This window comes from Terrabacter sp. P2_E3 (assembly GCF_056403915.1).
This window is the reverse complement of the sequence record NZ_JBFUEN010000008.1, coordinates 167,650-224,242: the sequence shown is the minus strand read 5'-3', so window position 1 is coordinate 224,242 and position 56,593 is coordinate 167,650. Positions and strand designations below refer to the sequence as shown.

Here is a 56,593-nt window from a genome sequence, read left to right as displayed (position 1 = left end):
CGCCGGTGCCGATGGCGCCGCCGTCTGCCAAGGACTCAAACAGCGCTGCCCGACCCCGCACGAGCTGCTGCTTGACAGCCGACACGCTCAGCCCGGTCTCCTGCGCCACCTGCGCCACGGGCAGGTCCGCGAGATGGTGCAGCACGATCGCCACGCGCTGCGCCTCGGGCAGCCTTGCCAGCGCCGCGATCAGCACGACATGGTCGGCGTCCAGCTCAGGCAGCTCCGTTGGAGGACCGTGCCGCCGCCATGCCACCGTGGAGTTGCGGATCCGCCGCCAGCGACTCACCGCAAGCCGCCGTGAAACCGTCCGCACCCACGCCTCGGGGGAAGCCGCGCCACGCACGAGCGACCACCGTGTCCAGGCTCGCTCGAAGGCTTCCTGGGCCAGGTCCCTCGCCTCGGCGGGGTCGCTGGTGAGCATGGCAAGTTCACGCGTGACGCGGGAGGCATTGGCGGTGTAGAACGCGTCGAATTCCGCCGCAGGGCCCACCCCACCTTCAGGACGCTCCACAGCGCCCCCCTTCCTCACCTTTGCACGGATCGGCGATCCGTGAGCGGCGGGGGCGGTGGTGAGCGTGGCAGCCACGCGCAAGCCCGCGGCGGTCAGGCGAGCAATCATGAAGGTTCTCCTTGATCTGGTGCGGCGGCCCCGGTGCCACCACCACCAGAGTTCGCCCGCTCCCCCCTTCCTCGCATCGGGAGAACTCCCACACCTCGCACCTGTCGCTTCCAACGACCGAAGCGATCGGTACGCCTCCTGAGAGCGCGCAGAGCCGCGGTATGGAGCGCGAGTTTCGATCCGGCAAGCACCCAGGCAGCTTCAAGAATCCGTGTCAGTCGCTTAGGCGCTGTCGGGGTCGCGGCTGGAGCGGGCGAGGGCGGCTGCCTGTCCTCGGTTGGGGACGCCCAGCTTGGTGAGTACGCGTCCGACGTGGGCGCTGGCGGTCTTTTCGGTGATGAAGAGGGCGGAGGCGATGGCGCGGTCGGTCGCCCCGGTAGCGACGAGGTCGAGGACCTCACGCTCTCGGGGCGTGAGCCGGTTCAGCGGGCCTGGGCCGCCACCGTCGAGAGGGAGGGTGACTCGGAATCGTCGGGCGGCCTGGGCGGCTTGTTGCTCGATCCACCCGGCGCTGATCCCGCGGGCCTCGTGCCAGATGGTGACGAGCAGTTCTTTGCCCTCTTCGCGTGCGCCGTGTTCGAGCAGGGCTCGGGCCAGCTCGAGTCGCGGACGAAGCGCCGTGTATCTGCCGTGGCTGGCGGCCAGTTCGCTCGCGCTGCGCCATTCCTCGACCCCATGTCCTCCTTCGAGCTGAGCCTTGTAGGCCACGGCGCTGCACAGCTGCATCCCGTACCAGCTCCTTGCCCATTGCGTGGACAGGCGGCTCTGGGCGAAGTCGAGCGCGGCACTGGCCGTCCGCGTGAGGGCGTCCGAGGGCTCGGCGCCGGTCCTCGCGGCAAGGACTTGGGCGCGGAAACCGTAGGCGGCGAGCCCGGCCTGCAGGAGGGGGGAGTCGGTGGCGGCGAGCTCGAGGACCAGCCGCTCCGTGGTCCAGAGCACGCCGTCGACGTCGTCCACCTGCTCGTAGGCCTCGATGAGCCGCGGCGTGTGGTCGAGCGTCAGCCGGTGGTCGGGGTGCACGGCGGCTGCCGCTTGTTCGACTTTGAGTGCAGCGGCGCCCTCACCGCGCGCGAGCATCAGCCAGACGCGGAGCCAGTCCTGGCGAAACGCAGACCCTCCGGGCAGACAAGCCTCGCGGAAGAGTTGCTCGGCCGCAGCCAGCTGGCCGTCCCGGACCAGCCACTCCACCTCCTGCTCGGCGGCGAACGCCACGTACCGGGGCAGGCCGGCCTGCTCGGCGGCGGACCTGGTCCGTCGCGCCAGCGTCAGCCCTTCGTCGATCCGCCCGAGGAGCAGGAGGTAGAAGGCGAGCTCGCTCGCGAGATCCAGTGCAGCCCCGGTCTGGTCGGCCTGCTCGGCATCGCGCACCGCCGTCCTGAACACCGCGAGGCTCTCGTCGCACCGGCCGAGCTGCCACAGCGCGTTGAACACGCCCCACCGGGCCTCGGGGACGACGTCCGCTGCTCCTGTCGACAGCGCAACCTCGAGTGCCCGCTCGGCGAAGTCGAGCTGTGGGCCGACCGCGTTCATGTGGTGCTGGTGAAAGGCGCCTGCCACCAGAGCCTCCGCGAGCTCCCGGCTGGGGGTGGTCCCCGCGAGTGCGAGGGCCTTGTCCAGCGCCTCTGCCTGAGGTAGGACCCCGGAGATCTGGCTGTACTCGCTGACGATCGCGGTGTACACGCGACAGGCTGCAAGCGGGTCACCGCCGGCAGGGAGCAGCTCGACGGCCTGGCGCAGCAGGGCGTGCACGCGTTCCGGGTCGTCGCTGTAGAGCACTCTGGCGGCCAGTACCGGCAGGTCGGTGCGGGCCAAGCCGGAGCGACCGCCGGCGTCGGGGACCTGGTCCCACAGCTCCAAGGCTCGTTCGAAGTGGTCAGCCGCGGCCCCGGCGCCGAACTGCTTGCCCGCCAGACCGGCCCACACCGAGGCGTCGAAAGCCAAGGGCAGGTCATGTGCGGCGTAGGCGTGCAGCGCCAGCGCCGCGCCGTACTGCCAGCGTTGCGCGGCAGCGCCGGCCTCGACCCTGGCGGTCAGCGCTCGGGCGTAGGCCGCGTGCAGCTGCGCGCGTTGCGAGGGGAGCAGATCAGCGGAGACTGCCTCGCGCAGCAGGGCATGACGGAATGAGAAGACATCGCCCCGTCGTACGAGAACGTTCGCGTCCAGCAGAGCCTGCAGCGCCGCCGCGTACTCGTCGGGACTCAGCTCGCTCGCGTCCTGCAGCAGGTCGAGGTCGACGATGGTGCCACCGGCCGACGCAAGCTGGGCCAGGCGTCTCGGCACGGCCGGGAGTCGGTCGACGTGCCGCAGCAAGAGGTCGTGCAAGAGCACGGGGATGCCGTCCTCCTCGTCGAGCAGCTCTTCCACGAAGAGCGGGTTGCCGCCGCTGCGCGTGAGCAGCGACGGGATGGATCTCCGCGTCAGGTTCTGGCCGGTGCGTCGACGAACGAGCTCTGCGATTGGGCCGGCGCTCAGTCCGTGCAGTTCCAGGCGCAACGTGCCCGGCGTCCGAGCTAGTTCCACGAGGACCGGCCGGAGCGGGTGCTCGCGACCTAGCTCTTCGGTGCGGAAGGTCAGTCCCAGGATCAGCGGCGCGCGGCAGGTCCGGACGAGAGCGATCGCCCAGCTGCGCACCGACTTGTCGGCCCAGTGCACGTCCTCGAGGACGAGCACGAACGGAGCGGCTTCGGCGAGAGCCTCGGCGGCCGCCAGCAGCTCTTCCAGTGAGCGCGCGGTTCCCGGGTTGGCGTCCGCGAGCCAGGCCACCGACGCCGGTACGTCGCGGTGTGGGCCGCCGGAGCGCACCAGCGTCCGAAGCGCTTCCACCACGGGCCCGAACGGCGGCCCGGTAGCAAGGTCCAGGCAGTGACCCACGCCGAAGCCGAGCCCCAGAGCCGATGCACGAGAGCCCACCGCGTGCACGAAGGTGGTCTTGCCCATGCCGGCGTCACCGCCGAGCAGCAAAGCACTGGCGTGCCCATCGGGAGTGGCGTTGCCCATCACGGAGCGGAGCAGCCCGTCGGCCTCGGCAAGCTCCTCGTCCCTGCCGATGGGCTCCTGGAGGTCGAACGCTCGCGCCACTGGTCACTCTCCGACGGTCCTGACGGCTTGACCCCTTCCGTCAAGGGTAGGCGGAAGGGGTCAATGCATTCAGAGGAACGCGCCAGCGGGGTCGTTGAGCACGAGCACGAGCTCGTTGTGGACTCCACTCCGATGGGTGGCGGCGTAGTCGAGGCGTAGCTCTTGCAGGAGCGACGCGACCCTGGTGTCCCTGGCGGTGCCGGCCCTCGGGTCCTCATGGATCGGCGATCCGTGAGCGGCCGGGGCGACGGTGAGCGTGGCGGCCACGAGCAGGCCCGCAGCGGTCAGGCGAGCAGTCATGAAAGTTCTCCTTGATCTGGTGCGGCGGCCTCAGTGCCACCACCACCAGAGTTCGCCCCCGCTCCCCTCCCTCGCATCGGGAGAAGTCCCACATCTCACGCCTTTCGCTACCCATGACCTAAGCGATGATCAGGACGCTCGAGCGCGAACAAAGCCGTGCGATCAAGATGTAAGCCCAGCACGTGGAAAGAGGGACACATACCGCGATCAGGTGAGTGACGGCGCGTTCCGGGTGCATCCGGACTCCGGTGTCTCCCGCCGATCGTGCTCGAACTCGTAGGCGCACTCGCTATACATGCCGTCACTGTCGTTCCCATAGCCGACGTGCTCAGACCAGGGATGACGGCAGGGGGGCAGTCGCCGAGAGCTCGTTTCTGTCGAGACAATTCTCGACGCTGCCGCAGGCGATCGATCGGGCTTCTCAAAGCACGAGCATGCCCGACGCTAGGTCCGGCCCGGATCTGCTGCTGATGCCCAGGTCCAGCAGTTGGTGCGCAACGCGGGAGGGCTGTTCCGACGGTTCCCTTAGATCTCTTAGCCGACATGTGTCGCGAGCATCACGGGCGCTGAGGCGTCCAAGCCTGCGTTCGTACATCTAACTGGCCATCCATCACGGAGCATCCGACCGGCGGTCTGTGGACGCCTGTGGACTCCGATTCCGGCGGGCACGAGAGTCGCACGGCTGGCTCACAGCGCTCGTAATGAATAGGTCATCGGTTCGATTCCGATAAGCGGCTCGGCTCGAGGCCCCGTCACCTGCGTTCGTCGCAGGAGGCGGGGCCTTCTCCGTGCCCCGACACGCGACGGCGCCGAGCCCCATGGCCCGCGGGACGGCATACTCCCGGGAATGACGAAGGAGCCCACCTGCGCGCGCAGGACGGGCTCCTTCGAGGCTGGTGCGGATGGGGGGGTGCGTGCCAGCCGTGGGGGTGTTACAGGTGTGACAGTAATGAACCTGTAGCCACGTGTACGGACTTTCGACGAATTTGTGCCGAGAAGTTTTGGAATGGTGGGTCGTGGGGCTTTTGTCGAAAATCCCCGGCAGAGCCCTGGCCGTCGTCGATCTGGCACAGTGACCCGGTGAGCGCGACCCCGGCAGACGTGGACCAGGACGTCCTGGCCGAGACGCTGGCCGTCGCGGGCCGCCTCGTCGGGGGCCCGCTGCGAGCGGTGGGTCAGCCCTTCCCCGGCAGTCGTCGCACGCTCGTCGTGCGAACCGTCGACCCGTCGGGCCGCTCGTTCGTGGTCAAGCGCTACCTCAGCGAGGAGGGGTGGGAGGCGTATGCCCGCGAGGCGTCCGCGCTCGAGGCGCTGACCGGGGTCGCTCAGACGCCGACGCTCGTGGCCGAGTCCAGCGACCCGCGCCTCGTCGTCATGGGCGACCTCGGGGACGGCACGCACCTGGCCGACGCGCTCCTCGGTGACGACGCCGACCGGGCCGCGGCCAAGCTGTCCGGGTGGGCCACAGCGGTGGCCGGTCTGCACCGGGCCGGGCACCAGGTGCGCGACACCTTCGAGGCCGGTGTGCTGGCCCGCTCGTCGGAGCCGGTCGACGTCGACTACCTGCCGGCACATCTCGCCGAGGCCGTCTCGGTGTGGAACCGCCTCGCCGCTGCCCTCGACGTCGCTGTGCCTGACGGGACGTTCGACGTGCTCGCGAGCGTGCCGGAACGTTTCCGGGTCGACGCCTGCAGTCTGTCCGCAGCCGACATGTGCCCCGACAACAACCTCGTCCGCGACACCCGCCTCGTCCTGCTCGACTTCGAGTTCGCCTTGTGGCGACCGATCGTCTGGGACGCGGCCTACCTCAGGGTGCCGTGGCCGACGTGCTGGTGCGCCTGGTCGCTCGAGACGTCTGCCGCGGAGGTGGCACTGGGGCGATGGCGGGACGCCGTGGCGGTGGAGTGGCCCGAGGTGCTGGGTTCCGACTTCGACCACGACCTCGACCTCGCGACGGAGGCCTGGGCCTGGCTCGCCGGCAGCTGGTGCCTGGCCGGACTCGTCGACGGGGAGCCGCAGCGGGTCAACCCGGTCAAGCCGATGCCGCGCATGCCCGACCGCGTGCTCCGCTTCCTGCGCACCGCCGCGGCCGGTCGGGCGCTGCCCGAGCTCGCCGAGGTCGCGCTGCGCCTGGCGCGTGCCGTCGAGACGACGTATGCCGCCACCGACGTGCCGCTCGCCCCCGCGTTCACCGGTGGTGCGTTCCGGTGACCGCCTGGACGACCCGGCGGGCGACCGCCGCCGATGCTTCGGTCGTGGTCGGGCTGCGGGCGCTGATGTTCTCGGCGATGGGCGTGCCGGGCGTCGACGACCCGGCCTGGCGGGAGGCGGCCACCGCGTGGTTCGAGCGGGAGCTCGACGGCGGACGTGCCTGCGTCGTCGTGGCCGAGGACGCCGACGGTGAGGTCGTGGCCGGGGCGATGGCGGGGCTCCGCTTCGAGACCCCCTCGCCGGTCAACCCGAACGGTGTCTGGGGTCTCGTCAACAACGTCGCGACCCACCCTCGGGCGCGCCGGCAGGGGCTGGCCCGGGCGTGCGTCGTGGGCGTCCTCGACTGGTTGCGCGACGAGACGGAGGCGACGGTCGTCGAGCTCTTCGCGACGGGGGAGGGGGCAGGGCTCTACGAGGAGCTCGGCTTCACCCCGACGGCCTGGCCCGCGATGCGCCTCCGCCTCGACCGCTGAAGAACCGCCGGTTCGGGGCCGCGGCGCCGGGGTGGCCGGGGGTGCTGGCTGGCGCCAGGTGTGTGCCCTCGCCCCAGAGGTGCGCGGTGCACCGCGCACCCGCACGTCGAGGGCGCACTCGTGGTGCGACCGCGCACCGGTCTGTTCCCGGCTCAGGGGACGGGCGCTGGCGCGGCCTCGTGGGGCTGGGCGCGCTCGAGGACCCGCCGGAATCCCCACGACACGAGGACGGCTGCGGCGCCGGCACCGACCGTGACGGCATACGCCGGCGTGTGCCCGCCCCAGTCGGCGAGGCGCCCGGCCAGCGCGGCTCCGAGCGCGTAGCCGAGCCCGGTGGCCGCGGCGAGGGCCGTCATCGCGGCGCCGGTGCGTGACGGCGGAGTGACGCGCTCGCCCAGGGTGAACGTCGTGATCATGTAGGGCGCGACCGTGAGGCCGAGCACGAGCAGGACGGGGACGAGAGCGGGCAGCGACCCGACGAGCAGGAGCGGCGCCGAGAGGGCGAGCAGGCCGACGGCGAACCACCGCAGCCGTGCCGACAGCGCGAACCGCGCGGGCAGTCCTGCGACGGCGAGACCGGCGATGACGCTGCCGACGCCGAGCAGGGCGTGGAAGTAGCCCGTGAGGCCGGGGGAGCCCGCAGCGGTGGCGAGGACGGACGTGCCGGTCTGGACCGACCCGAAGACGGTGCCGACGAGCAGCTGGGCGGCGCACAGGACGACGACGGCGGGTGTCATCAGTCGGCCGACGGCGCCGGTCGTCCGCGACGTCGCGGCGTGCGTGACCGCTGCGGTCTCGTGCAGGGCGAACCACGTGCCGAAGACGGCGAGGCCCGCGGCCGCCAGCGCCAAGGCCGCCGTGGGGCTGGCGACGGAGACGCCGAGCCCCACGAGCGCCGGGCCGAGCACGAAGGAGGCCTCGTCGGCCGCGCCCTCGTAGGAGAAGGCGGCGTCGACGAGCCGGTGCTGGCGGGCGCCGGTCTCGGCGGTGATGGGGCGCCAGCGCACGCGGGCCAGCGGACCGATCTGCGGCAGAAGGAGACCCGCGACCGCGCTGGCGACCGCGGCCACGCCCCAAGGGAGTCCGGCGTTGACCACGAGGAGGATGCCGACGAGGCCGGCCGCCCCGGCGAGCGACTGGAAGGCGACGACCCGGCGCTGGCCGAGCCGGTCGGCCCGGGCACCCCAGAAGGGTGCCCCGACGGCGTTGGCCACGGCGAGGGCGCCAGCGCAGAAGCCGCCCGCGCCATAGCTGCCGGTGGCGGACGACACGAGCAGGAGGGTGCCCAGCTGGCTCATCGCGAGCGGCATACGAGCCAGGAAGGCGACGACGATGTAGGTGCGCCCGGTGAGGCCGAAGAGGTGGCGGTAGGAGTCGATGGGTGACACGTGAGCAGCTCCGGATCTGGTCGCGGGGTACGCGACAACGGGTGCGTGCCTACCCGCCCAACAGGTCACGCCAGATCCCTGTGCACCTCCCAGTGTAGGGCGTCGCGGACCGGTGCCCGGTCGCTGCTCACCGGCCGGTGCGGGCGGAGGGCAGCGGGCGGAGGGCGGCGACGATCCGCCCAGGTGCGTCAGTCGCGCATGTGGTGGGCCTGGCGCACCGACGGCGAGAGCCGGTAGATCACCTCGACCAGCCCCGCGCCGACGGCACCGACCGCGAGCGACTGCCAGACGAGCGGCAGGGGCGCGTCGAGGTTGAAGAAGGTGGCGGCGAACGGCCAGACGAACGCCGTGACGGCGAGCCCGACCATCGCGGCGACGAGGACGGCCTTCCACAGCCGGAAGGGCCGGGCGAGCACGACGAGGATCCAGAAGAAGACGGTGAGGAGCGTGATCGTCGCTCCGCTGCCCGGCTGCCAGCACGCGACGTCGGCGACGGTCTTCGCGCCGGTCTCGACGGCACACCGGGTCGAGAACTCGTCCGGCGGCACGCCGTAGCCGCTGCCCGCGAGCAGGTAGGACGTGATGACGGCGACGCCCGCGACGGCGCCGGACGGCACGGCGAAACGCAGGATGCGTCCGAGGAAGCCGGAGAGGTAGCGGCGCTTGTTGGGTCCGAGGGCGAGGAAGAACGCCGGGATGCCGATGGTCACGGCCGACACGAGCGTCAGGTGGCGCGGCAGGAACGGGAAGGGAACGGCGATGAGCGCTGCAGCGAGGATGGCGACGAGGCTCATCGCGTTCTTGGCGAGGAAGAGGTTGGCGACGCGCTCGACGTTGCCGATGACGCGGCGTCCCTCGGCGAGCACGTCGGGCAGGTGCGAGAACCGCCCGTCGAGCAGGACGAGCTCGGCCACCGCCTTGGTGGCCTGGGCGCCGTTGCCCATGGCCACGCCGATGTCGGCGTCCTTGAGGGCGAGCGCGTCGTTGACGCCGTCTCCGGTCATCGCCACGACGTGACCGTCGGCCTGGAGCGCGTGCACGAAGGCGCGCTTCTGCTCGGGGGTGACCCGGCCGAAGACCGTGTGCGTCGCGAGGACCTCCCTCAGGGCGTCCTCGTCGTCGGGCAGGGTGCGCGCGTCGACGGGCTCACCGACGTCGAGCCCCACGGTCCGGGCCACGGCGGCGACGGTGACGGGGTTGTCGCCCGAGATGACCTTGATGGCGACCCCCTGCTCGGCGAAGTAGTCGAGCGTCGCCTTGGCGTCCGGGCGCACCTGCTCGGTGAGGGTCACGAGGGCGGCCGGGGTGATGTCGGCCGGCAGCGTCGCCTCGGTGAGGTGCGCGTCGCTCCGGGCGAGCAGGACGACGCGTCGCCCGGAGTCCGCGAGCGCGGCGACCCGTGCCCGGATCGTCTCGAGCACCTCAGGCGGCGACGGCTGCGGGTCCGCGGCGAGCAGCACCTCCGGCGCGCCGAGCACCCACGTCGAGCGCTCGGCGAAGCACGCCGCGCTCCACTTGCGGGAGGAGTTGAACGGGATCGTCTGCGTGCGCTCCCAGCCGGGCGCCTCGATGACCGCGGCCACGGCGGTCAGGGTGCCGTTGGCGTTCGGGTCGTCGGCGAGCGCCCCCAGCGCGCAACGGATCTCGTCGGCGTCCTGCCCGTCGAGGGTGTGCGCGTCCTCGAAGGCGATCTCGCCCGCGGTCAACGTCCCCGTCTTGTCGAGGCAGACGACGTCGACCCGGGCGAGGCCCTCGACGGCCGGGAGCTGCTGGACGAGGACGTTGCGGCGCGTCAGCTGCACCGCCGACAGCAGGAACGCGACCGAGGTGAGGAGCACGAGACCCTCGGGCACGAGGCCGACGACGCCCGCCGCCGAGCGGAGGACGACCTCGCGCCAGCCCTGGTCGCCGACGGTGCGCCACTGCGACCAGATGGCGATGGGCAGGGCGCCGACGATGACCCAGGTGATGTAGGTCAGCAGGGTGTTGATCGAGTCCTGGATCTCCGAGCGCGTGCGCGTGAACTTCCTTGCGTCAGCGGCGATCCGGTTGACGTAGGCGTCGGCACCGACCTGGCTCGCGTGATAGCGGCCCGACCCCGCGACGACGCTCGTGCCCGACATGATGTCGTCGCCCTCGCCGTGCGGCACCGGATCGGACTCGCCGGTGAGGTTCGCCTCGTTGAGCTCGAGCCCGGCGCTCGCCAGGAGGGTGCCGTCGGCGGGCACCTCGTCGCCCGTGCGCAGCTCGATGAGGTCGTCCTGCACCACCTCGGTCGTCGGCACGACCCGCACCTCGCCGTCGCGCACGACCCGCGTCGTCGGGGCGTTGAGCAGCGCGAGCCGGTCGAGCTTCCGCTTGGCGAGGTACTCCTGGACGATGCCGATGGCGGAGTTGACGACGAGGACGATCCCGAAGAGCCCGTCGGCGAACGACCCCGTCACCATGACGAGGACGAAGAGGGCGCCGAGGATCGCGTTGAAGCGGGTCAGCACGTTGGCCCGGACGATCTCGCCGATCGAGCGCGACGTCCGCTCGGTCAGCGCGTTGACGGCGCCACGCGAGACGCGCTCGGCCACCTCGGCACCCGTCAGTCCCTCGGGCCGGGTCAGGGTCGCCCCGCCAGGGGTCCTGCCGTCCGTCGTCCCGTGTGTCGGGCCGTGTGTCGCCCCGTCTGTCGTCACCGGCCCATTGTCGTATGCCGGGTGCTCGCCTCCGCGGTGGAACGCGCGCGAGCGCTGCGGAGGCGTCTCGGGAAGGCGGCGCGACGGCATACGACCGTCGTCGCGCGGCGGTGGACAAAGGTTACTGATCGGTCTTCGGACGAGGTCCGGGGCGCTTCTCGGGTCGTGGGACGATGGGGCGCGTGACTGAGTCGATCCAACGTGCCCGCGCCACCACTGCCTCCTACTCGATCACGATGCGGATCCACGCCGGCACCGACCCGGCGGTCATCGGGGCCCTCGCGGTCAAGGTCGCCGAGAGCGGCGGCATCACCACGGCGCTCGACATCGTCGACTCGCACCCCGACCGGCTCGTCATCGACCTCACCTGCTCCGCCAGCAACGCCGAGCACTCGACCGAGGTCGTCGACGCCGTGGAGACGCTCGAGGGCGTCCGCGTCCACAAGGTCTCCGACCGCGTCTTCCTGCTGCACCTCGGCGGCAAGATCTCCGTCGAGTCCAAGGTCAACCTGCGCAACCGCCAGGACCTCGCGATGGCCTACACGCCCGGCGTCGGCCGCGTGAGCCAGGCCCTCTTCGAGCACCCCGAGGACGTGCCGCGCCTGACCATCAAGGGCAACTCGGTCGCCGTCGTCACGGACGGCTCGGCCGTGCTCGGGCTCGGCAACATCGGCCCGATGGCGGCGCTTCCGGTCATGGAGGGCAAGGCGGCGCTCTTCAAGCGCTTCGCCGACATCGACGCGTGGCCGATCTGCATCGACACGACCGACGTCGACGAGATCGTGCGCACCGTCGAGCTCATCGCACCCGGCTTCGGCGGCATCAACCTCGAGGACATCGCCGCCCCGCGCTGCTTCGAGATCGAGGCCAAGCTGCGTGAGCGCCTGTCGATCCCCGTCTTCCACGACGACCAGCACGGCACGGCCATCGTCGTGCTCGCCGCGCTGAAGAACGCGCTGCGCTGCATCGACAAGCAGCTGCCCGACGCGCGCATCGTCGTCTCCGGTGGCGGCGCGGCCGGTTCGGCGATCGTCCAGCTGCTGCTCGCCGCGGGTGCGGTCGACGTCACCGTCTCCGACCGTCCGGGCCTGCTCAACCGGGACGACGAGTCCCTGACGCCGGCGTGGCGCGACCTCGCCGAGAAGACCAACCCGCGCGGCCTCACCGGCACGCTGCGCGACGGCCTCCAGGGCGCCGACGTCTTCATCGGCGTGAGCGCACCCCACATCCTCGCGCCCGAGTGGATCGACGAGATGGCCGAGAAGCGCATCGTCTTCGCGCTCGCCAACCCCGACCCCGAGGTCGACATCTACGAGGCGACGCAGCGCGCCACCGTCGTGGCCTCGGGCCGCAGCGACTACCCGAACCAGATCAACAACGTGCTGGCCTTCCCCGGCGTCTTCCGCGGTCTGCTCGACGCCCGGGCGACCGACGTCACGACCGAGATGCTCATCAAGGCCGCCGACGCCATCGCCTCGGTCGTCACCGACGAGCAGCTCAACCCGAACTACATCATCCCGAGCGTCTTCCAGCCCGACATGAGCAAGACCGTCGCCAAGGCGATCGTCGACTGCGTGCCCAAGGCCCCGGCGAAGAACATCCCGATGACCGGCGCCAACTGAGGAGCACGACCCACCGGATGACGAGCACGACCCATCCCGGACAGCGTTACCCGCTCGACGGCCGCCGCGCCTGGGCGGTGTGGGCGGCCGCCATCTCGGTCTACGTCCTCGCCGTCTTCCACCGCACCTCGCTCGGTGTCGCCGGTCTCGAGGCCGCCGACCGCTTCGGCATCAGCAGCTCGCAGCTGTCGACCTTCACGATCGTCCAGGTCTTCGTCTACGCGGCGATGCAGCTGCCGGTCGGGGCGCTGCTCGACCGCTACGGCAGCAAGCGGATGCTCGGGGTCGGGCTCACCCTGCTGACGGTGGCCCAGTTCGGCTTCGCGTTCGTCCACGCCTTCCCCGCCGCCCTGCTCTGCCGGGTGCTGCTCGGCATGGGCGACGCCATGGTGTTCATCTCGGTGCTGCGCCTCGTCGCGCTGTGGTTCTCACCGCGCCGCACGCCGATGGTGACGCAGCTGACCGGCGTCCTCGGGCAGCTCGGGGCGTTCGCCGCCGCCGGGCCGCTCGCGGCCGCGCTCGACCACTTCGGCTGGACCCCGTCGTATGCCGTCGCGGCGTCGGTCGGCGTGCTCACGGGGGTCGCGCTCGTCGTCGTCGTCAAGGACAGCCCCTACGTCGACCACCACCGCGACGAGCTGCGGCTGCGGGCCATCGCGCGCACCCTGCGGGCGGCGTGGCTCGTGCCGGGGACCCGGCTCGGGCTGTGGTCGCACTTCACGTCGCAGTTCGCCGCCAACATGTTCACGATGTTGTGGGGCTTCCCGTTCCTCGTTGCAGGACAAGGAGTCTCGGCGTCGACGGCGAGTGTGCTGCTCATGCTCATGGTCGTGACGACGGTCGTTTCGAGCCCTGTCATCGGCACGCTGACGATGCGCTACCCGTTCTCGCGCAGCACCCTCGTGCTGTGGATCGTGGCCGCCGCGATCGCCGCCTGGACAGTCGTGCTGCTCTGGCCCGGACGCGCGCCGCTGTGGATGCTCGTCGTCCTCGTCGTGCTCATCGCCATCGGCGGTCCGGGCTCGATGATCGGCTTCGACCTCGCGCGCACGTTCAACCCGCCGACCCGCATCGGCAGTGCCTCGGGCATCGTCAACACCGGCGGCTTCATCGCGACGTTGACGGCGGTGGCCCTCGTCGGCGTCGTCCTCGACCGGGTCGCACCCGGGGGGCCGCCGACGTGGGACGTCGACGCGTTCCGGGTCGCGATGACGGTGCAGTACCCCGTGTGGGCGCTCGGGATCGTGCAGATCCTGCGCTACCGGCACAGGGCGCGGCGCGCGGCCCTCGAGGCCGACCCTGACGCGTACGCCGCCATGCAGGCCGGCCGCTCCGTCACCTTCCACTGACGGCCCCCCTCTCAACCGTCGAGAGGCCACGTTCTGCGGGTCCGCACCCGTCGAAAGGCCACGTTTCGTGGGTGCCGACCCGTCGAAAGGCCACGTTCTGCGGTCTAGCCTGCTCGGGAGGAGGAGCGATGGCGACGTGGGCGGACGTGGACGAGCTGGCCGGGCGCCTGCCCGGCGCGGTGCTCGGGGTCGCCCACGAGGGCTCTCCCGCCTGGCACGCCGGACGGCATACGTTCGCTCGTCTGCGCTGGGACGACGACGGGCGCGAGCTCGTCCAGGTGTGGACCGGCGAGATGGACACCGAGCAGGCGCTCGCGGACCGGCGCGACACATTCGTGCGGATCGACACGTTCCGCTACCGCGTCACGGTGTGGGCGCGCCTCGACCGCCTCGACCGGGCTGAGCTCGCGGAGCTGCTCGTCGACTCCTATGACATCCGCGGCGGGCGCCGCCGGCGGGGTGACACCGACCTGGCCGACCTCCTGGGCTGAACCGTCCAAAGGCCACGAACCGGGTTCTCGCCCTGCGGGGGCGGCCCGGTTCGTGGCCTTTCGACGGTTGGAGAGGGTGGGGCCTCAGGCGTCGCCGACGGTGAGGGCCTCGGCCTCGGTGCGGGACGTGACCTCCTCGGCGCCGTGTCCGGGCGCCTCGTCGAGCGCGCTGATGATCCGGCGAGCGGTGAGGAGCACGAGGACGGCCAGCACGACCGCGGCCGAGCCCACCCAGAAGGGCAGGTGGATCGACTTCTCGCCGAGGTTGCCGGCGAGCCACGGAGCGACGGCGCCGCCGCTGAAGCGGACGAAGGAGTAGGCCGCCGACGCGACCCCGCGCTCGACGGGGGAGACCTTCATGACCGTCTCGGTGATGAGTGTGTTGTTCACGCCGAGGAAGGCGCCGGCGAGGATGACGCCGACGACCAGCACGGTCTTGTTCTCGGTCCACATCGCCATGGCGGCGAGGATGACCGCGAAGCCGAGCAGCGCGCCGACGATGCCGGCCAGCGTGCCGAAGCGGCGCTGGATCATCGGGGCGACGAAGACCGACGTGATGGCGAGCAGCACGCCCCAGCCGAAGAAGATGAACCCGATCTCGTGCGCCCCCATCGCAAGCGGGAAGGGCGTGAAGGCGAGCAGGGTGAAGAAGCCGAAGTTGTAGAGCAGCGCCGTGATGCCGACCGTGAGCAGGCCACGGTGGCCGAGGGCACGCAGGGGCGCCGTGATCGAGGTCGGGTTCTCGGCCGGCGGGGTCTTCGGCAGCGTGGTCAGCGTCGCGATGAACGCGACGGCCATGAGAACGGCGACGCCGTAGAACGGCCAGCGCCAGGAGATGCCGCCGAGCCAGCCGCCGAGCAGCGGGCCGGTCGCGATGCCGACACCGAGAGCGGCCTCGTAGAGGATGATCGCCTGCTTGACCGAGCCGGACGCCGCGTTGACGATCGTCGCCAGGGCGGTCGCGATGAAGAGCGCGTTGCCGAGGCCCCAGAGGGCGCGGAAGGCGACGATGCCGCCGACGGTGTCCTGGCTGCCGGCGAAGGCGGCGCCGACGATGATGAGGGCGAGGCCGAGCAGCAAGGTGCGCTTGGCACCGACGCGGCTGCTGACCCAGCCGGTGCCGAGCATCGCGATGCCCATGACGGCGAGGTAGCTGGTGAAGAGGAGCGAGACCTGCGACGGGCCTGCGCCGAGCTCGTCGGCGATCGGCTTGAGGATGGGGTCGACGAGGCCGATGCCCATGAAGGAGATCACGCAGGCGAAGGCGATCGACCAGACGGTCTTGGGTTGGCGCCACATGGTGGTGGTCATCCGTCCTTTCGGGTGGGGTGCGGGACAGGGGCGTCCGCCGCGGCGGCCAGCAGCTCGTCCATGACGTCGATGGCGACGCGGACGCGGTCGAGGGCCGGTCCGTCGAGCTGGTCGAGGGCGGGGGACAGGACGGCCAGTCGGGCCCGACGCACGGTCTCGAGCGCGGCGTGGCCCTCGTCGCTGAGGGAGATCACCGTGGCGCGCGCGTCGTCGGGGTCGGACGCGCGGTGCACCCAGCCCGACGCCTCGAGGCGCTGGAGCTGGGTGGTGATCGTCGGCTGGCTGCTGTGATCGGCGGCCGCGAGGGCGCTGACGCGGGAGGGTCCGAGCTCGTCGAGCAGGGCGAGGAGGCGGGCCTGCGCGAAGGGCACGTCGAACGACGCGTGGCGGCTGGCCCAGCGCGAGAGTCGCGCGGCCGAGCGCAGCAGGTCGTTGCCCAGGGTGGTCGATTCGGTCACTCACTCCAATTTACATAGACAACCTATGCATATCAAGTCGAGCTCACGGGACTGGGGCGGAGCGCTCACTGGAGTGGGACGGGGCGCTCACTCGACTGGGGACTCAGCTGGGCTGGCGGAGCACGCCGTCGGCGGCGCGTTGAACTCGGCGGCATACCTCACGGCGAGTGCCGGGGTGCGCCTCTTTGCCGCCACCACCGATGATGATCGGCACGCCACCAGCCTGCACCGGCGTCGCGAGAGCGGGGGAGTCGATGACGGGGTAGTGGGTTCCGTTGTGGCTGAAGGTCTTCCCGGGCTCGGCAGTCCAGGGTCCGGTGATCACCGCGACCTGCCGGGCAGGCGGAAGGTGGCGGACGTGACGAACGTGCCGAGCCGGATCGTCGACGTCTCACGAGCCTGGTCGACGGTCCTGCCCCTGCAACGACGCGTCAGCCGCGGACGATCCCGTCGACGACGACCTCGAGCATGGGCCTGACGTCGAGGTCGGCGTGGCTCGTGTCGGCGACGCTCGCGACGCCGCTGACGAGGCGCATGACGTTGGCGGCGTCGACGCCCGGGCGCAGCTGGCCCCCGGCGTCGAGGTGGTCGATGACGCGGCGGTTGGCCTCGCCCATGACGCGGCACTTGCGGTACATCGGGGACGCGGGGTCGTCCATGGCGGCGCAGATCTTGCTGGCCGCGCCCCGGTGCAGCGTGATGTGGTCGATGAAGTGCTCGAACCAGCCGAGCAGCATCTCCCGGGCGGGCTGCCCCGTGGCGATGGCGGCGTCGGCGTCGGCGGACACGCGGTCGGTCCAGTCCTGCATGAGGGCGTCGACGAGGGCCTCGCGGGTGGGGAAGTGGCGGTAGAGCGTGCCGGGGCCCACCCCGGCCCGCTTCGCGATCTCGTCGAGCGAGGAGTCAGTGCCGCGCTCGGTGAAGACGATGCGGGCGGTCGCGAGGATCTTGTCGTAGTTGCGCCTGGCGTCGGCGCGCATCGGGCGAGGCATTTTCTCGGGGCTCTCCTGAGCCGGTCCGTCAGCCGAATCCCCTTGGGTGGCAACAGATCCCGGCGACGACTCGAGCGTCGCACTGCCAGCTTCGGCAGGCCTCACGAGAAATCTCCCTTGCTAAAACGGAGACAGTCTCCGTATTGTGGGTCAGGCAGAACCGGAGTGGTTCTCCGCTAATCGTAGCGCCGATCGTCGTCACAGAGGAGTCCGGCACCCATGACCACCACGATCCAGCCCACCCGACAGGCCCGACGCGTCCACCTGTCGCACCTCGCCACGACCCACCGTGCCCCGCTCGTGCCCCGCGGCACCCACGGAGCCGAGGGCACGCACGGCACGCAGGGTGCCAGCGACGGCGAGCGCCGACGCCGCACCCGCGCCACCTCCTTCACACCCATGGCCCGCGACCTCACCGACGAGAGCTCGCACCGCCCGTTCACGCACCACGAATCCTGAGGTCAGAGATGTCGACCAGCACCACCGCATCACCCGTCACCCGACAACCCGAGCGCTCCACGAGGGAGCGGGGCGCCCGACGCGGCGCCATCGGCCTCGGCGTCGTCCTCGTCGCCCAGCTCATGCTCGTGCTCGACGCGACCGTCGTGAACGTCGCGCTCCCGCACATCCAGACCGACCTCGGGTTCACGCCCGCGGGCCTCTCCTGGGTGCTCAACGCCTACACCCTCGCCTTCGGCGGGCTGCTGCTCCTGGGCGGGCGCCTCGGCGACGTCTTCGGGCGACTGCGCATCTTCGAGATCGGCCTGGCGATCTTCACCGTCGCGAGCCTGCTCGGTGGCCTCGCCACGTCCCCCGCCTGGCTCATCGCCGCGCGCACCCTCCAGGGCGTCGGTGCCGCGTTCGCCGCGCCGAGCGTCCTCGCCCTCGTCACGACGAGTGCCCCGAATGAGGCCGCGCGCAACCGCGGGCTGGCGCTCTTCACGGCCGTCTCGTCCGCGGGCGCGTCCATCGGCCTGCTCCTCGGTGGGATCCTCACCGACTACGTGAGCTGGCACTGGACGCTCTTCGTCAACGTCCCGATCGGGGCCGTCGTGCTCGTCCTCGCGCGCCGCTACGTGACCGAGACGCCGAGGATCCGAGGCCGCTTCGACGTGGTCGGCGCGATCACCGCCACCCTCGGCTCCGTCTCCGTCGTGCACGGCTTCATCAGTGCGGCCGACCGCGGCTGGGCGTCGCCCGTGACGATCGGCTCGTTCGTCCTCGGCGTGCTCCTCATCGCGCTCTTCGTGCGCACCGAGGGTCGGGTCAGCTCCCCGCTGCTGCCGCTCGCGCTCGTCCGCAACCGCACCCGCGGGGGAGCCCTCGTGCTCATGGCGCTCGTCGTCGGCGCGCAGTTCTCGACGTTCTTCCTCGTGACGCAGTACCTCCAGCTCGTCCTCGGCTTCAGCCCGGTCGCGACCGGCGCCGCGTTCCTCCCGCTCAGCCTCGCGATCTTCGCGACGTCGCGGGTCAGCGCCCGCCTCGTCGCCAAGGTCGGCCCTCGGCCGATGCTCCTCGTGGGCACGCTGGGCCTCACCGCCAGCTTCGTGTGGCTGAGCACCATGTCGACGACGAGCACGTATGCCGCCCACCTCCTGGGTGCGCTGGTGCTCAACGGCGTGTCGGCCGCGCTCGTCTTCATGCCGGTCACGGTCGTCGTCCTCGGCGGCGTCGACCGCGCCCAGGCCGGCACGGTCTCCGGGCTGCTCCAGACCGCGCAGCAGCTCGGTGGCGCCGTGGGGCTCGCCGCGATCGTCAGCGTCTATGCGTCGCAGGCCGTCCCGGGCCAGTTCGTACCGGGCGTCGAGCCGGCGTTCCTCACGTCGGCGACGTTCACCCTCGTGGCGCTGCTCGTCGCGGCGTTCGTGCTCCGGCCGCGCCCGGCCCAGGCGGTGACCGCATCGTCCGAGCCGACCCGTGAGCCGACTCGAGAGACGGTGGCCGTCGCCGCAGCAGACGCCGGTGGGGTGATCACCCCACCGGACGCCGGTCCATCGCGCATTTCACGTGCAGGCCCACCCTGGTGCCGCACCCGCCGCCGGAGACGGCTGACCCCCGCGACCGGGACAGGCGGCGGGGGTCAGGCACACGGCATACGAACGTCTGTGGGCAGGTGTTGCGGGAGGCTCAGTGCCCCTGCGGCATCGCCCAGCGGGCGGTCGAGGTGCCCTGCTCCTTGGCGCGGTCGAAGGCCTCGCCGATGATCTTCTCGGCGGCCTCGCGGTTGCCCCAGTCCGAGCCCTCGACGTGCTTGCCGGGCTCGAGGTCCTTGTAGCGCTCGAAGAAGTGCTGGATCTCGTCGAGGGTGAACGTGCTGACGTCAGAGATGTCCTGGACGTCGGCGGTGCGCGGGTCGACGGGCACGCAGAGCACCTTGTCGTCACCGCCGGCCTCGTCGGTCATGTGGAAGACACCGATCGGGCGCGCCTCGACGACGACGCCGGGGAAGACCGGCTCGGGCAGCAGCACGAGCGCGTCCAGGGGGTCGCCGTCCTCACCGAGCGAGTCCTCGATGTAGCCGTAGTCGGCGGGGTAGGCCATCGGCGTGAAGAGGTAGCGGTCGAGGCGGATCCGACCGGTCTCGTGGTCGACCTCGTACTTGTTGCGCTGTCCGCGCGGGATCTCGATGGTGACGTCGAACTCCACGTCTTCCCCTTCTTCACGGTCTTCGGGTGCTGTCTCGGGTGCGGCTCGGGTGCCGGAGCACCCGTCGGCGGCTGACAGAATCGTCCGCGACAGTGTGTCAGCAAGGGCGGTCCTTGCGCGAAACAGCGACGGACGACGGACAGGGGGTGACGCGACGTGGCGCACGAGACGCAGCCGGGGCGGCGCGGTCCCCGCCTGACCTACGGCATGGCCGCGGTGTGGTCGGTCGTCGCGATCCTGCTGGGGTATGCCGTCCTCGACGTCGCCGACGCCGCGCCCGGTGCGCTGACGGTGCGGCCGCTGCCGCCGCCCGCGCCCACCGAGACGGTCGCGACGCGGACGCTGCCCTCGGTCCCGCAGCCGACGCTGTCGACCTCGGTCGCGCCGCCGCTGCCCTCACTCGCCGGCGACACCGCCGCGCCGTCCGCCGCCGGCATCGAGCAGGCGCTCGCGTCGGTGCGTGCGCTCCCGGCGCTGCGCGACTCAGCCCTCGTCGTCCGTGACGGGCAGACCGGCGACGTGCTCCTCGACCAGGGCGGCGATGAGCTGCGCATCCCGGCCTCGACGACCAAGCTGCTCTCCGCCGCGGCCATCGGCCAGACCTTCGCACCCGACGAGACGCTGCGCACCGTCGTGCGCGAGGGGGACACGCCCGACGAGATCGTCCTCGTGGCGGGCGGCGACTCCCTGCTCAACCCCGGCACGGGCGACCCCGACGCGGTCGCCGGCCGAGCCGGACTGCGCGACCTGGCCGGGCAGGTGGCCACGGCCCTCAAGGGCAGCGGCACCACCAGCGTCACCCTCTACGTCGACGAGACGTATGCCGCCGGGCCGACGACGGCGCCGACGTGGGCGTCGACCTTCCGCAGCTCGGGCATCACCGGCGCGGTCGCGATGCTCGGGCTGTCGAGCCAGCGCGCCCATGGTGGGGCGCCCGGCCCGGCCGACCCCGTCGCCTCGGTCCGGTCGGCCTTTGCCCGGCAGCTGGCGGGGCGCGGGATCGACGTGAGGCTGGCCGCGCGAGGTCAGGCACCCGGCGTCCCCGGGTCGCCGATGCCGACGCCGGCTGCCGACGCTGGAGCGTCCGCCACACCGTCCGACGGGGCCACACCGTCCGACGGGGCCACACCGTCCGACGGGACCACACCGTCCGACGGGGCCACGCCGCCCGAGGGGGCGACGCCCGACGGCGCGCGGGCCCCGACGACCGCGGCCGCGACGCCGACGGCGCCCGCGAGCGGCCCGGGAGCGGTCCTCGGCAGCGTCGAGTCCGCGCCCGTGCGAGAGCAGCTGGCCCTCGCCCTCACCGACAGCGACAACGCGCTGACCGAGATCCTCTCCCGCCAAGCGGCCTACCGCTCCGGCGCCGGCACCGACTTCGCCGAGGTCGGCGCGTGGGTCGTGTCGCAGGTGGCCGCGCTCGGCCTCGACACGGCCGGAGTGACCCTCTCCGACGCGAGCGGCCTCTCCCGCGAGAACCGGGTCCGCGCCTCGCTCCTGTCCGACGTGCTCGTGCTCGGCTACGACGGCAAGCACGCCGTGCTGCGGCGAGCCCTCGACGGACTCCCGATCGGTGGCCTGACCGGCACCCTGGCGGACCGGTTCACCGGCGCCCAGCACGACGCCGCAGGCCGCGCCCGGGCCAAGACGGGCACCCTGACCGGGGCCAACGCCCTCGCCGGGAGCGTCGTCGACGACGACGGTCGGCTCCTCGTCTTCGTGGGTATGGTCGCCGGAGTGGGAACCAACGACGCGCGAGCGGCGTTGGACCGTTTTGTAGCGGCGATCGCCTCGTGCGGGTGCCGCTGACGGGCCGGTGGGCCGCTCGGGGTCCTGGTGAGCGACGGTGGTCGTGACCTCTCCGTGTTGCCGGCTGGGCTTCCCAGACACCTCGCGCGACGTCGACACCGTCACGGCACCGAAAGGGCTGGCATGACCGACACGACCCTCCCGACTCCCGTGGACGCCGGACGTCCCGATGGCTCGAGGGGTGGTGCACCGGCCGCGTCCGTCGACTACGAGTTCGCGAAGCGGACCGGTCGGGCGATCGTCAACCCGGGCCCCCAGGTCTCGAGCGACGAGGCCGCGGCGATCGTCGCCGACCTGCGTGCAGCCGCCGCGTCCGCCGTTGCTCCGGTTGCCGAGACGAGCGCGCTGACCGCGCCCGCCGACGCGCCGGCGCCCCTCGTCGTCGACCGCGCGGGCTGGATCAGCGCCAACGTCGACTCGTTCAAGTCGATGCTCGACCCGGTCGTCGACAAGCTCAACGCGACGAAGAAGTCGTCGACGAACGCCACCGCCGCGGCGATCGGCGGCAAGGTCACCGGCGCCGAGATGGGCGGGCTGCTCGCCTTCCTGTCGAGCAAGGTGCTCGGACAGTACGACCTCGCACCCGGCGGCACGCCCCGGCTCCTCCTCGTCGCCCCCAACATCGTCGCCACCGAGCGACGCCTCGAGGTCGACCCGACCGACTTCCGCCGCTGGGTCGCCATGCACGAGGAGACGCACCGGGTGCAGTTCACCGCGGTGCCGTGGCTGCGCGACCACATGGTGGCCCGCACCCAGGCGCTCGCCGTCGACCTCGCGCCGACCCCCGAGGACCTCTCCAAGCGGTTCGAGCAGCTGACGAAGAACCTCCCCGAGGTGTTCAGCTCCGGCGAGGGCATCGGCCAGCTCTTCGCGACCCCGGAGCAGAAGGCCCAGATCGCCGAGCTCACCGCCGTCATGTCGCTGCTCGAGGGCCATGCCGACGTCGTCATGGACGCGGTCGGTCCTCAGGTCATCCCGAGCGTCGGCGAGATCCGCCGCAAGTTCGACGAGCGCCGCAGCAGCTCGGTCGGCATCGACCGCCTGCTGCGCAAGCTCCTCGGTCTCGAGGCCAAGATGCGTCAGTACCGCGACGGCGCCGTCTTCGTCCGGGCCGTCACCGACCAGGTGGGCCGCGACGGCTTCAACGCCGTGTGGTCCTCCCCGGAGACGTTGCCCCGGGCCGCCGAGATCCTCGATCCGGGCGCCTGGGTGCGCCGGGTCCACGGGTGAGCGATGCGAGGTCCCGCAGACATGCCCGGTCCTGACCCCGCCGTCGCCGCCACCCGGCTCGCGGTGCGTGAGCACCTTGCCGACGTGCCCGAGGGCGGTGTCGTCCTCGTCGCGTGCTCGGGCGGCCCCGACTCCGTGGCGCTCGCCGCGGCCCTCGCCTTCGAGGCGCCGCGCTCCGGTGTGCGTGCCGGTGCCGTCGTCGTCGACCACGGCCTCCAGGACCGTTCGGCCCAGGTCGCCGAGGACGCCGCAGCCCTGTGCCGCGAGATCGGTCTCGACCCCGTCGAGGTCGTCCGCGCCGACGTGCGCACGAGCGGTGCCGGACTCGAGGCCGACGCCCGGTCGGCCCGCTACGCCGCCATCGAGGGCGCGGCCGACTGCGTCGGCGCGTCCATGGTGCTCATCGGCCACACCCGCGACGACCAGGCCGAACAGGTGCTCCTCGGCCTGTCCCGCGGGTCGGGTGCGCGGTCGCTGAGCGGTATGCCGGTGCGCCGCGACCGCTTCGTCCGTCCCCTCCTCGGCCTGCCGCGCGCCACGACGCTGGCCGCCTGCGCGGCCTACGGCATCGACCCGTGGGACGACCCGCACAACAGCGACGACTCGTTCCGCAGGGTCCGCGCCCGCCGGCTGCTCGCCACCCTCGAGTCCGACCTCGGCCCCGGCTTCGGGGCAGCCCTGGCCCGCAGTGCCGACCTGCTGCGCGAGGACGCCGACTACCTCGAGAGCCTGGCCGTCCGGGCCCGGGCCGACCTGCCCGGCGGTCCTGGCGGTGAGGGCGTCGACCTCGACGCGCTCGCGGCCCTGCCGCGGGCGATCCGCACGCGCGTCTGGCGGATCCTCGCCGCCGAGGCCGGCGCACCGCTCGCCGACGTCAGCGCCGCGCACGTCGAGTCGCTCGACGCGCTGCTCACGTCGTGGCACGGACAGGGCCCGCTCCACGTGCCCGGCGGCATCGCCGTCGCGCGCACCGGTGGAGCCATCGTCTTCAGCCCGCTGCGACAGACCGCCAACGCCTGAGCCCGGTGCGCGAGAGCCGCTGGGCCGCCCCGTCACCACCCGACGGTGTGGGGGGCCGTGGCGCGCGCGACCGCGGCGTCGTCGTGACGGAGCCGACGGCATACGCCCGCCCGCAGGAGTGGCTCGAGCGGCCGCTCGGCCGAGCCGCCCGGCCTGCTTCCCCGGCGGCGACGGCACCCAGCCGCGTGCGGTTGAATGGACCCGCCCCGCACGACCCTGCACCACCCCCGCAACGCACTGAGGAGCCTTCGTGGACCACGAGCACATGGGAGATGACCTGGCCAAGGTCCTGCTCACCGAGGAGCAGATCCAGACCCGCCTCTCCGAGCTCGCCGCCGACATCTGGCGGGACTACGAGGGCAAGGAGTTCCTCCTCGTCGGCGTCCTCAAGGGCGCCGTCGTCGTCATGGCCGACCTCATGCGCGCCCTGCCAGGCACCGCACCGATGGACTGGATGGCGGTCTCGTCCTACGGCTCCGGCACGAAGTCCTCGGGCGTCGTGCGCATCCTCAAGGACCTCGACACCGACATCAGCGGCCGCCACGTGCTCATCGTCGAGGACATCATCGACTCCGGCCTGACGCTCTCGTGGATCAAGTCCAACCTCGAGTCGCGCAAGCCCGCCTCGGTCGAGATCTGCACGCTGCTGCGCAAGCCCGACGTCGTCAAGGTCGACATCCCGGTCAAGTACGTCGGCTTCGACATCCCCAACGAGTTCGTCGTCGGCTACGGCCTCGACTACGCCGAGAAGTACCGCAACCTGCGTTGTGTCGGCACCCTCGCCCCGCACGTCTACGCCTGACCGCGGCGGCCTCCGGTGACCTTCTCGATCGTCGCCCGCCAGGGTGACGCCCACGGCATCGCCGTCGCGAGCAAGTTCCTCGCGGTCGGGGCGGTCGTCCCGGCCGCCCGTCTCGGCGTGGGCGCGGTCGCGACGCAGTCCTTCGCCCGGGTCGCCTACCTCGACGAGCTCCTCGGCCGCCTCGCTGCCGGCGAGCCCGCGGACGAGGCGCTCGGGGCCGCGACCGCGCTCGACGAGGGTCGCGAGACCCGCCAGGTGGGCGTCGTCGGGCTCGCCTCGGCCGCGACCTTCACGGGCTCGGAGTGCAACGACTGGGCCGGCGGCGTCGCCCGCGACGACGGCCACACGGCATACGCCATCCAGGGCAACATCCTCACCGGGCCCGAGGTCGTCGAGGAGATGGAGCGCGCCTGGCACGAGACGGCAGGGCAGCCGCTCGCCCGGCGTCTGCTCGCCGCCCTCGCGGCCGGCGACGCCGCCGGTGGCGACTCCCGCGGACGCCAGAGCGCAGCCATGTATGCCGTCGAGCCGGGTTCCGGCTACGACGCGTGCGGGGTGCTCGCCGACCTGCGCGTCGACGACCACGCCGACCCCGTGACCGAGCTCGGGCGCCTGCTCTCCGACTGGGAGATGTACTTCGGCAGGCCCGAGGACGTCGCGCCGCTCGAGGGCGAGCTCGCCGACGAGGTGCGCGGCAGGCTGGCGCAGGCCGGGTTCACCGACGCCGACGTCGCGACGGCTCTCGCCGACTGGGCGGGCAACGCGAACTACGAGGCGCGCCTGAGCCCCGACGGCATCGACCGCCGGGTCCTCGAGGCCCTCCGCGCCGCCATCCCCTGACCCCACCCAGCTCGACCGAACGCCGCGTTCGATCTCGAACTCACGGTCAGGACGCTGAGTTCGGCACCGAACGCGGCGTTCGGTCGAGGGAGGCGCGGCGGGTCAGAGCTTGCCGGCGAGGCGGAGGAGGTACTCCCGACGGTGGAGCGGGTCGAGGTCGGTGCGTGACCGGGTCGGCGCCGGTCCGACGACGGGCCGGTAGCCGTCGAACGCCGTCACGAGGTCGCCGAGCCCGCTCGTGAGGCCGGGCACCCGCTGCTGCAGCTCGTGCAACCGCCCGGCCGGCACCTCGCCCTGCAGCCGCGTCACCGGGCCGAGCACGGCCGTGTCGCGTGGGGTCGCCCGCACGTGGCCGAGCATCGAGAGCGCCGCACCGAGCACGTCGCTCGGCACCTCGAGGTCGAATCGGTGCACCGGTTCCTCGACCGCCGTGCCCGCGAGACGCAGCGCCTCCATGAGCACGAGCGGCGTCAGGGCACGGAAGTCGCCGGCCGTGCTCGACATCGACGCGTCGAACTTCTGGTGCATGTGGCTCTGCCGCGGCCAGTAGCCCGAGTGCGTCATCGTGACGACGCAGTCGTTGACCGGCCACCCGTGCAGCCCCTGTCCGAGCGTCGCCCGGACGGTGTCCTCGACGGCGGTGAAGAACGACGCCGGCATCGAGCCGAGCTCGACCTCGAGGGCGAAGCAGACGCCGCTGCCCGGAGGGCCGGGGTCGACGCGCAGACCGACCGTCGCGAGGAACGGGTTCGGCGCCACGTCGATGACCTCGAACGCGGCCGCCGAACCGGTGACCCGCTCGCGACAGATGACCGTCGTCGTGCTGAACCTCGCCGTCACGGCGTACTCCGCCTCGAGCGTCGCGCCGATGACCTCCTTCTGCACCTCCCCGTAGAGCGACACGTGGGTCTCGCCGCGCACCTCGTCGTGCCGCAGGTCGATGAGCGGGTCCTGCTCCGCCAGCCGGGTCAGCGCCGTGTGCAGGGTCGCGCGCTCGGCGGCGTCGCACGCCTCGACGACCGTCTCCAGGGTGGGCGGCGAGAACTCGTGGACGAGGGGCCGCGCGAGGGCGGCGTCGCCGACGAGGTCGCCGATCCGGGCCCGCTCGAGCCCGACGACCCGCGCGATGCGCCCCGCGGGCACCCGCGCGACGCGCTGCACCCCGCCGCGCGCGTGCACCGAGAGACCGGTGACCCGCTCTTCGCGGCACCGCGCGTCGTCGTCGCCGGAGACCGAGGGCGTATGCCGTGTGCCCGGGTCCGATGCAATGGTCCCGACGGTGCGACCGTCGTGGACGAGCACCCGGTCGCGCACCGCCAGGCAGCCCGACGTGACGCTGACGAGGGCCACCTTCTCACCGGCGCCGCCGCGCTGGACCGCGAAGACGGTGGCCGCGAGCGGCGCCTCGGGGTCGGGTGTCCGCGCCGGCAGCAGGTGCGGCAGGGCCACGGCGAGTTCCTCGACGCCGGCCCCCGTCATCGCCGAGCCGAGGAGCACGGGGCACACGAGACCTCGGCCCGTCTGCTCACCGAGGGCTGCTCGCAGCCGAGAGCCGTCGACCCGGTGCGGGGCATCGAGCCAGTCCGCGAGCAGGCGGTCGTCCTCCCGGCTCAACGCCTCGACGACGCGCTCGCGGGCAGCTGCGGTGGCCCGGTCCGCGCCCTCGCGCTCGGCCGGGCCCGGCGCCGCCAGGCCCAAGGCCATGAGGCCGTCCGGGACGACGGCGGCGCCGCGCGTGCCCTCGTCGACGACCCGGACGAGTGGCACCGGCGTGACGCCGAGCCGGTCGACGACCTCCTGCAGGACCGCGTCGGTGCGGGCGCCGGAGCGGTCGACCTTGTTGACGAAGAGCACCGTCGGGATGCGCAGCCGCTGCAGGGCCCGCATGAGCACGCGGGTCTGGGCCTGCACGCCCTCCACGGCGGAGACGACGAGCACGGCTCCGTCGAGCACCGCCAGCGAGCGCTCGACCTCCGCGATGAAGTCCGAGTGGCCCGGGGTGTCGACGAGGTTGACCGTGACCGGGTCGTCGGGGCCGCCGAGCTCGAAGGAGACGACGGCGGCCTTGATCGTGATCCCGCGGGCGCGCTCGAGCGCGAGCGTGTCGGTCTGCGTGCTGCCGTCGTCGACGCTGCCGAGCTCGGTGATGACTCCGGCGTGCAGGAGCAGACGTTCGGTCAGGCTCGTCTTGCCCGCGTCAACGTGGGCGAGGATCCCGAGGCCGAGGGTGCGTCCGGGACGCACGGGTGGGGTGGGTGGGGTGTCCAAGGTGCTCCATGTCCTGTGCGTAGGTGTGGGTGACCTGCTCGGGTGACATGAAGCTGCGGCGCATCCCGGTGCCTCTCTCCTCGGCCGTGCCTGACGTCGACGGGACCGTCGACCGCTCCAGTGCAGCAAGGCGCAGGAGCGTGCGGCAACCGGTTTTGGGCCGGGAGCACGGCACACGGCATACGCGAGCGGCGCCCGCCCGCGGACGGGAGCGTCCAACCCTGCGTGGGCTGGTTCGTCACCGGCCCGCCGCATGCGGAACACTGGTAGTCCGCCGGACGTTGTGCCGGTGGACAAACTCACCGGACGAGCAGGAGGACCGGGGCCCCACAGGCCCCGCACGTACATGGACGCTAAGCGGATTCTGCGCACACCACTGTTGTGGATCTTGGTCCTCATCAGCGCGCTCGTCTTCGGCATGATGTTCTCCGAGTCCGGCCCGCCCCGGATCGACACCTCGGCTGCCATGAAGCAGATCACCGACGGCAACGTCGAGTCGGCCAAGCTGCTCAACAACGAGCGCATGGAGCTGACCCTCAAGACCCCCTACACCTCGCCCGACGGCACGGTGAAGGACGCGAAGTCGGTCTACGCCTACTACGTCGACGCCCGCGGCACCGACGTCGTCGAGGCCCTCAACGCCAAGCCGCCGGCACAGGGCGTCGACGACCAGATCGACGAGCCCAGCTGGTTCGGCTCGCTGCTCTTCTCGATCCTGCCGATCATCATCATCCTCGGCCTCTTCTGGTTCCTCATGGGCCAGATGCAGGGCGGCGGCAACCGCGTCATGCAGTTCGGCAAGTCGCGCGCCAAGCTCGCCACCAAGGACACCCCGAAGGTCACCTTCGCCGACGTCGCCGGCTGCGACGAGGCCATCGAGGAGCTCCAGGAGATCAAGGAGTTCCTCCAGGAGCCGGCGAAGTTCCTCGCCGTCGGCGCCAAGATCCCCAAGGGCGTGCTGCTCTACGGCCAGCCCGGTACCGGCAAGACCCTCCTGGCCCGCGCCGTCGCGGGTGAGGCCGGCGTGCCGTTCTACTCGATCTCCGGCTCCGACTTCGTCGAGATGTTCGTCGGTGTCGGCGCGAGCCGCGTCCGCGACCTCTTCGAGCAGGCCAAGGCCAACGCGCCGGCCATCGTCTTCGTCGACGAGATCGACGCCGTCGGACGCCACCGCGGCGCCGGCATGGGCGGCGGCCACGACGAGCGCGAGCAGACGCTCAACCAGCTGCTCGTCGAGATGGACGGCTTCGACGTCAAGACCAACGTCATCCTCATCGCGGCGACCAACCGCCCCGACATCCTCGACCCGGCTCTGCTGCGTCCGGGCCGCTTCGACCGCCAGATCGCCGTCGACGCGCCCGACATGATCGGCCGGCACCGCATCCTCGAGGTGCACGCCCAGGGCAAGCCCGTCACGGCCGACGTCGACCTGCTCGCCGTCGCCCGCCGCACGCCCGGCTTCACCGGCGCCGACCTCGCCAACGTCCTCAACGAGGCCGCCCTGCTCACCGCCCGCGGTGACAAGAAGGTCATCGACAACGAGGCCCTCGACGAGGCCATCGACCGCGTCATCGCCGGCCCGCAGAAGCGCACCCGCATCATGTCGGCCAAGGAGCGCAAGATCACGGCGTACCACGAGGGTGGCCACGCCCTCGTCGCCGCGTCGCTCAACCACACCGACCCGGTGACGAAGGTGACGATCCTCCCGCGTGGACGGGCCCTCGGCTACACGATGGTCATGCCGATCGACGACAAGTACTCCACGACGCGCAACGAGATCCTCGACCAGCTCGCGTACGCCCTCGGTGGCCGCGTCGCCGAGGAGATCGTCTTCCGCGAGCCGACCACCGGTGCCAGCAACGACATCGAGAAGGCCACCGGCATGGCCCGCAAGATGGTCACCGAGTTCGGCATGTCCGAGCGGGTCGGCGCCATCAAGCTCGGCCAGAGCACCGGCGAGGTCTTCCTCGGCCGCGACATGGGGCACCAGCGCGACTACTCCGAGGAGGTCGCCCGCATCGTCGACGAGGAGGTCCGCTCGCTCATCGACGCGGCCCACGACGAGGCGTATGCGGCGATCAACGCCAACCGCGACCTGCTCGACCACCTCGTCCTCGAGCTGCTCGAGAAGGAGACGCTCAACGTCCACGAGCTCGCCGAGCTCTTCAAGCCGGTCGTCAAGCAGCCGTCCCGTCCTACGTGGCTCTCGTCCCAGACCCGCCAGCTCGGCGACCGTCCGCCCGTCCTGACGCCGGCCGAGATCGCCGCGCAGAACGGCTCGGGCCAGAACGGCCACCTGCCCCCGCCGGTGCCCGCCGACCGCGTCATCGAGGACAAGATCGACGAGGCGGCCGCCGTCGGCGCGCACCCCCTCGCCGAGGAGCACCCCGCCGAGCAGGTCATCGAGGTGCCGGACGACCGCCCTGTCAACCCCACCGAGAAGAGCTGACGCGTGTCGATCGACCAGCCGCGCGCCGAGGCGGCCGTCCGGGAGCTGCTCCTCGCCATCGGTGAGGACCCCGACCGCGAGGGCCTGCTCGACACCCCGGGCCGGGTGGCCCGGTCGTTCGCCGAGATCTACGCCGGCCTCGACATGACGGCGGCCGACGTGCTCCGCACGACGTTCGAGATCGACCACCAGGAGCTCGTCATCGTGCGGGACATCGAGCTCTACAGCACGTGCGAGCACCACCTCGTGCCCTTCCACGGGGTGGCGCACGTCGGCTACATCCCGAGCAAGGACGGGCGGGTCACCGGACTGTCCAAGCTCGCTCGTCTCGTCGACGTCTTCGCCCGGCGCCCGCAGGTGCAGGAGCGGCTCACGACGCAGATCGCCGACGCGCTCGTCGAGCACCTCGACGTGCAGGGCGTCATCGTCGTCGTCCAGGCGGAGCACCTCTGCATGTCGATGCGCGGCATCCGCAAACCCGGCGCGAGCACCATCACCTCGGCGGTGCGCGGCCAGCTGCGCGACCCGGCCACTCGAGCAGAGGCCATGGCGCTCATGCTCGAGGGCAACAAGTGACCGACGGCCCGACACCCGAACCACCGACCGCGACACAATGGCGGCCATGACCGCGCGCCGTCCCGACCTCGACGCGACCTCCCTGCTCGGCGTGCGCGACCGCACGATCGTCATGGGGGTCGTCAACGTCACGCCCGACTCCTTCTCCGACGGTGGGGAGTGGTTCGAGCAGGACGCCGCCATCGCGCACGGACGTGACGTGCTCGCGGCCGGCGCCGACATCGTCGACGTGGGTGGCGAGTCCACCCGCCCCGGCGCCGAACGCCCGTCGGTCGAGGAGGAGCTGCGCCGGGTCGTGCCCGTCGTGACCGCCCTCGCCGCCGACGGCGCCGTGGTCTCCGTCGACACGATGCGCGCCTCGGTCGCGCGTGCTGCGGTCGACGCCGGTGCCTCCATCGTCAACGACGTCTCGGGTGGCCTCGCCGACCCCGACATGGTCCCGTGGGTGGCCGCCAACCGCCTGCCGTACATCGCGATGCACTGGCGCGGGCACAGCACCGGGATGCAGTCGCGCGCCGTCTATGACGACGTCGTCGAGGACGTCCTGCGCGAGCTGGGGGAGCGGCGCGACGCCCTCCTCGAAGGGGGCATCGACGAGGAGCACCTCGTCCTCGACCCGGGTCTCGGCTTCGCCAAGAACTCCGACCACAACTGGACCCTCATGGCCGCGCTCCCCGCGCTGCACGACCTCGGCCAGCCCATCCTGCTCGGCGCCTCGCGCAAGACCTTCCTCGGACGGCTGGGACGCGACGAGGGTGAGGCCCCTCGGCCTGCGGCCGCGCGCGACATCGAGACGACGGCCACGTCGGTCATGGCCGCCATGGCGGGGCTCTGGTGCGTCCGCGTCCACGACGTCGCCTCCACGGTGCGCGCGCTGACCGTCGTCCAGGCCGCACTCGAGCACGCCCCCGACGACCTGGCCGACGACCCCGAATCAGACGACTCTGCAGACCCGGAAGGCCTTCACCGATGACCGACCGCATCGTGCTGCAGGGCGTCTCCGCCCGCGGCACCCACGGCGTGCTGGACGCCGAGAAGCGCGACGGGCAGACGTTCCTCGTCGACGTCACGATGACGCTCGACCTCGAGCCCGCCGGTCGCACCGACGCCCTCGCCGCCACCGTCAACTACGCCGCGGTCGCGAGCGACGTCGTCGCCCGCATCACGGGTCCCTCGTTCGACCTCATCGAGCGCCTCGCCGAGGTCATCGCCGACGACGTCCTGCGCTACGACCTCGTCGACGCTGTCGAGGTCGTCGTGCACAAGCCCGAAGCGCCGGTCGGTCACCCGTTCACGGACGTCCAGGTGCAGGTCTCACGCAGCAACGCCGCCCATGTCGTCATCGCGCTCGGCACCAACCTCGGCGACCGCGGCCAGACGCTGACCGACGCCATCGCAGCCCTCACCGCCCTACCGGGGCTCACCCTCACCCGCGTGTCCGACATCGTGGCCACCGACCCCGTCGGTGGCCCCGAGCAGCCCGAGTACCTCAATGCCGTCGTCGTGGGCCGCTCGCTGCTGCATCCCACCGACCTGCTCGCCGAGCTGCACCGCATCGAGGCCGATCATGGTCGCACGCGTGAGGTGCGTTGGGGCGCCAGGACGCTCGACCTCGACCTCGTCCAGTACGGCCACCCCGGCGGCCACCGCGAGGTCACGAGCGACGACAAGCGCCTCACGCTTCCTCACCCCCGGGCCCACGAGCGGGCGTTCGTGCTCGTGCCGTGGCTCGACGCCGACCCGCGAGCCACGCTGCGCGTCGGTGAGGGTGTCCACGGCATACGCCCGGTGGTCGACCTGCTGGCCGACCTCGACCGATCGGGCGTGCGTCCCGGCCCCCGATGGGAGCAGCAGTGAGACCACACTCCGGCATCCGCGTCACGACTCTCGTGCTCGCGGGACTGGCCATGACCGTGGTCGCGTGGCTCGCGCTGCGCTGGATGATGTCCGGCGGCAGCGCCGTGCCCGAACCCGGCTGGGTCGGCGCCGCTGCGATGCTCTTCCTGACCGGCGGGCTGGTCCTCGCCGGCTGGCAGGTGCGCAAGGTCCGCGACGGCGCGCCCAACCCCGCCGTCACGCCGCTCCGCGCGGCCCGCACGCTCGTGCTCGGACAGGCCGGCGCGCTCACGGGCTCGGTGCTCGTCGGCTGGTACCTCGCCAACGCCCTCGTCCTGCTGCCCGACGCCGACGTCGACTCCCAGCGCGGCCGCATCCTGCCGTTCGTGCTGCACGCCGTCGTCGCGCTGCTGCTCGCCGTCGCCGGCATGGTCGTGCAGAACTGGTGCCGCCTCCGCCCGCGAGACGACGAGGACGAGGACGAGCGCGAGGCGGACACCAGCCGCTGACGCGTGACGCGTGGCCGGATCGTGACGGGTTTGGATGCAACGATCGGCGTTCCCGTGCTGTCATCACAGGTATGACGTCACGGGGCTCTCGTCGCGCGGTATCGAGGATGGGCACGTTGGCCCTGGGGCTCGTGCTGCTGACGGGATGCGGCTCGGCCGATGCCCCGGGTCGTGCGGACGGTGGCGTCGGCACCAGCGTGCCGGCACACGATGCCACGGCCTCGGCACCGGTGCCGCCCCTGCCGAGCCCGGACCCCGGCATGCTGCCTGTCCGTGCTCCGTCGGCCGAGTTCGCCGACCGCGCCAAGGTGGTCGCCGATGCCGTGCGCCGCGCCGGCCCGCCGCCGGTCCCCACCCGACCCGTGCTCCTGTCGAGCTGGGCGCTCCTCGAGGGCTTCGACACGGGCGAGCAGAAGGTCGCGTGGACCTACGGGCACGTCACGCTCGCGCCGGCCGTCGACCAGGCTGTCGCAGGCTCCGGGACCCTCCGGCTGCCCGACGGATCGTCTCGACCGGTCGACCTCGTCGGAGTGCGCCCGGCCCTGGACCGTGCTCTCGAGGGTGCTCTGAGCAAGCCCAGGGACTGTGACGGCATCCCCGCTGCGCAGTGCCGGCTCGTCGTGTCCGAGGCGGTACTGGTCGAGGCCGCGGTGCGCACGAGCGGGGGAGACGCGACCGTGCCGGTCTGGCGCCTCACCGTCGACGGCCTCGCTCACCCCATCTCGGTGATCGCCGTCGCCGACGGGGTGTTCGCGCAGCCTCAACACCTGGGGCCGCTGCCCGGTCTGCCCGACGTGCCGGTCGGGTTGCACGGAGCGGACTCGCTCAGGCGCGTCGAGGACTCGACCGTCGACGTCGGCATCGCCGGGGGAGGCTGCGACGAGGGTCTCGTCGCGCACGTCGTCGAGCTCGACGACATGGTGGTCGTCGGCGGCACGACGCCGCCGCTGCCGAAGGACACGGCCTGCACCGCCGACTACGCGTCGCGCCCCGCACGGCTGCACCTGGCGCAGCCGCTCGGCACGCGGCCGGTCATCGACATCGCCTCGGGCAGGCCGCGGGTGCTCGGGGTGCCGGCTTTCTGAGCGGCCGGGCCCTACGTGGTGCCGGCGACGGTGATCGTCGAGGTGGGTGCCGGCGTCGTGGTCGACACCGACGGCGGCCGGGGCGGCCCGTCCGGTGTCGTCGTCCGGACGGGCCACGGCGGCGGGATCGTGTCCACGGTGTCCTCGTCGGAGCAGGCCGCCGCGAGCGTCACCGTCGCGGTGATGACGGTGACGGCGGCGGCGCGGAGGAGCGTCGCGCGCGAGACCCGGGCGGACGGCATACGACCCCTCACTTGTCGACGTCCCCGACGACGAAGAACATCGAACCGAGGATCGCGACCATGTCGGCGATGAGCTGGCCGGGCAGCATCTCGCTCAGCACGCTGACGTTGTTGAACGACGCCGAGCGCAGCTTGAGGCGCCACGGGGTCTTCTCGCCGCGCGAGACGAGGTAGTAGCCGTTGAAGCCGAGGGGGTTCTCGGTCGCGCAGTAGATCTCGCCCTCGGGCACCTTGAGCACCTTGGGGAGCTTGACGTTGATCGGGCCCTGCGGCAGCTGGACGAGCCGGTCGAGACAGGCCTGCGCGAGGTCGAGCGACACGTGCACCTGCTCGAGCAGGACCTCGAGGCGCGAGAGGCAGTCGCCGGCGGTGCGGGTCACGACGCGGCCGGGGCCCTTGTCGCCGAAGAGCTCCCCGTAGGCAAGGTAGGGCGCGTCGCGGCGCAGGTCGACGTCGAGCCCGCTGGCGCGTGCGATGGGGCCCGAGACGCCGTAGGCCTGGACGGTGGCCAGCGGCAGCACCCCGACGCCCCGGGTGCGGGCCTCGAGGATCTCGTTGCCGACGATGAGCCGCTCGAGGTCGGGAAGGCGCTTGCGGACGTTGGCGATCGCCTTGTCGACGCGGCCCATCCAGCCGGCAGGGAGGTCCTCCTTGAGCCCGCCGACGCGGTTGAACATGTAGTGCATGCGCCCGCCGGAGACCTCCTCCATGACGGCCTGGAGCTCCTCGCGCTCGCGGAACGCGTGGAAGACCGGCGTGATGGCGCCGAGCTCGAGGGGGTAGGAGCCGAGGAACATCAGGTGGTTGAGCACGCGGTTGAGCTCGGCGAGGGCGGTGCGCGCCCAGACGGCCCGCTCCGGCACCTCCATGCCGAGCATCTGCTCGACGCCGAGCACGACGCCGAGCTCGTTGGAGAAGGCGCTGAGCCAGTCGTGCCGGTTGGCGAGCACGATGATCTGGCGGTAGTCGCGGACCTCGAAGAGCTTCTCGGCGCCCCGGTGCATGTAGCCGACGATCGGCTCGGCGCTGATGATCCGCTCGCCGTCGACGACGATGCGCAGGCGGAGGACGCCGTGCGTCGCGGGGTGCTGAGGCCCGATGTTGAGCACCATGTCGGCGGTCGCGAGCCCGCCCGCGCCGATGCCGACGGTCAGGGCCTGACGCCGGCTCGGCGACGAGGCGGTGGTCTCCGTCATGGGCTCGAGCCTACGGCCCATGCGGAGGGCGTATGCCGTGTGGCCCCTCCCGGGGGCACGCCCGGTCGGGCAGAGTGTGGGGGTGACCGACCTGTTCGACCTGCGCGACCCCGCCTTCGTGACCGAGCCCTACGGGCCCCTCGCCGCCGCCCGTGAGCAGGCGCCCGTCCTGTGGCACGAGGGTCTGGGCCTCTGGGTGACGACGACCCACGCGGCTGCCAACGACGTCCTGCGTGACCGGCGGCTCGGGCGGATCCTGCGGCCGCGCTCCGAGGGTGACGACGCGTGGACGACGTTCGACTGGTTGCACGCCGACTCGATCCTCGACTCGGAGCCGCCGAAGCACACGCGGCTGCGCCGCCTCGTGGCCGGCGCGTTCGCCCGGGGGCACGTCGCGCGGCTGCGTCTGCGGGTCGAGGAGATCGCGGCAGGGCTGCTCGACGACGTCGAGCGGGTCCTCGACCGGGACGGCCGGGTCGACGTGATCTCCACCTACGCCGAGCCGCTGCCCGTCCTCGTCATCTGTGAGCTGCTCGGTGCGCCGACCGCGGACTGGAAGGTGCTCCGGGACTGGTCCCAAGCCATCGTCCGGATGTACGAGATCCACCCTGACCCCGAGTCCCAGCGGGACGCCCAGCGCGCCTGCGACGAGTTCGCCTCGTACGTCGACGCGCTCGCGGCGGAGCGGGCGGCCGCGCCCGGCGAGGACCTGCTGACCTCGCTCGTCCAGGAGCGGGACGGCGGCGACCGCCTCTCGCCGCGCGAGCTCGTCGCGACGGTCGTGCTGCTGCTCAACGCCGGGCACGAGGCGAGCGTCAACGGCTTCGGCAACGGTCTGGCGTCGCTGCTCGCCGACGCGGGGGAGCGTGACGAGGTGCTCAACGCCCTCGACGACCAGGCCTCCGTCGAGCGACTCGTCGAGGAGATGCTCCGGCACGACTCACCGCTGCACCTCTTCGAGCGCACCGCCACGGCCGACGTCGAGCTCCACGGGGTCACGGTCCGGGCCGGCCAGAAGGTGGCGGCGCTGCTCGGGGCCGCCAACCGCGACCCCGCCGTCTTCGCCGACCCCGACCACTTCGACGCATCGCGCGAGCCCAACCCGCACCTGGCCTTCGGCGCCGGCATCCACTTCTGCCTCGGGGCGCCGCTGGCACGGATGGAGCTGCAGATCTCGACCCGAGCCCTCCTCGAACGGCTCGGGCCGATCGAGGTCGTCGACGCGGTGCGGCGACCGACGTTCGTGCTGCGCGGCTACGAGCGGCTCGTCGTCGCGCCGAGCGCAGGACCTGACCGGAGCACCGACCGAGGGAGAGAACGACATGGCTGAGCTGACGCCGTACATCTGCGTGGCCGACTCGCGGGCCGCGATCGAGTGGTACCGCGCACACCTCGGCGCGGAGGTCGTCGTCGACCCGATCGTCATGGACGACGGGCACGTCGGGCACTGCGAGCTGGCTGTCGACGGCGCCCGGTGGATGATGTCCGACGCGTTCGAGTCCGCGGGAGTCGCCCCGCCGGACCCGGGCCGTGGCAACGCCGTCACGCTGCACCTCACGGTGAGCGACATCGACGCCCTCTGCCGCCGGGTGCACGACGCGGGAGCCACCGTCGACCGCGCACCCGAGGACAACCCGCCGATCGGCCGGCTCGCCGTCTTCCACGACCCGTTCGGGCACCGCTGGTTCCTCAACCAGCCCCTGCCCGAGCACGAGCCGGTGCCGGAGTCGCTGCCGGAGTCGCTGCCGGAACCCGACTGACGGCTCACCGGCCGCGTCAGGCCGCGTCAGGCCGCGTCAGGCGCGGTCGGCCTCGCGGCCACGCAGCACGAGGAAGCCACCGACCCCGAGCAGCACGACGGTGCCCACGATGGTGAGCAGGATCGGCACGAGGGGCGAGCCCTGGGCGTCGTCGGTGCCGGCGGCGGGCTTGACGTGCACGGTCGCACCGGCCGTGGCGGTCGACCCGTCGAGCCCGATCGCCGCGTGGAAGGAGAACGTGCCGGTGACGGGGTGGCCGTCGTCGGAGGTGACGCGGTAGGACACCGTGTAGTCGCCGCCGGGCGCGTTCGGCGCGAGCGCCTGCGTCACGTCGCGGCCCTCGATCGTCGGGCTGCCGGACGACACGGGTCCCGCCGGCCCGCTGACGACGACCTGGGTGCCGATCTCGAGCGGGGCCTCGGAGAAGGTGAGCACCACGGTGCCCGGCAGCTGCGTGACGCTCGTGCCGTCGGCGGGGTTCGTGCGCTCGAGGACGTCGTGCGCGAAGGCGGTGGTCGGCACGGCGACGAGGAGTCCGAGGGCGAGCAGCGCGGAGGCGAGACGACGCATGCCGTTCAGGTTACGTCGTGCCCGCGGACGCGCTTCACCGCCCACCGGAAGCCGCCGAAGCCGTCCCGGCCGAGCAGCCGTGCCTCGATGCTCGCCCGCTCGAGCGCGGCGAGGTAGGCGAGCGGGTCGGTCGTCGCGACCGTGTGCGGCGGCGTGGTGCCCGTGAGCCCGAGCGCCTGCAGCGCCTCGCGCTGGGTCAGCACCTCGTCGGCGTCGAGGGTGTCCATCGCGACATGGGCCGTCACGTCGCACGAGCCGTCGGGCACGGGCGTCGTCAGCCGACCGCTGGCGTATGCCGTGAGCGTCCCCCCGGACGGGCGTTCCGTCGCCGTGTGGCCGTAGTCGACGGCGATGAGCGTCCCGTCCTCGACCCGGGAGACGAGGTCGGCCCACGCCTCGTCGCGGGCGAGGCCGATCTCGAGGCGGTCGCCCGGCGTGCTCGTGGGCCAGTGGGCCTCGGCCCAGCGCCGGTCGGCGTCGCGGAGCCGGGGGCCGAGCGACTCCAGGCCGGTCGTCGGGTCGACGAGCACCTCGCGCAGGACGCCGTCGGTGTCGACCTCGGCGACGGTGCACGGCACGACGTCGAGCCACTCGTGGGCGATGACGAGGGCGTCGCGCAGGCCGGTCAGCTCGGGCGGCAGGACCGAGCCCCCGGGGGAGCGGATCCAGTCCACCCGGTCGTCGAGCCCGTCCGGCCGGTCGACGACGTCGACCGCCACCACCCTCGTGGTGTCGGGGGTGCGCCGAGCGTGGGGCTCGGTCGGGTCCATGGCCTCGACGAGGTGCGTGGCCAGCTCGCCGCGTCCGGCGCCGAGGTCCACGACCACTCGGACGGGGTGCTCGGGGAGTCTGAGCAGGGCCCGGGCCAGGGCCGCGCCCGTCGGACCGTGCGCGGCCGTCGTGAAGTGCGCCGCGGGCCCACCGCGCGTGACGTAGAAACCCTGCCCGGCGGCATACAACGCCGCCTGCCACGCCTCGCGCCAGGGAAGGGGATCCACGACCGCCGACTGTAGGCGATAGCGTGCCGTGGGTGAGCACCCCGCACGAGCGTCCCGCGCGCTTCGACGTCGGCGTCGTGGGCGCCGGTCGCGTCGGCGCCGTCCTCGGAGCCGCCCTCGCACGAGCCGGTCACGTCGTCAGCGGCGTCTCGGCCGTGAGCGAGGAGAGCCGCGAGCGGGCGGCCACGCTGCTGCCGGGTGTACCGGTCAAGCCGATCCCCGAGGTCGTGTCGGGTGCCCACCTCGTGGTCCTCGCCGTGCCGGACGACGCCCTCGCCGACCTCGTCGCGGGTCTCAGCACCACGGGCACCTTCACGCCCGGACAGCTCGTCATGCACACGTCGGGAGCGCACGGCATCTCGGTCTTCGAGGCGGCGGCCGGCAGCGACATCGTGCCCCTCGCGATCCACCCGGCGATGACGTTCACCGGCACCGAGCTCGACCTCGACCGGCTCCACGACTGCTGCTTCGGGGTGACGACCCTCGACCTCGCGCGGCCCCTCGGCGAGGCGCTCGTCATCGAGATGGGCGGCGACCCGGTGTGGATCGCCGAGGAGGACCGCGTCACCTACCACGCGGCCCTCGCGCACGGCTCGAACCACCTCGTGACGCTCGTGGCCCAGTCGATGCAGCTGCTCGGCGAGGCCGGCGTCGACGACCCGGCGCGCGTGCTCGAACCGCTCCTGACCGCCGCGCTCTCCAACACCCTCCGCCGGGGTGACGCAGCCCTCACCGGTCCGGTCGCGCGCGGCGATGCCGGTACCGTGGCCGGGCACGTCGCGATGCTGCGCAAGGTCGCCCCGGACATTCGCCCGACCTACCTCGCCCTGGCCCGCGCGACGGCGCAGCGAGCGCTGCTCAGCGGACGCCTCCGCGCCTCCGACGCCGGCCCGCTGCTCGAGCTGCTCGCGCACGAGGAGGACCAACCGTGACTGACACCACCGCCACCGGCACGACACCCGGCACGACCACCGGCGAGACCACCGGCGCCGGCGGTTTCACCGCCGCCGACGCCGCCGTCATCACCGACACGCGCCCCGTGTCGCCCGTGGTGGCGCGGACGAGGGACGAGCTGAGCGAGGCCCGGTCGGCGCTCGACGACGACGACGTCGCCGTCGTCATGACGATGGGCGCGCTGCACGAGGGGCACGCGACGCTCATCCACCAGGCACGCAAGACCCACCGCCACGTCGTCGTGACGATCTTCCTCAACCCGCTCCAGTTCGGGCCCAAGGAGGACCTCTCGCGCTACCCGCGCACCTTCGACGCCGACCTCGAGATCTGCACGGCCGCGGGCGTCGACGTCGTCTTCGCCCCGACTCCCGACGTCATCTACCCCGACGGCGACCCGGGTGTCCGCGTCTCCGCCGGCCCGCTCGGTGACGTCCTCGAGGGCCAGTCGCGACCGGGCCACTTCGACGGCATGCTCACCGTCGTCGGCAAGCTCATGCACCTGACCCGGTGCAGCGCCGCCTACTTCGGGCAGAAGGACGCCCAACAGCTGCTCCTCATCCGCCGGATGTGCCGTGACCTCGACTTCCCGGTGCGGGTCGTGGCGGTGCCGACCGTCCGCGAGCCCGACGGCCTCGCGATGTCGAGCCGCAACACCTACCTCACCGACTCCGACCGCGAGACGGCCCTGTGCCTGTCGGCCGCGCTGCGGGCAGGAGCCGACGCCGCTCCCGAGGGCCCGTCGGCCGTCCGTCGTGCCGCCCGGGCCGTGCTCGTGCGCGAGCCGCTCGCGCTCGTCGACTACCTCGTGCTCGTCCACCCGGACACGCTCGAGGACGTGCCGGAGTGGTATCGCGGCGAGGCGCTGCTCGCCGTGGCGGGCCGAGTGGGTACGACTCGTCTCATCGACAACCTGCCGGTGCTCGTCGGCCCCGGTGGCGGCGCGCTCGAGACCTTCTCCCAGCCCTGAGTCCCCCTCCACCACAGACGATTCCGAGGAACCCTGCCGTGCAGCGCTTCATGCTCCACTCGAAGATCCACCGGGCCACGGTGACGCAGGCCGACCTGCACTACGTCGGCTCCCTGACGATCGACCGCGACCTGCTCGACGCCGCCGACCTGTGGCCGGGCCAGCAGGTCGACGTCGTCGACGTCGACAACGGCAACCGCCTGACGACCTACGCGATCGAGGGCGAGCGCGGCACCGGCATCGTCTGCATCAACGGCGCGGCGGCCCGGCTCATCTCGCCCGGTGACACGGTCATCATCATCGCGTACGCCGCGATGGACGATGCCGAGGCACGTACCTTCGAGCCGCAGGTCGTCTTCGTCGACGACGACAACCGCGTCGTCGAGGTGGGGCACGATGCAGGTGACGTGCCCGACGGCTTCGGTCTCATGACCTCCGCCGTCACCGGGCGACACCACGAGTACCAGGACTGAGAGGCCAGCCGTATGCCGCAGAGCGGGCTCCCCGACGTGACCGTCCCCCGGCGGCTGCGTGCGCCCGCGCCCGGCTGGACGGCCACCGCCGACGTCATCGTCGTCGGCTCCGGCGTCGCCGGCCTCACGACGGCCCTGCGGCTGAGGCGCCGCGTCGACCGCGTGCTCCTCGTGACCAAGACCGTCCTCGACGAGGGCTCGACGGCCTGGGCGCAGGGCGGCATCGCCGCCGTCATGTCGCCCGAGGACAGTGCCGCCGAGCACATCCACGACACCCTCGTCGCCGGTGTCGGCCTCTGTGACGTCGACGCCGTCGAGGCGCTCGTGCGCGAGGGCACCGACGCCGTCTGGGACCTCATCGCCCTCGGGGCCGAGTTCGACCGTGGCGACACGGGCGGACTGTCCCTGACCCGCGAGGGCGGGCACCATCGCGACCGCATCCTCCATGCCGGTGGCGACGCCACGGGCCGCGAGATCAGCCGCGCCCTCATCGCCGCCCTCGACCGCGTGCGCGACGACCCCGGCATCGAGGTGATCGAGCACGCCCTCGTCGTCGACCTGCTGACCGACGCGGATGCCCGGGTGTGCGGCGTGACGCTCCACGTCATCGGCGAGGGGCAGGTCGACGGGGTCGGCGCGGCCCACGCCCGTGCCGTCGTGCTCGCCACCGGTGGACTCGGCCAGATCTACGCCTCGACGACGAACCCGTCCGTCGCGACCGGAGACGGCATGGCGGCCGCACTGCGGGCCGGCGCCGTGCTCGCCGACCTCGAGTTCGTCCAGTTCCACCCGACGGTCCTGTGGCTCGGCGAGGGCTCGCGCGGCCAGCAGCCGCTCATCTCCGAGGCGGTCCGCGGCGAGGGCGCCTTCCTCGTCGACGAGGCGGGAGAGCGCTTCATGCAGGGCCAGCACCCGCTCGCCGACCTCGCGCCGCGCGACGTCGTGGCCCGCGCCATCATCGCCCGGATGCGCGAGACCGGTACCGACCACGTCTACCTCGACTGCCGCCACCTCGGCGCCGAGTTCCTCGAGCAGCGCTTCCCCTCGATCGTCCAGCGCTGCCGCGAGCTCGGCTTCGACCCTGCGACCCAGCTGCTCCCGGTCGCACCCGCGCAGCACTACGCGAGCGGTGGCGTGCGCACCGACCTGCGCGGCCGCTCCTCGCTCGAGGGCCTCTACGCGTGCGGCGAGACCTCGTGCACCGGCGTCCACGGCGCCAACCGCCTCGCCAGCAACTCGCTCCTCGAGGGGCTCGTCTTCGCGCGCCGCATCGCCGACGACCTCACGGCCCGGCTCGGGGCCGGCGAGCTCCCCGAGACGACGCCCGTCGCACCGGTCGGTGAGCCCGAGCTGATCCGCGGCAAGCGCCGCCTCGACGTGCAGCGCGCCATGACGTCGGGGGCCGGAACGGTGCGCTCAGCCGCGTCGCTCGCCGCGACGCAGGAGACGCTCGCGGCGCTCGCGGCGCGCGCCGTCGCCGACGACGCCGACAAGCAGGGCGGTCCCAAGAGCTGGGAGACGACCAACCTGCTCCACCTCGGACGCGCGCTGACGTATGCCGCCGCGCTGCGTGACGAGACCCGTGGCGGTCACGTGCGCGAGGACTTCCCGGCCCGCGACGACGCGCACTTCCTGCACCACGTGCACCTCCAGCGCTCCGGCTCTGGCGTGCTCGAGGCGACGGTCGTGCCCGTGCCCCGCTCGAACCTCGACGGCCTCGACCTCGACGGCTCGGTGCCGCTCGACGTGCTCGACGAGGACCGCGCGGACGGGGCGCGACCCGCGAACGGGGCTGGACGGCATACGCAACCGGTGGGATCGACGGAGGAGACGCAGTGAGCGGCGACGGGCTGAGCGGGTTCCCGCACGAGTGGGCGCGTGAGCTCGTCACGGTCGCGCTCCGTGAGGACCTCGGTCCCGAGGGTGTCGACGTGACGACGCTCGCGACGATCCCCTCCGACCAGACGCGAACGGCCGAGATCGTCGCGCGGGCGCCGGGCGTCGTCGCAGGCGTGCCGGTCATCGGCCTCGTGCTGGCGGCGGTCGCGGAGCAGCTCGGCCGTGACGTGCCGACGGTCGAGGTCGTGGGCGACGACGGCTCGCGGCTGGAGCGCGGCGACGTCATCGCGCGGCTGACCGGGCCCACCCAGGTGATCCTCGTGGCCGAGCGGACGATCCTCAACATCCTGAGCCGGCTGTCGGGCGTGGCCACCCACACCCGTCGCTGGGCGGACGCGCTCGAGGGCACGTCGACGATGGTCCTCGACACGCGCAAGACGACGCCGGGCATGCGCTGGCTCGAGAAGTACGCCGTGCGCTGCGGCGGCGGCACGAACAAGCGCATGGGTCTCTACGACGTCGCGATGATCAAGGACAACCACAAGCTCGCGGCCGGCTCGGTGGCGGCGGCGTATGCGCTCGTCCGCGGGCGCTTCCCCGACGTCGACGTGCAGGTCGAGGTGACGACGCCGGCCGAGGCGCAGGAGGCCTACGACGCCGGGGCGCGCTTCATCATGTGCGACAACATGAGCGTCGACGTGCTCGGCGAGACGGTCGGCCTGCTCCGCGCCGCCGGCGAGCCCGTCGAGATCGAGGCGACCGGTGGTCTGACGCTCGAGGTCGTGCGGGAGTACGCCGGGACCGGGGTCGACTTCGTGTCGGTCGGCGGCCTGACGCACAGCTCACCCATCGTCGACATCGCCCTCGACCTCACCGACTGAACCCGTCGAAAGGCCACGTCGGCGGGCGTAGCCTGCGGTGCAGGAGGGTGCCGTGGGTGTCGTCGACGAGCTGGTGCGCGCCAGAGCCGAGTTCGAGCGCGGTGAGTGGTCGGCCGCCCTCGACCGGTGGTCCGCGGTCGAGCCCGAGGGGCTGACGGCCGACGACCTCGAGTCGTCCGCCGCGGCAGCGCACCTGCTCGGACGCATGACGGACGCCGTCGAACGCTATCGGCGGGCCTTCGACGGCAGGCTCTCCGAGCACGACACCGCAGGGGCCGCTCGGTGCGCCTTCCACCTGTCGATGATCGGCCGCACGAGCGGAGACCAGTCTGCGGCAGCTGCGTGGCTCAGCCGTGGTGAGCGCCTCGTCGCGGCACTGCCCGACGGGAGCCTGGAGTCCGGCTACGTCGCGTTCGCGCGGATGTTCACGCACCTCGGTGCGGGTCGCTTCGCGGAGGCCCACGCGTGCGCGCTCGAGGCGACCGAGGCCGGACGACGCCATGACGACGCAGGCCTGCTGGCGACCGGGCTGTGCGCTCAGGGTCGGATGGCCATCTACGGCGACCGCGTGACCGATGGTCTCTCCCTCCTCGACGAGTCGATGCTCGAGGCGACGACCCGGACCCTGGCCCCGGTCATGCTCGGGCACGTGTACTGCACGGCCATCGAGGGCTGTCAGGAGGTCTCCGACCTACGTCGCGTCGTCGAGTGGACGCAGCTGCTGCACCGCTGGTGCACCGACCAGCCCGGCCTCGTGACCTTCACCGGGCAGTGCAGCCTGCACCGCGCCCAGGTGATGCGCGCCCACGGCGCCTGGGACGCCGCGCTCGACGAGCTCACGGCGGCCATCGAGCGCTATCGGCTGGCGAGTGCCACCGACGCCGTCGGGCAGGCCGCCTGCGAACGCGGCGACCTGCTGCGCCTACGCGGCGACCTCGAGGCCGCCGACGCGGCCTACCAGCTGAGTGCGGAGCACGGCTACGACCCACAGCCGGGGTCGGCCCTGCTCTGGCTGGCCCGGGGGAGGACGGCTGCCGCGCTCGCGGCGGTGCGCAGGCTGCTCGGTGAGCCGGGACCGGCGGTGCGACGCAGCCGGATCCTGCCGGCCGCCGTGGACGTCCTGCTTGCCGCGGACGACGTCGACGCAGCCCGGGACGGTGCTCGCGAGCTCGACGGCCTCGCGGAGTCCTTCGGGTCAGAGGTGCTCGCCGCGACGGCGGCCACGGCCTGGGGCCGCGTCGAGCTGGCTGCCGGCGACCCGGCGGGTGCGCTGCCCTACCTGCGCAAGGCGCACCAGGCCTGGGTGCGCCTCGACGTGCCGCACGAGGCCGCGCTCGCCCAGGCGGCCGGCGGGCGGGCGCTCCTCGCGCTGGGCGACGACGAGTCGGCCCGGCGGTCACTGGCGTCGGCGCGCGAGGTGCTCGTGGCGCTCGGGGCCCGACCCGACGTCGACGCGCTCGACCGGCTGGGCTCACCCGGGACGCGACCCGCGGGCCTCACCGAGCGCGAGGTCGAGGTGCTCGGCCTCGTCGCCGAGGGCCGGAGCAACGCCCAGATCGCGACCGCGCTCGTGCTGAGCGACCGGACCGTGGCCCGCCACCTGAGCAACATCTTCACCAAGCTCGACGTCGGGAGCCGCACGGCCGCCGCGGCTTTCGCCTTCGAGCACGACCTCGTACGCCGTCAGCCCTGACCTCGCCGAACCACTGAGAACCGGACCGGTCGAGGCCCTCGACCGGTCCGGCACCGCACCTCCCCGTGGTCTCACCCGGCAGCGGCGCCCACCTCGATCGGCGTGGTGGCTGCGGTCGACCGCCTGGCGATGTGGGCCGCCACGTGAGCCGCGTCGCGACCGACGCCGGGCAGCACCATCGAGGCGAACGCGTACTGGAAGGCGAGTCCGCAGAAGAAGAGGCCGGGCACGTCCGTCGAGACACCGCGGTACTCCCGCGGCCAGCCGTCCTCGCCGATGATGGGGAGGTCGATCCAGTCGAAGCGCTGCTCGAACCCCGTGGCCCAGACGACGTTGGCGACGTCGAGGACCGTCCCGTCGTCGAGGGTCGGGCGTCCGTCGGCCACGCCGGTGACGCGCTGCACCTGGCGCTCGACACCACGCGCGGCGAGGTCTTCCCGCTTGACCCGGAGCATCGGTCCGCCGTGGTGGCGGATCTCGGCCATCATCTTCCGGCCGACCGGGGTCCGGCGCGTCAGCACGTGGCGCCAGGCGAAGAGCAGGAAGGGGAACGCCACGTGCACGGCGGGGGTGTCCCAGCGCACGGGGATCTGGCCGCAGTCACGCCCGGCCAGCACGGTGCGCCGGCCCTCGGCGAGCTCGTAGGCGATGTCGCAGCCGGAGTGCGAGGCGCCGACGACGAGCACCGACCCGTCGCGCAGCTGGCTGGGCCGCCGGTACTGGCTCGAGTGCAGCTGGAGGATCGACGCGTCGAGGTCGGCCGCGAAGGCCGGCACGTGCGGCGCCCGCCCGAAGGTCCCTGTCGCGACGACGACGTTGCGACAGGCGATGCTGCCGCGGTCGGTCGTGACGACGAATCCGTCACCCGCCGGCGCGGCTGCAAGCCGCTCCACCCGCACGCCGAGGCGAACGGGCAGACGGAAGCGGGCGGCATACGACTGGAGGTAGGCCGCGACCTCGTCCTTGCCGGGGAACGACCGGGGGTCGCCCGGGAACGGCATCCCGGGCAGGGAGTCGTGCCGGACGGAGGAGTAGAGCCGGAGCGAGTCGTACTGCTGGCGCCAGCCGTCCCCGACGGCCTCGTTGCGCTCGAGGAGCACGCACTCGCGCCCCCGCTCGGCGAGCTCGTGCGCCATGGCCAGCCCTGCCTGGCCCGCGCCGACGATGACGGTCTCGATGGTCTCCATGGTGTCCTCCCGGTGGTCGATGTCTCGACGGTAGGAAGGGCAGGGCGGTCACCGCGTCGGCAGCGGTGCCCATCCCCGACGCAGGGCATGGGTAGGAATGACCACGCCGGGTCCGGCCTCTCGACGGGTCGGGGGCGACCCGAGCCGGCCTCTCGACGGGCGTCAGTAGCGTCGGTGCCAGAGGTTGACGGCGTAGTCGACGCCGGTGGCGTCGGGATGCTCGGCGAGGATGAGGTCGGCGTGCTCGGGTGCGAACTCGATGCCGACGACGGCCTCGAAGTCCTCGCGCGAGTCGAAGTCCCACCGGATGTCGAGGCGCTCGCGCTGCCAGCCCTGCCGCTCCCAGAAGCGCTCGACCGCGCGCGGGTCGTAGCCCGGCAGCGCCCGGCGGAACCACTGACCGAACGTCGAGCGGGTCGCGTCGTTGTCGACGACGAACGCCGCTCCGCCCGGCCGCATGACGCGGTCGAGCTCGGCGAGACCGGGCTCGCACCCGGGCCCGAAGAAGTACGCCCACCGCGCGTGCGCCACGTCGAACGACCCGTCGGGCACCACGATCGCGGCGGCGCCCTCCTCGCGGACCGTCACTGACGGCATACCCGAGACGCGTTGTGCCGCAAGCGAAGCGAGCGGTGGGTGCGGTTCGACGCCGACGACCGAGCGGGCGTCGCGCGCGAAGAAGGGCAGGTGGTATCCCGTGCCGCAGCCGATGTCGACGACGTCGAGCCCCGACCAGTCGAGGACCGACCGCATCGCGTCCTCGATGACGTGGGCGCGGTCGACGCCGCGGTTCTCGACCTCGTAGACGTCGGGGGTCTCCCAGATGTTGGGGGAGGGGATGATCCCGGACTCGTCGCTCATGGGTTGCGCTGCGCCTCGATCGTGGCGGGGTGCACGAGCAGCGGCAGCAGCTTGCGCACGCCGCGCGCGCGGACAGCCTTGACCTGGGCGAGGTGCGCCTCGGCGCGGATCGCCAGCTCGGCGTAGGCGAGCGGTCCCATGAGCTCGGTGAGCTCGGGCGCGTTGGAGCGGTAGACCGGCTCGCGGCCGACGTGCGCCTCGGAGTTGCCGGAGCAGTACCAGTCGAGGTCGTGGCCGCCGGGGCCCCAGCCGCGGCGGTCGTACTCGGTGATCGTCACCTCGAGGTAGCTCGAGTCGTCGGGCAGCTCGACGGTGCGGAAGGTGCGGCGGATCGGCAGCTGCCAGCACACGTCGGGCTTGAGGGTGTGCGGCTCGACGCCCGTGAGGACCGCGTGCTGGTGCAGCGCGCACCCGGCGCCTGCCGGGAAGCCGGGTCGGTTGAGGAAGATGCAGGCGCCGTCGACGACCTTGGTCTTGCGCGCGCCGTCCTCCTTCTCGGTCCAGTCGTCCTTGCTCCCCGTGGCGCGGCCGACCGAGTGGTACTCCCACTCGTCCTCGCCGAGGTCCTCGACGGCCTTGGCGACGCGCTTCCAGTCGTCCTTCTCGGTGAAGTGGGCGCCGAGGGTGCAGCACCCGTCGTCTGGCCGGCCGGCGTAGATGCCCTGGCAGCCGCTGCCGAAGATGCACGTCCAGCTGCTCGTCAGCCAGGTCAGGTCACACCGGTAGCGCTGGTTCGTGTCGGCGGGGTCGGTGAACTCGACCCAGACGCGGGGGAGGTCCAGAGGTGCTTCAGCCACCGGCTCACCCTATGCCGCCGACGTTTCCACCGCGCCGACGACGCCCACCCCGTGGATGGTGCGTCGCGAGCGGGCCTGCGTGCGTATGCCGTGTGCTTCCCCGGGTGCGGGCGGCGGCGTACGCTGACCGTGGCGTCCAGGTCGCCACCGGTGCGCGGGAAGGGGCTCAGCCTCCCTGGGGCACGGCAGCAATGCGGTCCGACCTCCTTTCGGCCCGACGAGCGCACGCGGGCACGACGAGAGGAGGCCGTCATGGCCCTGTCCCTGCCCGCCAACCCCGACCTCGAGCACCTGCGGCGCGATGCACGCAGCCTGCAGCGCGCCGTCCGGTCCGCCCAACCGGTCGCACTGCGCCTGGTGTCCCGATTTCATCCCGAGGGGCTGCCCGCCGAGACGGCGTCTTTCGCCCTGGCCGACGCGCAGCTCGTCGTGGCGCGACGGCTCGGCTTCGCGAGCTGGCCGCGGCTTCGCGCGTACCTCGCCGCGGCCGCGGACCTGAGCCGCGACCCCGCCGCTCTCGACCCGGCGCCGGAGGCATCGACCGCAGTCGACGCCGGCGAGTTCGCGTCTCTCGCAGCGGCGCTCGCGTGTCTGACGTACACCGAGCGTGACGAGCCCGAGCGCTGGTCCCGTGCAGCGCGGCTGCTCGCGGACGATCCGGAACTCGTGAACCGCGACGTCTTCGTCGCGGCGGCCGCCGGCGACGCGGAGGCCCTGCGATCGCACGTCGCCGCAGACCGCGGAGCGGCGACCCGAGAGGGCGGCCCCTTCCGATGGCCGCCCCTGCTCTACGTCGTCTACTCGCGGATGCCGCAGGGCGACGCGGTCTCCTCTGTGCGGGTGCTGCTCGATGCCGGGGCCGACCCCGACAGCGGCTACCTCTGGCAGGGGCTGCCCACCGCCTTCACCGCGCTGACCGGCGTCTTCGGTGAGGGCGAGCAGGGGCCGGGCCGCCAGCCCCGGCACCCGCAGTGGCGGGCGCTCGGCGAGCTGCTCCTCGAGCGCGGCACCGACCCCAACGACCGGCAGGCGCTCTACAACCGGATGTTCAACCGCGACGACAGCCACCTCGAGCTGCTCCTCGAGCACGGGCTCGGCCGGCCCTCCTCCGACGTCTGGGCCCGCCGCACGGGCGAGCCCGCCGAGACCCTCGAGGAGATGGTCGCTCGTCAGGTCGACTGGGCGCGCGCCCATGGTTTCGTCGACCGCCTCGAGCTCCTCGTCGCCCACGGTCTGGCGACAGAGGGCTCCGAGCACCTTGCACCGGGCGATGTCGTGGGCGACGGCATCCCGGTCACCGGCCCGTGGCCGGGTGACCCGAGGGTGCCTGACATCCACCGAGCGGCCACGCCCGAAGCCGTCCGCGCCGCCGTCGCCGCCGGTGCTCGCGTCGATAGCCTCCGCGACGGGCGCACGGCTCTGCACCGGGCGGCGTTCATGGACGACGTCGATCTCGTCACCGCGCTGCTCGAGGTCGGCGCCGACCCGACCGTCGTCGACGCGATGCACGGCACGACGCCCTACCGCTGGGCGCTGTGGGCGAGAGCCGAGCGCGCCGCGGCCGTGCTGCGCGACGCCGCCGGACGGCATACGCCAGGGGTCGACGCGGGCGAGGACTAGCGTGTGGGCATGACGTCGAGAGCCGGCAGCGAGACGACGCCGAAGGGGCGCGGACGCCGTCCCGGCGGCACCGACACGCGCGCGGTGATCGTCGATGCCGCTCGAAAGTCGTTCGCGGCCAAGGGATACGACAAGGCGAGCATGCGCGGGATCGCCCGTGAGGCCGGCGTCGACCCTGCGCTCGTGCACCACTACTTCGAGGGCAAGGCGGGCCTCTTCGCGGCCACGCTCGACGTGCCGGTCGACCCGGCCGAGCTCATCGCGCGCATCACGTCGGGTGACGTCGACCGGCTCGGGTGGCGGATCGTCGAGACCTTCCTGACGGTCTGGGAGCCGCCGGAGCGGCGTGACGCCCTCGTGGCGCTCGTCCGGTCGAGCATGACGAGCGAGGAGGCCGCGCGCATGCTGCGGGAGTTCCTCGGGCGCGAGGTCTTCGGCCGCATCGCCGCGAGCACCGGGGCCTCGGACCCGCAGCTGCGCGGGGCCCTGGCCGCGTCGCAGATGATCGGGCTCGTCGTGGCGCGCTACGTCATCCGGGTGCCGGCGCTGGCCGACGCGACGCGCGAGCAGCTCGTCGAGCGCATCGGACCCGTCCTCCAGCACCATCTCGTGGACAGGGTGCCCGAGCAGGAGTAGATTTCATCACATGATGAATAACAGTGGTCCGGCGGTCGCCGTGAGCGGCCTGCAGGTCGTGCGCGGGAAGCGGCGGGTCATCCCGGGCCTCGACCTCGAGATCCCCGCCGGCCAGGTGGTCGGCCTGCTCGGGCCGTCCGGCTCGGGCAAGTCGACGCTCATGCGCTGCATCGTCGGCGTGCAGATCCTCGAGTCGGGCACCGTCACGGTCCTCGGCCATCCGGCGGGCTCGCCCACGCTGCGCGACCGCGTCGGCTACGTCACGCAGACTCCCAGCGTCTATGCCGACCTCAGCGTCCGCGACAACGTCACCTACTTCGGTCGGGCCATCGGTCTGCGCGGCGCCTCCCTGCGCGAGGCCGTCGACCGCACCCTCGCCGAGGTGGACCTCGTGTCCTACGCCGACCAGCTCGTCCAGGACCTCTCGGGTGGTCAGGAGTCCCGCGTCTCCCTCGCCGCCGCGCTCGTCGGCCGGCCGAGCCTGCTCGTGCTCGACGAGCCCACCGTCGGCCTCGACCCGGTCCTGCGCCGTGACCTGTGGGACCTCTTCCGCCACCTCGCCGACCGCGGACACTCGCTCGTCGTGTCGAGCCACGTCATGGACGAGGCGACGCGCTGCGACCGGCTCGTGCTGCTCCGCGAGGGTCGCGTCCTCGCCGACGTCACGCCTGCCGAGCTGCTCCAGCAGACGGGCGCCGTCGATGCCGACGCCGCCTTCCTCGCCCTCATCGACGCCGAGACCGCCCGGTCCGGAGAGAGGAGCTCGTCGTGAACGCCGGACTCACCGCGGCCACCTCCGGCCGCGTCCTGCGCCAGGTGCGCACCGACCACCGCACCATCGGCCTCATCATCGTCGTGCCGTGCGTCCTGCTCGGCCTGCTCGCGTGGATCTACACCGGCACGCCCGTCTTCGACGCGATCGGCCCGGCCCTGCTCGGTGTCTTCCCGATGGTCGTGATGTTCATCGTCACCTCCGTCGCGACCTTGCGTGAGCGCCAGTCCGGCACGCTCGAGCGTCTCCTGACCACGCCCATGGGCAAGGGTGACTTCATGCTCGGGTATGCCGGTGCGTTCGGAGCGCTCGCCGTCGTGCAGGCTGTGATCGCAACGGGATTCGCGGTCTGGGTGTGCGGTCTCGGCGTTGCCGGGCCGGTGTGGCTGCTCGTCGTCGTCGCGGTGTTCGACGCCGTCCTCGGCACGGCGCTGGGCCTGCTCGCGAGCGGCTTCGCGCGCACCGAGTTCCAGGCGGTGCAGTTCATGCCCGCCTTCCTCCTGCCGCAGTTCCTGCTCTGCGGGCTGCTCATCCCGCGCGACCAGCTGCCGACCGTCCTCGAGTGGGTCAGCAACGTCCTGCCGCTCTCCTACGCCGTCGACGCGATGAAGGAGATCGCGCGCAATGCCGACCCTGTGACCGCGGTGCTCGGCGACCTCGGCATCGTCGCGGCCTTCATCGCCGGAGCCCTCGCCCTCGCCTCGCTCACGCTGAGCCGCCGCTCCGCCTGACGGCATACGCCCCCTCCGTCGACGGAAGACGCCCCCTCCGCCCCGACCGAACGCCGCGTTCGGTCGCGAACTCAGTGTTCTGCCAGCGCGTTCGCCGTCGAACGCCGCGTTCGGCGGGGGAGGGCCGAGGGCGAGGGCGCGGCCGGCCCCGGCACTAGGGTTGGGGCATGCGCCTGGGCGTCATCGACATCGGGTCCAACACGGTCCACCTGCTCGTCGTCGACGCACACCCCGGCGCGCAGCCGCTGCCTGCCTTCTCGCACAAGACCGAGCTGCGCCTCTCGGAGAGCCTCGAGGCCGACGGCCGGGTCAGCGACGCGACGGCCGACCGGCTCGTCGCCTTCATCCGCGAGTGCCTCGACGTCGCGGAGGACCAGGGCGTCAGCGACCTCTTCGCCTTCGCGACGTCGGCGCTGCGCGAGTCGCCGAACGGCGAGGCGATCATCGAGCGGGTGCGCACCGAGACCGGCGTCGAGCTCGAGGCCCTGAGCGGCGCGGACGAGGCGCGGATGACGTTCCTCGCCGTGCGTCGCTGGTTCGGCTGGTCGAGCGGGCGCCTGCTCGTCGTCGACATCGGCGGCGGCTCGCTCGAGCTGGCGTGCGGTCTCGACGAGGAGCCCGACGTGGCCCTCAGCCTGCCGCTGGGTGCCGGACGCCTGACCCGCGAGCGGCTGCCCGGTGACCCGCCCTCGGAGCTGGCCGCTCGCGAGCTGCGCGCACACGTCCGGTCGAGCCTCGCCGAGCACGTGCGACCGCTGCTGACGTCCGGGAGCCCCGACCGAGCGGTCGGGACCTCCAAGACGATGCGCTCGCTCGCTCGCATCGCGGGTGCCGCGCCGCGCGCCGAGGGCCCGTTCGTGCCGCGGACGCTCTCGCGCGACGACCTCCACGAGATCGTGGCTCGCGTCGGACGGCTCGACACCGCCGCACGCTCGAACCTGCCCGGGGTCTCCGAGGGTCGCGCCCGCCAGCTCTACGCGGGGGCGCTCGTTGCCGAGGCCGCGCTCGACCTGCTCCAGGTCGAGCAGCTCGACATCTGCCCGTGGGCCCTGCGCGAGGGCCTCATCCTCCGTCGCCTCGACCACCTGACGTCGTGACGCACCGGATCCACAGCGGACGCACGGCCCGGCCCGAACCCGCCCCGGGTGCGTGGCGCAGAATGGCCGCATGACCATCCGGGTCGCCCTGTCGACCGCCTCGCTCTACCCCGACAACGCGGCGACCGCCTTCGCGACCGCGGCGCGGCTCGGCTACGACGCGATCGAGGTCATGGTCTGGACCGACCCCGTGACGCAGGAGGCCGGTGCCCTGCGGGCGCTGTCGGAGCTGCACGCCCTGCCGATCGTCTCCGTCCACGCGCCGACCCTGCTGCTGACCCAGCGCGTGTGGGGGACCGACCCGTGGGGCAAGGTCGACCGCTCCATCGACCTCGCGCTCGAGGTGGGTGCCGGCACCGTCGTGCTGCACCCTCCCTTCCGCTGGCAGCGGGAGTATGCCGCCGGGTTCGTCGACGGGGTGGCGCTGCGTGAGCACGAGTCGGGGATCAGGCTCGCGGTGGAGAACATGTATCCGTGGCGCACGGCGCGGCGCGAGGTCATGGCCTACCTCCCGCACTGGGACCCGGTGGGCCAGCCCTACGACAACGTGACGCTCGACCTCTCGCACACGGCGACCGCCGGCTCCGACGCGCTGCTCATGGCGCAGTCGCTCGGGTCGCGACTCGCGCACCTGCACCTCGCCGACGGACTCGGCTCGTTCCTCGACGAGCACCTCGTCCCCGGGCGCGGTGGCGAGCCGTGCGGCGCCGTGCTCGAGCACCTCGCCGACAGCGGCTGGGGCGGCGACGTCGTCGTCGAGGTGTCGACGCGCAAGGTGGGGCGGGACCAGCGCGAGGTCGACCTCGCCGAGGCGCTGGCCTTCGCCCGGCTCTCCCTCGTCCCGACCCGAGGCGCCAGCCGCATCTGACCGCCTCCACCCGGCAACACACCGTGCAGGTAACAACCCACCGCGATCCGATCCCGGTGGGTTGTGACCTGCTCGGTGTGTTGCCCGGAAGGGGCCTCTCCGGGGACGTCGGGAGGATCAGGCAGTCGTGGGGCGCCAGCCACGAGGGCGCACCGAGACCATGTCGACGCTCGCGTCAGGGCCGGCGTCGATGGCCAGGCGCGCGGCCCGGACGACCGAGGAGACGTCGAGGTAGGAGCCCGGGTCGTACTCGGCGCCCTCGAACTCGACGAGCTCGCGCTGCATGTCGGTGTCGACCCGGCCGGGGTGGAGCGACGTGACGCGGACGCCGTGCTCGCCCTCCTCCTGCCGCAGCGAGTCGGTGAGCGCTCGGAGGGCGAACTTCGAGGCGCAGTAGGCGCCCGAGGCAGGGGTCGCCGTCAGGCCGGAGCCCGAGTTCACGGTGACGACGAGGCCGTGGGCGACGCGCAGGGCAGGCAGGAGCGCTCGGGTGACGGCAGCGACGGCGACGACGTTGACGGTCATCGAGTCGGCCCAGTCCTGCACGGGCGAGCCGGCGAGGGTGCCGTTGCGCAGGACGCCGGCCGAGTGGACGAGCACGTCGACCCGAGGCAGGCGTGGGACGAGGGCCGCGAGGGCGGTGTCGAGCGACCCGCCGGGGGAGCAGTCGGCGAGGTCGGCGACGAGCCCCTCGGCGGACGGGAGCGAGGCGACGACGTCCGCGACCGACTCGGCGCTGCGCCCGCCGACGACGAGGTGGTGCGTCGGGGCGAGGTCGCGCACGAGGGCGAGCCCGATGCCGCGCGTGCCGCCGGTGACGACCGCGACCGGCCGCCGGTCCGGGTCGGTGGCGGGAGCGGGGGCGTCAGGCGGGGGCGCAGAACTCATCCCGCCACCCTACGAGCGCCACCCCGCCCTCGCTCGAGTGAGCGCTCAGTCCCACTCGAGGGAGCGCTCCGTCCCACGATCCGCGGGGCTGGTGTGGCTGGCTGCTCACTCGACTGTTGCGGGGCGCTCACTCGACGGGGACGGTGGGGGCGCTCACTCGAGTGTGGTGGGGGCCGGCATGCGGCCTCGGTCGGGCAGGCGCGGGCTCAGGCGAGGCCGAGGGCCTGGGCTTCCTCCCAGAGGTCGTCGCGGACCCGCGGGTGGGCGCAGTTCTCGATGATGTCGTGGCACTGGTCCGTCTCGCTGCGACCCCACAGCGGCGCCACCCCTTGCTCGGTGACGATCGCGCTCTGCTGGAAGCTCGTGACCGGCTCGTCGAGCAGCGGCACGATCGTCGACACGTCGGCGCGGGGGTGCCACGAGCGGAGCGCGATGAACGACTGGCCGCCCGCGGAGTGCAGCGCGCCGACGATGAAGTCGGTCTGCCCGCCGAAGCCGGAGTGGATGCGCGCGTTGATGCGCGAGGCGTTGGCCTGGCCGAAGAGGTCGACCTCGAGGGCGGTGTTGACCGAGGTCATCTGCCGCTGCGAGGCGATGAGGCCGGGGTCGTTCGTCTTCTCGGTGCGCATCATCCGCACGCGCGGGTTGCCGTCGAGCCACGCGTAGAGGTCGGTCGAGCCGAAGCTGAACGACGTGACGAGCGGGTGGTCCGGGTCGAGGGCGCCGGCCTCGTCGAGGGCGAGCACGCCGTCGGAGAACATCTCCGTCCACATCCGGATGCCGCGGCGCGAGGTCAGCGCGGACAGCGTCGCGTCGGGCACCGCGCCGATGCCGAGCTGCATCGTCGCGCCGTCCTGGACCATGGCCGCCACGCGCTCGCCGATGAGCCGGCTCTCGGGGTCGGGCTCGGTCGCTGCGTGCGAGGGCAGCGGCGCGTCGACCTCGACGACGAGGTCGACGTGCTCGAGCGGCACCTGGGCGTCGCCGAACGTGTAGGGCATCTGCGGGTTGACGACCGCGACGACGAGCCCGCCCCGGGCCCGGCACGCCTCGAGGGCCGCGGGCAGGACGTTGACCTCGAGTCCCATGCTGACCTGGCCGTTGCGCGGCGGCGCGCAGTGGAGCAGCACGGCGTCCGGCGGCAGCGCCCGGCCGTAGAGCAGCGGCACGAGCGACAGGCGCGAGGGAACGTAGCGCAGCCGGGGGTGCCGACGCATACCCGGTCCGACGAAGCACGTCTCGACGGTCACGCCGTCGCGGTCGGGCAGCCCGGCGGGAGCGTTGAGCGCGTGGAGCACGTAGCCCGGCTGGGCCGCGTCGAGCGCCCGGACCGCCTCCCAGGGGACCGCCATGTTGCCGCTGACGACGACACGGGGGTTCTCCGGGAGCGCTCGAAGCCGCTGGGTGAGCTCGTCGATCGTCGCCGTCCGCACTCCTTCATCCTCGCGCAGCGCGCGCCACCGCGAGGGCGTATGCCGTCCGGCGTGACGAACGTCGCCCCGACCCTTCGCGCG

General features: G+C 72.5%; 52 protein-coding genes (1 of these 52 cut by a window edge). 32 read left to right on the top strand and 20 right to left on the bottom strand.

All coding sequences use genetic code 11. The features are described 5' to 3' along the window. From AC1DW8_RS12390 to AC1DW8_RS12380, 3 genes are all read right to left on the bottom strand, one after another. On the bottom strand, window positions 1-622 hold the 5' portion of the coding sequence (locus tag AC1DW8_RS12390) for a SigE family RNA polymerase sigma factor (protein ID WP_478094320.1). It extends 35 nt beyond the left edge of the window; the window shows 622 of its 657 coding nt (coding positions 1-622); it begins with the start codon at window positions 620-622; the stop codon falls past the left edge of the window. Window positions 623-844: 222 nt separating this feature from the next. Next, complete coding sequence (locus AC1DW8_RS12385; protein ID WP_478094318.1) at window positions 845-3,700, bottom strand: helix-turn-helix transcriptional regulator; 2,856 nt, start codon at window positions 3,698-3,700, stop codon at window positions 845-847. 69 nt (window positions 3,701-3,769) lie between these two features. Continuing rightward, on the bottom strand, window positions 3,770-4,000 hold the full coding sequence (locus AC1DW8_RS12380) for a hypothetical protein (protein WP_478094316.1): 231 nt from the start codon (window positions 3,998-4,000) through the stop codon (window positions 3,770-3,772). A 1,080-nt stretch (window positions 4,001-5,080) separates the two neighbouring features. Between AC1DW8_RS12380 and AC1DW8_RS12375 the strand changes: the two genes are divergently transcribed. Then, the gene (locus AC1DW8_RS12375) at window positions 5,081-6,211 is read left to right on the top strand and encodes a hypothetical protein (RefSeq protein WP_478094314.1); all 1,131 of its coding nucleotides are present in this window, start codon (window positions 5,081-5,083) and stop codon (window positions 6,209-6,211) included. Next, window positions 6,208-6,684 (top strand): GNAT family N-acetyltransferase, encoded by a 477-nt coding sequence (locus tag AC1DW8_RS12370; protein WP_478094312.1) that lies wholly within the window; start codon window positions 6,208-6,210, stop codon window positions 6,682-6,684. Before AC1DW8_RS12375 ends, AC1DW8_RS12370 begins: the two co-directional genes overlap by 4 nt. Window positions 6,685-6,836: 152 nt before the next feature. Here the strand turns inward: AC1DW8_RS12370 and AC1DW8_RS12365 are convergent, their stop codons facing one another. Together AC1DW8_RS12365 and AC1DW8_RS12360 are read right to left on the bottom strand one after the other, a co-directional pair. Next, entirely contained in the window at window positions 6,837-8,072 is a 1,236-nt protein-coding gene (locus tag AC1DW8_RS12365) for an MFS transporter (RefSeq protein ID WP_056826489.1), read from the bottom strand. 188 nt (window positions 8,073-8,260) lie between these two features. Next, on the bottom strand, window positions 8,261-10,756 hold the full coding sequence (locus AC1DW8_RS12360) for an HAD-IC family P-type ATPase (protein ID WP_478094308.1): 2,496 nt from the start codon (window positions 10,754-10,756) through the stop codon (window positions 8,261-8,263). A gap of 173 nt (window positions 10,757-10,929) precedes the next feature. On the opposite strand from AC1DW8_RS12360, the gene AC1DW8_RS12355 reads away from it, so the two are divergent. The 3 genes from AC1DW8_RS12355 to AC1DW8_RS12345 all read left to right on the top strand — a co-directional run bounded on the left by AC1DW8_RS12355 (window position 10,930) and on the right by AC1DW8_RS12345 (window position 14,218). After that, window positions 10,930-12,378, top strand: coding sequence for an NAD-dependent malic enzyme (locus AC1DW8_RS12355; protein ID WP_056773693.1), 1,449 nt, complete (start codon window positions 10,930-10,932; stop codon window positions 12,376-12,378). Between the two features lie 17 nt (window positions 12,379-12,395). Further along, the gene (locus tag AC1DW8_RS12350) at window positions 12,396-13,727 is read left to right on the top strand and encodes an MFS transporter (RefSeq protein ID WP_056826487.1); all 1,332 of its coding nucleotides are present in this window, start codon (window positions 12,396-12,398) and stop codon (window positions 13,725-13,727) included. Between the two features lie 128 nt (window positions 13,728-13,855). Beyond that, entirely contained in the window at window positions 13,856-14,218 is a 363-nt protein-coding gene (locus tag AC1DW8_RS12345; RefSeq protein WP_056826486.1) for an MmcQ/YjbR family DNA-binding protein, read from the top strand. Window positions 14,219-14,302: 84 nt separating this feature from the next. Here AC1DW8_RS12345 and AC1DW8_RS12340 read toward each other — a convergent pair whose 3' ends face one another. The 4 genes from AC1DW8_RS12340 to AC1DW8_RS12325 all read right to left on the bottom strand — a co-directional run bounded on the left by AC1DW8_RS12340 (window position 14,303) and on the right by AC1DW8_RS12325 (window position 16,967). Then, window positions 14,303-15,529: an MFS transporter gene (locus AC1DW8_RS12340; RefSeq protein WP_056773682.1), complete on the bottom strand. Its 1,227-nt coding sequence runs from the start codon at window positions 15,527-15,529 to the stop codon at window positions 14,303-14,305. After that, window positions 15,526-15,987 (bottom strand): MarR family winged helix-turn-helix transcriptional regulator, encoded by a 462-nt coding sequence (locus tag AC1DW8_RS12335; RefSeq protein WP_478094304.1) that lies wholly within the window; start codon window positions 15,985-15,987, stop codon window positions 15,526-15,528. Before AC1DW8_RS12335 ends, AC1DW8_RS12340 begins: the two co-directional genes overlap by 4 nt. Before the next feature lie 103 nt (window positions 15,988-16,090). Then, window positions 16,091-16,312 (bottom strand): hypothetical protein, encoded by a 222-nt coding sequence (locus AC1DW8_RS12330; RefSeq protein ID WP_478094302.1) that lies wholly within the window; start codon window positions 16,310-16,312, stop codon window positions 16,091-16,093. Window positions 16,313-16,418: 106 nt separating this feature from the next. Further along, on the bottom strand, window positions 16,419-16,967 hold the full coding sequence (locus tag AC1DW8_RS12325) for a TetR/AcrR family transcriptional regulator (RefSeq protein ID WP_056773673.1): 549 nt from the start codon (window positions 16,965-16,967) through the stop codon (window positions 16,419-16,421). A 231-nt stretch (window positions 16,968-17,198) separates the two neighbouring features. On the opposite strand from AC1DW8_RS12325, the gene AC1DW8_RS12320 reads away from it, so the two are divergent. Together AC1DW8_RS12320 and AC1DW8_RS12315 are read left to right on the top strand one after the other, a co-directional pair. Then, complete coding sequence (locus tag AC1DW8_RS12320) at window positions 17,199-17,438, top strand: hypothetical protein (protein WP_056773671.1); 240 nt, start codon at window positions 17,199-17,201, stop codon at window positions 17,436-17,438. A gap of 8 nt (window positions 17,439-17,446) precedes the next feature. Continuing rightward, on the top strand, window positions 17,447-19,183 hold the full coding sequence (locus tag AC1DW8_RS12315; protein WP_478094299.1) for an MFS transporter: 1,737 nt from the start codon (window positions 17,447-17,449) through the stop codon (window positions 19,181-19,183). Here the strand turns inward: AC1DW8_RS12315 and AC1DW8_RS12310 are convergent. Beyond that, complete coding sequence (locus AC1DW8_RS12310; protein ID WP_020145122.1) at window positions 19,107-19,625, bottom strand: inorganic diphosphatase; 519 nt, start codon at window positions 19,623-19,625, stop codon at window positions 19,107-19,109. The genes AC1DW8_RS12315 and AC1DW8_RS12310 overlap by 77 nt on opposite strands. A gap of 156 nt (window positions 19,626-19,781) precedes the next feature. Here AC1DW8_RS12310 and AC1DW8_RS12305 point away from each other — a divergent pair, with 156 nt between their 5' ends. From AC1DW8_RS12305 to AC1DW8_RS12285, 5 genes are all read left to right on the top strand, one after another. Beyond that, the gene (locus AC1DW8_RS12305; protein ID WP_478094296.1) at window positions 19,782-21,434 is read left to right on the top strand and encodes a D-alanyl-D-alanine carboxypeptidase/D-alanyl-D-alanine-endopeptidase; all 1,653 of its coding nucleotides are present in this window, start codon (window positions 19,782-19,784) and stop codon (window positions 21,432-21,434) included. A gap of 123 nt (window positions 21,435-21,557) precedes the next feature. Continuing rightward, on the top strand, window positions 21,558-22,664 hold the full coding sequence (locus tag AC1DW8_RS12300) for a zinc-dependent metalloprotease (protein ID WP_056773660.1): 1,107 nt from the start codon (window positions 21,558-21,560) through the stop codon (window positions 22,662-22,664). 21 nt (window positions 22,665-22,685) lie between these two features. Then, complete coding sequence (gene tilS, locus AC1DW8_RS12295) at window positions 22,686-23,684, top strand: tRNA lysidine(34) synthetase TilS (protein WP_478094294.1); 999 nt, start codon at window positions 22,686-22,688, stop codon at window positions 23,682-23,684. Window positions 23,685-23,934: 250 nt separating this feature from the next. Beyond that, entirely contained in the window at window positions 23,935-24,486 is a 552-nt protein-coding gene (gene hpt / locus AC1DW8_RS12290; protein ID WP_020145118.1) for a hypoxanthine phosphoribosyltransferase, read from the top strand. 15 nt (window positions 24,487-24,501) lie between these two features. Then, on the top strand, window positions 24,502-25,326 hold the full coding sequence (locus tag AC1DW8_RS12285) for a DUF1028 domain-containing protein (RefSeq protein ID WP_478094292.1): 825 nt from the start codon (window positions 24,502-24,504) through the stop codon (window positions 25,324-25,326). A gap of 102 nt (window positions 25,327-25,428) precedes the next feature. Here AC1DW8_RS12285 and AC1DW8_RS12280 read toward each other — a convergent pair whose 3' ends face one another. Next, window positions 25,429-27,594: a GTP-binding protein gene (locus AC1DW8_RS12280; RefSeq protein WP_478094290.1), complete on the bottom strand. Its 2,166-nt coding sequence runs from the start codon at window positions 27,592-27,594 to the stop codon at window positions 25,429-25,431. Window positions 27,595-27,940: 346 nt separating this feature from the next. Between AC1DW8_RS12280 and ftsH the strand changes: the two genes are divergently transcribed. The 6 genes from ftsH (at window position 27,941) to AC1DW8_RS12250 (ending at window position 34,049) form a co-directional block, all read left to right on the top strand. Next, a complete protein-coding gene (gene ftsH / locus AC1DW8_RS12275; RefSeq protein WP_056773649.1) occupies window positions 27,941-30,043 on the top strand; it encodes an ATP-dependent zinc metalloprotease FtsH in 2,103 nt (700 codons plus the stop codon). 3 nt (window positions 30,044-30,046) lie between these two features. Further along, entirely contained in the window at window positions 30,047-30,619 is a 573-nt protein-coding gene (folE, locus tag AC1DW8_RS12270) for a GTP cyclohydrolase I FolE (protein WP_056773646.1), read from the top strand. A 46-nt stretch (window positions 30,620-30,665) separates the two neighbouring features. Then, entirely contained in the window at window positions 30,666-31,592 is a 927-nt protein-coding gene (folP, locus tag AC1DW8_RS12265) for a dihydropteroate synthase (RefSeq protein WP_478094286.1), read from the top strand. Continuing rightward, window positions 31,589-32,476 (top strand): 2-amino-4-hydroxy-6-hydroxymethyldihydropteridine diphosphokinase, encoded by an 888-nt coding sequence (gene folK / locus AC1DW8_RS12260; protein ID WP_056773639.1) that lies wholly within the window; start codon window positions 31,589-31,591, stop codon window positions 32,474-32,476. Before folP ends, folK begins: the two co-directional genes overlap by 4 nt. Next, window positions 32,473-32,964: a DUF3180 domain-containing protein gene (locus AC1DW8_RS12255; RefSeq protein WP_478094284.1), complete on the top strand. Its 492-nt coding sequence runs from the start codon at window positions 32,473-32,475 to the stop codon at window positions 32,962-32,964. Before folK ends, AC1DW8_RS12255 begins: the two co-directional genes overlap by 4 nt. A 107-nt stretch (window positions 32,965-33,071) precedes the next feature. Next, window positions 33,072-34,049 (top strand): hypothetical protein, encoded by a 978-nt coding sequence (locus tag AC1DW8_RS12250; protein ID WP_056773632.1) that lies wholly within the window; start codon window positions 33,072-33,074, stop codon window positions 34,047-34,049. Between the two features lie 11 nt (window positions 34,050-34,060). Here the strand turns inward: AC1DW8_RS12250 and AC1DW8_RS12245 are convergent, their stop codons facing one another. Beyond that, entirely contained in the window at window positions 34,061-34,291 is a 231-nt protein-coding gene (locus AC1DW8_RS12245; RefSeq protein ID WP_056773630.1) for a hypothetical protein, read from the bottom strand. Between the two features lie 8 nt (window positions 34,292-34,299). Continuing rightward, window positions 34,300-35,487 carry an NADH-quinone oxidoreductase subunit D gene (locus tag AC1DW8_RS12240; RefSeq protein ID WP_056826475.1) on the bottom strand — a complete coding sequence of 396 codons (1,188 nt, stop codon included), beginning with the start codon at window positions 35,485-35,487 and terminating at the stop codon, window positions 34,300-34,302. An 82-nt stretch (window positions 35,488-35,569) separates the two neighbouring features. Between AC1DW8_RS12240 and AC1DW8_RS12235 the strand changes: the two genes are divergently transcribed. Both AC1DW8_RS12235 and AC1DW8_RS12230 read left to right on the top strand, forming a co-directional pair. Beyond that, a complete protein-coding gene (locus AC1DW8_RS12235; RefSeq protein WP_478094281.1) occupies window positions 35,570-36,817 on the top strand; it encodes a cytochrome P450 in 1,248 nt (415 codons plus the stop codon). Beyond that, on the top strand, window positions 36,810-37,247 hold the full coding sequence (locus tag AC1DW8_RS12230; RefSeq protein WP_478094279.1) for a VOC family protein: 438 nt from the start codon (window positions 36,810-36,812) through the stop codon (window positions 37,245-37,247). The genes AC1DW8_RS12235 and AC1DW8_RS12230 overlap by 8 nt, the downstream gene beginning before the upstream one ends. Window positions 37,248-37,283: 36 nt before the next feature. On the opposite strand, the gene AC1DW8_RS12225 is transcribed toward AC1DW8_RS12230, so the two are convergent. Together AC1DW8_RS12225 and AC1DW8_RS12220 are read right to left on the bottom strand one after the other, a co-directional pair. Continuing rightward, window positions 37,284-37,817, bottom strand: coding sequence for a copper resistance CopC family protein (locus AC1DW8_RS12225; protein ID WP_478094277.1), 534 nt, complete (start codon window positions 37,815-37,817; stop codon window positions 37,284-37,286). 5 nt (window positions 37,818-37,822) lie between these two features. Next, the gene (locus AC1DW8_RS12220; RefSeq protein ID WP_478094275.1) at window positions 37,823-38,815 is read right to left on the bottom strand and encodes an SAM-dependent methyltransferase; all 993 of its coding nucleotides are present in this window, start codon (window positions 38,813-38,815) and stop codon (window positions 37,823-37,825) included. Window positions 38,816-38,838: 23 nt separating this feature from the next. On the opposite strand from AC1DW8_RS12220, the gene AC1DW8_RS12215 reads away from it, so the two are divergent. The 6 genes from AC1DW8_RS12215 (at window position 38,839) to AC1DW8_RS12190 (ending at window position 45,622) form a co-directional block, all read left to right on the top strand. Continuing rightward, complete coding sequence (locus AC1DW8_RS12215; RefSeq protein WP_056773613.1) at window positions 38,839-39,747, top strand: Rossmann-like and DUF2520 domain-containing protein; 909 nt, start codon at window positions 38,839-38,841, stop codon at window positions 39,745-39,747. Between the two features lie 89 nt (window positions 39,748-39,836). Then, a complete protein-coding gene (panC, locus tag AC1DW8_RS12210; RefSeq protein ID WP_478094329.1) occupies window positions 39,837-40,736 on the top strand; it encodes a pantoate--beta-alanine ligase in 900 nt (299 codons plus the stop codon). 38 nt (window positions 40,737-40,774) lie between these two features. Further along, the gene (gene panD / locus AC1DW8_RS12205; protein WP_020145101.1) at window positions 40,775-41,209 is read left to right on the top strand and encodes an aspartate 1-decarboxylase; all 435 of its coding nucleotides are present in this window, start codon (window positions 40,775-40,777) and stop codon (window positions 41,207-41,209) included. A gap of 12 nt (window positions 41,210-41,221) precedes the next feature. After that, entirely contained in the window at window positions 41,222-43,048 is a 1,827-nt protein-coding gene (locus AC1DW8_RS12200; RefSeq protein ID WP_478094272.1) for an L-aspartate oxidase, read from the top strand. Continuing rightward, window positions 43,045-43,929, top strand: coding sequence for a carboxylating nicotinate-nucleotide diphosphorylase (nadC, locus tag AC1DW8_RS12195; protein WP_478094270.1), 885 nt, complete (start codon window positions 43,045-43,047; stop codon window positions 43,927-43,929). Before AC1DW8_RS12200 ends, nadC begins: the two co-directional genes overlap by 4 nt. A gap of 52 nt (window positions 43,930-43,981) precedes the next feature. Next, entirely contained in the window at window positions 43,982-45,622 is a 1,641-nt protein-coding gene (locus AC1DW8_RS12190) for a LuxR C-terminal-related transcriptional regulator (RefSeq protein ID WP_478094268.1), read from the top strand. Window positions 45,623-45,693: 71 nt separating this feature from the next. On the opposite strand, the gene AC1DW8_RS12185 is transcribed toward AC1DW8_RS12190, so the two are convergent. The 3 genes from AC1DW8_RS12185 to AC1DW8_RS12175 all read right to left on the bottom strand — a co-directional run bounded on the left by AC1DW8_RS12185 (window position 45,694) and on the right by AC1DW8_RS12175 (window position 48,467). Further along, window positions 45,694-46,809 carry a flavin-containing monooxygenase gene (locus AC1DW8_RS12185; RefSeq protein WP_478094266.1) on the bottom strand — a complete coding sequence of 372 codons (1,116 nt, stop codon included), beginning with the start codon at window positions 46,807-46,809 and terminating at the stop codon, window positions 45,694-45,696. Window positions 46,810-46,971: 162 nt separating this feature from the next. Continuing rightward, entirely contained in the window at window positions 46,972-47,670 is a 699-nt protein-coding gene (locus AC1DW8_RS12180) for a class I SAM-dependent methyltransferase (RefSeq protein ID WP_056773593.1), read from the bottom strand. Further along, complete coding sequence (locus tag AC1DW8_RS12175; RefSeq protein ID WP_020145095.1) at window positions 47,667-48,467, bottom strand: DUF3109 family protein; 801 nt, start codon at window positions 48,465-48,467, stop codon at window positions 47,667-47,669. The genes AC1DW8_RS12180 and AC1DW8_RS12175 overlap by 4 nt, the downstream gene beginning before the upstream one ends. Before the next feature lie 252 nt (window positions 48,468-48,719). Here AC1DW8_RS12175 and AC1DW8_RS12170 point away from each other — a divergent pair, with 252 nt between their 5' ends. From AC1DW8_RS12170 to AC1DW8_RS12145, 6 genes are all read left to right on the top strand, one after another. Continuing rightward, window positions 48,720-50,087, top strand: coding sequence for a hypothetical protein (locus AC1DW8_RS12170; RefSeq protein WP_478094263.1), 1,368 nt, complete (start codon window positions 48,720-48,722; stop codon window positions 50,085-50,087). Window positions 50,088-50,096: 9 nt separating this feature from the next. After that, on the top strand, window positions 50,097-50,723 hold the full coding sequence (locus tag AC1DW8_RS12165; protein ID WP_056826654.1) for a TetR/AcrR family transcriptional regulator: 627 nt from the start codon (window positions 50,097-50,099) through the stop codon (window positions 50,721-50,723). A 10-nt stretch (window positions 50,724-50,733) separates the two neighbouring features. Next, a complete protein-coding gene (locus tag AC1DW8_RS12160) occupies window positions 50,734-51,495 on the top strand; it encodes an ABC transporter ATP-binding protein (RefSeq protein WP_478094260.1) in 762 nt (253 codons plus the stop codon). Next, a complete protein-coding gene (locus AC1DW8_RS12155; protein WP_056773583.1) occupies window positions 51,492-52,226 on the top strand; it encodes an ABC transporter permease in 735 nt (244 codons plus the stop codon). The genes AC1DW8_RS12160 and AC1DW8_RS12155 overlap by 4 nt, the downstream gene beginning before the upstream one ends. A 167-nt stretch (window positions 52,227-52,393) precedes the next feature. Further along, window positions 52,394-53,323 carry a Ppx/GppA phosphatase family protein gene (locus AC1DW8_RS12150; protein ID WP_056826452.1) on the top strand — a complete coding sequence of 310 codons (930 nt, stop codon included), beginning with the start codon at window positions 52,394-52,396 and terminating at the stop codon, window positions 53,321-53,323. Between the two features lie 70 nt (window positions 53,324-53,393). Beyond that, window positions 53,394-54,191, top strand: coding sequence for a sugar phosphate isomerase/epimerase family protein (locus AC1DW8_RS12145; RefSeq protein WP_056826450.1), 798 nt, complete (start codon window positions 53,394-53,396; stop codon window positions 54,189-54,191). A gap of 117 nt (window positions 54,192-54,308) precedes the next feature. Here the strand turns inward: AC1DW8_RS12145 and AC1DW8_RS12140 are convergent, their stop codons facing one another. Further along, complete coding sequence (locus AC1DW8_RS12140) at window positions 54,309-55,079, bottom strand: SDR family oxidoreductase (RefSeq protein WP_478094257.1); 771 nt, start codon at window positions 55,077-55,079, stop codon at window positions 54,309-54,311. A 206-nt stretch (window positions 55,080-55,285) separates the two neighbouring features. Further along, window positions 55,286-56,512: an acetyl-CoA hydrolase/transferase family protein gene (locus tag AC1DW8_RS12135; protein ID WP_478094255.1), complete on the bottom strand. Its 1,227-nt coding sequence runs from the start codon at window positions 56,510-56,512 to the stop codon at window positions 55,286-55,288. Between the last annotated feature and the right edge of the window lie 81 nt (window positions 56,513-56,593).

Bases quoted from the DNA above. Each gene is read 5' to 3' on its own strand.
- AC1DW8_RS12250 (WP_056773632.1), top strand. From the start codon at position 33,072: ATGGGCACGTTGGCCCTGGGGCTCGTGCTGCTGACGGGATGCGGCTCG.
- AC1DW8_RS12340 (WP_056773682.1), bottom strand. From the start codon at position 15,529: ATGACCACCACCATGTGGCGCCAACCCAAGACCGTCTGGTCGATCGCC.
- AC1DW8_RS12225 (WP_478094277.1), bottom strand. From the start codon at position 37,817: ATGCGTCGTCTCGCCTCCGCGCTGCTCGCCCTCGGACTCCTCGTCGCC.
- AC1DW8_RS12350 (WP_056826487.1), top strand. From the start codon at position 12,396: ATGACGAGCACGACCCATCCCGGACAGCGTTACCCGCTCGACGGCCGC.
- AC1DW8_RS12320 (WP_056773671.1), top strand. From the start codon at position 17,199: ATGACCACCACGATCCAGCCCACCCGACAGGCCCGACGCGTCCACCTG.
- ftsH (WP_056773649.1), top strand. From the start codon at position 27,941: ATGGACGCTAAGCGGATTCTGCGCACACCACTGTTGTGGATCTTGGTC.
- AC1DW8_RS12300 (WP_056773660.1), top strand. From the start codon at position 21,558: ATGACCGACACGACCCTCCCGACTCCCGTGGACGCCGGACGTCCCGAT.
- AC1DW8_RS12160 (WP_478094260.1), top strand. From the start codon at position 50,734: ATGATGAATAACAGTGGTCCGGCGGTCGCCGTGAGCGGCCTGCAGGTC.
- AC1DW8_RS12145 (WP_056826450.1), top strand. From the start codon at position 53,394: ATGACCATCCGGGTCGCCCTGTCGACCGCCTCGCTCTACCCCGACAAC.
- AC1DW8_RS12150 (WP_056826452.1), top strand. From the start codon at position 52,394: ATGCGCCTGGGCGTCATCGACATCGGGTCCAACACGGTCCACCTGCTC.
- AC1DW8_RS12140 (WP_478094257.1), bottom strand. From the start codon at position 55,079: ATGAGTTCTGCGCCCCCGCCTGACGCCCCCGCTCCCGCCACCGACCCG.
- AC1DW8_RS12315 (WP_478094299.1), top strand. From the start codon at position 17,447: ATGTCGACCAGCACCACCGCATCACCCGTCACCCGACAACCCGAGCGC.
- AC1DW8_RS12345 (WP_056826486.1), top strand. From the start codon at position 13,856: ATGGCGACGTGGGCGGACGTGGACGAGCTGGCCGGGCGCCTGCCCGGC.
- folK (WP_056773639.1), top strand. From the start codon at position 31,589: ATGACCGACCGCATCGTGCTGCAGGGCGTCTCCGCCCGCGGCACCCAC.
- AC1DW8_RS12165 (WP_056826654.1), top strand. From the start codon at position 50,097: ATGACGTCGAGAGCCGGCAGCGAGACGACGCCGAAGGGGCGCGGACGC.
- AC1DW8_RS12325 (WP_056773673.1), bottom strand. From the start codon at position 16,967: ATGCGCGCCGACGCCAGGCGCAACTACGACAAGATCCTCGCGACCGCC.
- AC1DW8_RS12170 (WP_478094263.1), top strand. From the start codon at position 48,720: ATGGCCCTGTCCCTGCCCGCCAACCCCGACCTCGAGCACCTGCGGCGC.
- AC1DW8_RS12180 (WP_056773593.1), bottom strand. From the start codon at position 47,670: ATGAGCGACGAGTCCGGGATCATCCCCTCCCCCAACATCTGGGAGACC.
- tilS (WP_478094294.1), top strand. From the start codon at position 22,686: ATGCCCGGTCCTGACCCCGCCGTCGCCGCCACCCGGCTCGCGGTGCGT.
- AC1DW8_RS12380 (WP_478094316.1), bottom strand. From the start codon at position 4,000: ATGACTGCTCGCCTGACCGCTGCGGGCCTGCTCGTGGCCGCCACGCTC.
- AC1DW8_RS12230 (WP_478094279.1), top strand. From the start codon at position 36,810: ATGGCTGAGCTGACGCCGTACATCTGCGTGGCCGACTCGCGGGCCGCG.
- AC1DW8_RS12240 (WP_056826475.1), bottom strand. From the start codon at position 35,487: ATGACGGAGACCACCGCCTCGTCGCCGAGCCGGCGTCAGGCCCTGACC.
- AC1DW8_RS12245 (WP_056773630.1), bottom strand. From the start codon at position 34,291: ATGCCGTCCGCCCGGGTCTCGCGCGCGACGCTCCTCCGCGCCGCCGCC.
- AC1DW8_RS12355 (WP_056773693.1), top strand. From the start codon at position 10,930: ATGGGGCGCGTGACTGAGTCGATCCAACGTGCCCGCGCCACCACTGCC.
- AC1DW8_RS12185 (WP_478094266.1), bottom strand. From the start codon at position 46,809: ATGGAGACCATCGAGACCGTCATCGTCGGCGCGGGCCAGGCAGGGCTG.
- AC1DW8_RS12200 (WP_478094272.1), top strand. From the start codon at position 41,222: ATGCCGCAGAGCGGGCTCCCCGACGTGACCGTCCCCCGGCGGCTGCGT.
- folP (WP_478094286.1), top strand. From the start codon at position 30,666: ATGACCGCGCGCCGTCCCGACCTCGACGCGACCTCCCTGCTCGGCGTG.